This window comes from Pseudoalteromonas sp. SW0106-04, assembly GCF_001293805.1.
Lineage (GTDB): Bacteria > Pseudomonadota > Gammaproteobacteria > Enterobacterales > Alteromonadaceae > Pseudoalteromonas > Pseudoalteromonas ruthenica.
In genome coordinates this window covers 1-45,218 of sequence record NZ_BCAI01000021.1, presented here as the reverse complement: position 1 = coordinate 45,218, position 45,218 = coordinate 1, and the positions used below count along the sequence as shown (strand labels likewise).

Annotated in this window: 54 protein-coding genes; 20 read left to right on the top strand and 34 right to left on the bottom strand. The window is 44.3% G+C overall.

Annotation, left to right across the window (positions count from 1 at the left end):
* Positions 1–314 precede the first annotated feature (314 nt).
* The 6 genes from W04_RS17695 (at position 315) to W04_RS17675 (ending at position 4,269) form a co-directional block, all read left to right on the top strand.
* Positions 315–890 (top strand): SOS response-associated peptidase, encoded by a 576-nt coding sequence (locus tag W04_RS17695; protein WP_053911803.1) that lies wholly within the window; start codon positions 315–317, stop codon positions 888–890.
* A gap of 228 nt (positions 891–1,118) precedes the next feature.
* On the top strand, positions 1,119–1,265 hold the full coding sequence (locus W04_RS18930) for a hypothetical protein (protein ID WP_157576528.1): 147 nt from the start codon (positions 1,119–1,121) through the stop codon (positions 1,263–1,265).
* A gap of 104 nt (positions 1,266–1,369) precedes the next feature.
* Positions 1,370–1,879: a phosphoribosyltransferase gene (locus W04_RS19005; RefSeq protein WP_053911802.1), complete on the top strand. Its 510-nt coding sequence runs from the start codon at positions 1,370–1,372 to the stop codon at positions 1,877–1,879.
* Between the two features lie 2 nt (positions 1,880–1,881).
* Positions 1,882–2,562, top strand: coding sequence for a DNA-processing protein DprA (locus W04_RS17685; protein ID WP_053911801.1), 681 nt, complete (start codon positions 1,882–1,884; stop codon positions 2,560–2,562).
* A 77-nt stretch (positions 2,563–2,639) separates the two neighbouring features.
* Complete coding sequence (locus W04_RS17680; protein ID WP_082342282.1) at positions 2,640–3,560, top strand: endonuclease; 921 nt, start codon at positions 2,640–2,642, stop codon at positions 3,558–3,560.
* Between the two features lie 22 nt (positions 3,561–3,582).
* Entirely contained in the window at positions 3,583–4,269 is a 687-nt protein-coding gene (locus W04_RS17675) for a hypothetical protein (RefSeq protein WP_053911800.1), read from the top strand.
* Between the two features lie 21 nt (positions 4,270–4,290).
* Here W04_RS17675 and W04_RS17670 read toward each other — a convergent pair whose 3' ends face one another.
* From W04_RS17670 to W04_RS17555, 24 genes are all read right to left on the bottom strand, one after another.
* A complete protein-coding gene (locus W04_RS17670) occupies positions 4,291–4,458 on the bottom strand; it encodes a hypothetical protein (protein ID WP_231658199.1) in 168 nt (55 codons plus the stop codon).
* Positions 4,459–4,507: 49 nt separating this feature from the next.
* The gene (locus W04_RS17665) at positions 4,508–6,247 is read right to left on the bottom strand and encodes a hypothetical protein (RefSeq protein WP_053911798.1); all 1,740 of its coding nucleotides are present in this window, start codon (positions 6,245–6,247) and stop codon (positions 4,508–4,510) included.
* Complete coding sequence (locus W04_RS17660; RefSeq protein WP_053911797.1) at positions 6,248–6,568, bottom strand: hypothetical protein; 321 nt, start codon at positions 6,566–6,568, stop codon at positions 6,248–6,250. It lies immediately after the preceding gene.
* Positions 6,569–7,534 (bottom strand): hypothetical protein, encoded by a 966-nt coding sequence (locus tag W04_RS17655; RefSeq protein WP_053911796.1) that lies wholly within the window; start codon positions 7,532–7,534, stop codon positions 6,569–6,571.
* On the bottom strand, positions 7,531–9,657 hold the full coding sequence (locus tag W04_RS17650) for a hypothetical protein (protein ID WP_053911795.1): 2,127 nt from the start codon (positions 9,655–9,657) through the stop codon (positions 7,531–7,533). The genes W04_RS17655 and W04_RS17650 overlap by 4 nt, the downstream gene beginning before the upstream one ends.
* A gap of 11 nt (positions 9,658–9,668) precedes the next feature.
* On the bottom strand, positions 9,669–10,031 hold the full coding sequence (locus W04_RS17645; RefSeq protein WP_053911794.1) for a hypothetical protein: 363 nt from the start codon (positions 10,029–10,031) through the stop codon (positions 9,669–9,671).
* The gene (locus W04_RS17640) at positions 10,028–13,357 is read right to left on the bottom strand and encodes a tape measure protein (protein WP_053911793.1); all 3,330 of its coding nucleotides are present in this window, start codon (positions 13,355–13,357) and stop codon (positions 10,028–10,030) included. The genes W04_RS17645 and W04_RS17640 overlap by 4 nt, the downstream gene beginning before the upstream one ends.
* Before the next feature lie 59 nt (positions 13,358–13,416).
* A complete protein-coding gene (locus W04_RS17635) occupies positions 13,417–14,172 on the bottom strand; it encodes a hypothetical protein (RefSeq protein WP_053911792.1) in 756 nt (251 codons plus the stop codon).
* A gap of 2 nt (positions 14,173–14,174) precedes the next feature.
* Positions 14,175–14,591: a hypothetical protein gene (locus tag W04_RS17630; protein ID WP_053911791.1), complete on the bottom strand. Its 417-nt coding sequence runs from the start codon at positions 14,589–14,591 to the stop codon at positions 14,175–14,177.
* Complete coding sequence (locus W04_RS17625; protein ID WP_053911790.1) at positions 14,588–15,118, bottom strand: hypothetical protein; 531 nt, start codon at positions 15,116–15,118, stop codon at positions 14,588–14,590. The genes W04_RS17630 and W04_RS17625 overlap by 4 nt, the downstream gene beginning before the upstream one ends.
* Positions 15,115–15,414: a hypothetical protein gene (locus tag W04_RS17620; protein ID WP_053911789.1), complete on the bottom strand. Its 300-nt coding sequence runs from the start codon at positions 15,412–15,414 to the stop codon at positions 15,115–15,117. Before W04_RS17620 ends, W04_RS17625 begins: the two co-directional genes overlap by 4 nt.
* Entirely contained in the window at positions 15,401–15,763 is a 363-nt protein-coding gene (locus W04_RS17615; protein ID WP_053911788.1) for a hypothetical protein, read from the bottom strand. Before W04_RS17615 ends, W04_RS17620 begins: the two co-directional genes overlap by 14 nt.
* Before the next feature lie 64 nt (positions 15,764–15,827).
* Positions 15,828–16,871 (bottom strand): major capsid protein, encoded by a 1,044-nt coding sequence (locus W04_RS17610; RefSeq protein WP_053911787.1) that lies wholly within the window; start codon positions 16,869–16,871, stop codon positions 15,828–15,830.
* Between the two features lie 41 nt (positions 16,872–16,912).
* Positions 16,913–17,254, bottom strand: coding sequence for a head decoration protein (locus W04_RS17605; RefSeq protein ID WP_053911786.1), 342 nt, complete (start codon positions 17,252–17,254; stop codon positions 16,913–16,915).
* 28 nt (positions 17,255–17,282) lie between these two features.
* A complete protein-coding gene (locus W04_RS17600; protein ID WP_053911785.1) occupies positions 17,283–18,635 on the bottom strand; it encodes a S49 family peptidase in 1,353 nt (450 codons plus the stop codon).
* Complete coding sequence (locus W04_RS17595; RefSeq protein ID WP_053911784.1) at positions 18,613–20,205, bottom strand: phage portal protein; 1,593 nt, start codon at positions 20,203–20,205, stop codon at positions 18,613–18,615. The genes W04_RS17600 and W04_RS17595 overlap by 23 nt, the downstream gene beginning before the upstream one ends.
* Entirely contained in the window at positions 20,195–20,419 is a 225-nt protein-coding gene (gpW, locus tag W04_RS17590; RefSeq protein WP_053911783.1) for a gpW family head-tail joining protein, read from the bottom strand. The genes W04_RS17595 and gpW overlap by 11 nt, the downstream gene beginning before the upstream one ends.
* Entirely contained in the window at positions 20,416–22,359 is a 1,944-nt protein-coding gene (locus tag W04_RS17585) for a terminase gpA endonuclease subunit (RefSeq protein WP_197275982.1), read from the bottom strand. The genes gpW and W04_RS17585 overlap by 4 nt, the downstream gene beginning before the upstream one ends.
* Positions 22,262–22,831: a hypothetical protein gene (locus W04_RS17580; RefSeq protein WP_053911781.1), complete on the bottom strand. Its 570-nt coding sequence runs from the start codon at positions 22,829–22,831 to the stop codon at positions 22,262–22,264. The genes W04_RS17585 and W04_RS17580 overlap by 98 nt, the downstream gene beginning before the upstream one ends.
* Before the next feature lie 187 nt (positions 22,832–23,018).
* On the bottom strand, positions 23,019–23,273 hold the full coding sequence (locus tag W04_RS19255; RefSeq protein WP_373432709.1) for an HP1 family phage holin: 255 nt from the start codon (positions 23,271–23,273) through the stop codon (positions 23,019–23,021).
* A 111-nt stretch (positions 23,274–23,384) separates the two neighbouring features.
* On the bottom strand, positions 23,385–23,903 hold the full coding sequence (locus W04_RS17570) for a hypothetical protein (RefSeq protein ID WP_053911779.1): 519 nt from the start codon (positions 23,901–23,903) through the stop codon (positions 23,385–23,387).
* Positions 23,881–24,435 carry a lysozyme gene (locus W04_RS17565; RefSeq protein ID WP_231658197.1) on the bottom strand — a complete coding sequence of 185 codons (555 nt, stop codon included), beginning with the start codon at positions 24,433–24,435 and terminating at the stop codon, positions 23,881–23,883. The genes W04_RS17570 and W04_RS17565 overlap by 23 nt, the downstream gene beginning before the upstream one ends.
* Positions 24,436–24,512: 77 nt before the next feature.
* Positions 24,513–25,349: a hypothetical protein gene (locus W04_RS17560; protein ID WP_053911778.1), complete on the bottom strand. Its 837-nt coding sequence runs from the start codon at positions 25,347–25,349 to the stop codon at positions 24,513–24,515.
* A gap of 98 nt (positions 25,350–25,447) precedes the next feature.
* Positions 25,448–26,311, bottom strand: a complete 864-nt coding sequence (locus W04_RS17555; protein WP_053911777.1) for a DUF3883 domain-containing protein — start codon at positions 26,309–26,311, stop codon at positions 25,448–25,450.
* A 240-nt stretch (positions 26,312–26,551) separates the two neighbouring features.
* On the opposite strand from W04_RS17555, the gene W04_RS17550 reads away from it, so the two are divergent.
* Positions 26,552–27,145 (top strand): hypothetical protein, encoded by a 594-nt coding sequence (locus W04_RS17550; RefSeq protein WP_053911776.1) that lies wholly within the window; start codon positions 26,552–26,554, stop codon positions 27,143–27,145.
* Positions 27,142–29,718: a P-loop NTPase fold protein gene (locus W04_RS17545; protein ID WP_053911775.1), complete on the top strand. Its 2,577-nt coding sequence runs from the start codon at positions 27,142–27,144 to the stop codon at positions 29,716–29,718. The genes W04_RS17550 and W04_RS17545 overlap by 4 nt, the downstream gene beginning before the upstream one ends.
* Before the next feature lie 141 nt (positions 29,719–29,859).
* Here the strand turns inward: W04_RS17545 and W04_RS17540 are convergent, their stop codons facing one another.
* From W04_RS17540 to W04_RS17510, 6 genes are all read right to left on the bottom strand, one after another.
* Positions 29,860–30,615 (bottom strand): hypothetical protein, encoded by a 756-nt coding sequence (locus W04_RS17540; RefSeq protein WP_053911774.1) that lies wholly within the window; start codon positions 30,613–30,615, stop codon positions 29,860–29,862.
* Between the two features lie 705 nt (positions 30,616–31,320).
* Positions 31,321–32,514: a phospholipase D family protein gene (locus tag W04_RS17530; protein WP_082342279.1), complete on the bottom strand. Its 1,194-nt coding sequence runs from the start codon at positions 32,512–32,514 to the stop codon at positions 31,321–31,323.
* A 129-nt stretch (positions 32,515–32,643) separates the two neighbouring features.
* Complete coding sequence (locus tag W04_RS17525; RefSeq protein WP_053911771.1) at positions 32,644–33,210, bottom strand: hypothetical protein; 567 nt, start codon at positions 33,208–33,210, stop codon at positions 32,644–32,646.
* 61 nt (positions 33,211–33,271) lie between these two features.
* Entirely contained in the window at positions 33,272–33,625 is a 354-nt protein-coding gene (locus W04_RS17520; RefSeq protein ID WP_053911770.1) for a RusA family crossover junction endodeoxyribonuclease, read from the bottom strand.
* Between the two features lie 49 nt (positions 33,626–33,674).
* Positions 33,675–34,247: a hypothetical protein gene (locus tag W04_RS17515; RefSeq protein WP_053911769.1), complete on the bottom strand. Its 573-nt coding sequence runs from the start codon at positions 34,245–34,247 to the stop codon at positions 33,675–33,677.
* Between the two features lie 2 nt (positions 34,248–34,249).
* Positions 34,250–35,149 (bottom strand): replication protein, encoded by a 900-nt coding sequence (locus W04_RS17510; protein WP_053911768.1) that lies wholly within the window; start codon positions 35,147–35,149, stop codon positions 34,250–34,252.
* A gap of 477 nt (positions 35,150–35,626) precedes the next feature.
* On the opposite strand from W04_RS17510, the gene W04_RS17505 reads away from it, so the two are divergent.
* Positions 35,627–36,040: a helix-turn-helix domain-containing protein gene (locus W04_RS17505; protein WP_053911767.1), complete on the top strand. Its 414-nt coding sequence runs from the start codon at positions 35,627–35,629 to the stop codon at positions 36,038–36,040.
* A gap of 11 nt (positions 36,041–36,051) precedes the next feature.
* On the opposite strand, the gene W04_RS17500 is transcribed toward W04_RS17505, so the two are convergent.
* From W04_RS17500 to W04_RS17490, 3 genes are read right to left on the bottom strand one after another with little or no spacing between them, the layout of a single operon-like run.
* Entirely contained in the window at positions 36,052–36,375 is a 324-nt protein-coding gene (locus W04_RS17500) for a hypothetical protein (protein WP_053911766.1), read from the bottom strand.
* Complete coding sequence (locus W04_RS17495) at positions 36,365–36,976, bottom strand: hypothetical protein (protein ID WP_053911765.1); 612 nt, start codon at positions 36,974–36,976, stop codon at positions 36,365–36,367. Before W04_RS17495 ends, W04_RS17500 begins: the two co-directional genes overlap by 11 nt.
* 21 nt (positions 36,977–36,997) lie before the next feature.
* Positions 36,998–37,219 carry a hypothetical protein gene (locus W04_RS17490; protein WP_053911764.1) on the bottom strand — a complete coding sequence of 74 codons (222 nt, stop codon included), beginning with the start codon at positions 37,217–37,219 and terminating at the stop codon, positions 36,998–37,000.
* Between the two features lie 217 nt (positions 37,220–37,436).
* Between W04_RS17490 and W04_RS17485 the strand changes: the two genes are divergently transcribed.
* The 11 genes from W04_RS17485 to W04_RS17445 all read left to right on the top strand — a co-directional run bounded on the left by W04_RS17485 (position 37,437) and on the right by W04_RS17445 (position 44,565).
* Positions 37,437–37,685 carry a hypothetical protein gene (locus W04_RS17485; RefSeq protein WP_053911763.1) on the top strand — a complete coding sequence of 83 codons (249 nt, stop codon included), beginning with the start codon at positions 37,437–37,439 and terminating at the stop codon, positions 37,683–37,685.
* A gap of 9 nt (positions 37,686–37,694) precedes the next feature.
* Positions 37,695–37,826 (top strand): hypothetical protein, encoded by a 132-nt coding sequence (locus W04_RS19165; RefSeq protein WP_269432213.1) that lies wholly within the window; start codon positions 37,695–37,697, stop codon positions 37,824–37,826.
* 13 nt (positions 37,827–37,839) lie between these two features.
* A complete protein-coding gene (gene ssb, locus W04_RS17480; RefSeq protein ID WP_053911762.1) occupies positions 37,840–38,367 on the top strand; it encodes a single-stranded DNA-binding protein in 528 nt (175 codons plus the stop codon).
* 10 nt (positions 38,368–38,377) lie between these two features.
* Positions 38,378–38,785, top strand: coding sequence for a hypothetical protein (locus W04_RS17475; protein WP_053911761.1), 408 nt, complete (start codon positions 38,378–38,380; stop codon positions 38,783–38,785).
* Complete coding sequence (locus W04_RS17470) at positions 38,779–39,354, top strand: MT-A70 family methyltransferase (protein ID WP_053911760.1); 576 nt, start codon at positions 38,779–38,781, stop codon at positions 39,352–39,354. Before W04_RS17475 ends, W04_RS17470 begins: the two co-directional genes overlap by 7 nt.
* Complete coding sequence (locus tag W04_RS18920; protein ID WP_157576522.1) at positions 39,351–39,524, top strand: hypothetical protein; 174 nt, start codon at positions 39,351–39,353, stop codon at positions 39,522–39,524. Before W04_RS17470 ends, W04_RS18920 begins: the two co-directional genes overlap by 4 nt.
* Positions 39,525–39,681: 157 nt before the next feature.
* The gene (locus tag W04_RS17465; protein ID WP_053911759.1) at positions 39,682–39,909 is read left to right on the top strand and encodes a hypothetical protein; all 228 of its coding nucleotides are present in this window, start codon (positions 39,682–39,684) and stop codon (positions 39,907–39,909) included.
* 1 nt (position 39,910) lies between these two features.
* Positions 39,911–41,092 (top strand): tyrosine-type recombinase/integrase, encoded by a 1,182-nt coding sequence (locus W04_RS19140; RefSeq protein ID WP_053911758.1) that lies wholly within the window; start codon positions 39,911–39,913, stop codon positions 41,090–41,092.
* Positions 41,093–41,195: 103 nt separating this feature from the next.
* Positions 41,196–42,581, top strand: coding sequence for an AAA family ATPase (locus W04_RS17455; protein WP_053911757.1), 1,386 nt, complete (start codon positions 41,196–41,198; stop codon positions 42,579–42,581).
* A 5-nt stretch (positions 42,582–42,586) separates the two neighbouring features.
* Positions 42,587–43,528, top strand: a complete 942-nt coding sequence (locus W04_RS17450) for a DUF4435 domain-containing protein (RefSeq protein ID WP_197275981.1) — start codon at positions 42,587–42,589, stop codon at positions 43,526–43,528.
* Between the two features lie 20 nt (positions 43,529–43,548).
* Positions 43,549–44,565: a hypothetical protein gene (locus tag W04_RS17445; RefSeq protein ID WP_157576520.1), complete on the top strand. Its 1,017-nt coding sequence runs from the start codon at positions 43,549–43,551 to the stop codon at positions 44,563–44,565.
* Positions 44,566–44,649: 84 nt separating this feature from the next.
* On the opposite strand, the gene W04_RS17440 is transcribed toward W04_RS17445, so the two are convergent.
* Complete coding sequence (locus W04_RS17440; protein WP_053911754.1) at positions 44,650–44,916, bottom strand: hypothetical protein; 267 nt, start codon at positions 44,914–44,916, stop codon at positions 44,650–44,652.
* Between the last annotated feature and the right edge of the window lie 302 nt (positions 44,917–45,218).

Here is a 45,218-nt window from a genome sequence, read left to right as displayed (position 1 = left end):
CCCCCTAGAAACAACTGGTTAGAAAGTTCTATCTAGCCTCCTTCAAAATTGCTGTAGTAATTCAGTAGTAATTCAGTAGTAAAATAATTTTTGGAATCATCCTCCAATCCGAGTTTATCGTCATATTTTAAGCCACAAACTGGCTCCCTGACTTTATCAAAACCACCAGCCCAATATTCTAAATTTCTCAATTGTTACTAAGCTATCTAATAAGTATGGATAACCCAATCTAGGTACTTTTTGACCGTTCCTTGTCCAACTTAATATTGCACTGTATATTTAAACAGTATTAAGATTGTGAGATGAGATAGCTTATGTGTGGACGGCTAAACGTTATCAATGATCCTTTATGCGGTATTGTTTCAGAAATTTTAGGGATCAAGTTTGAGGCAAACACTAATACAGACTTGAGACCCACCCAGCAAGTAAGCGTTATAGCGGGTTCCTCCGATGGAATCTATCAATTAAATCCCACTTGGGGTTTGAAAACTTCGTGGTCCTCAAGGCTATTGATTAATGCACAAGCTGAAACTGCAAGAGAGAAGAAAACATTTCGTCAAGCGATGCAAAGTCACCGATGTCTTATCCCCTGCTCTGGTTGGTACGAATGGCGAGACGAAGGCGACAAACGTAAGCAAAAGTACCTATTCTCTGGCTCAAAGGTACACGCTCTTTTTATGGCTGGTATTTATTATCCTAATGATTTAGGAGCACAATTAATCACGCTTACAATTAGACCCAACTCCAAATGCTCACAATATCACGGACGCATGCCTCTCCTTATTCACCCAGAGGATATAGATTACTGGCTCTGGAGTAGCGCCGATGAGTTGACCCCCCTAATGGAGCCCGTACCTAGCCAGGCAATAAAAGTGGATGCTACTTCATGAAAGTGATCTGCTCGATTTGTCGAAAAGAGCTCACACCTGGAATCATTTGGCTTTTAAACGGCCCTGCACACTGGTCGTGTTGGAAAGCTAGTTACTTTAGGCCTATCCATATTGACAGCCAGGCATCATTTGGAGGTATAGGCCCTACTTATTTTGATGCGTTTACAGGTGTAGAGCTCACGAAGCAACAGGTAATCAAACGTATGGCGTTCGGTCTAAGAGAAACTTATGGCTATGACGATAATTTTGTTCGAGCCGACGGTTATATACCTCCCAGGAGAAGGTATCGGTATGGAGAAAGAATTATTACTTTACCTGAAGGTTGCGAGTTTAGCTGGTTATCTTAACCAAGCTAAGCAAAAGGTGGCGATCTAATTCACAAAAATTGTTAGTTGACTATTTTTAGGTACGCGCTAATATTTTGTACGGAATTTGAACTCAACGGAATGGGTTCGTTGAGGCCGACTAAGGGACTAGCTATGAATATTCACCATCTCTCGCGATATAATCCATATCACCAAGGCAACAACCCAGCATTTGACCATGTTTCAGGCATGCTTCTCTCTTTTAAAAAAGGAGAGGCTAAATCAATACCGTTCTGGCTAAGTCGTGTTGAAAAGAAAATAACCGAGCTAGTAGGTAATAAGCCATTCTATGTTGCGACGGTGCCATCAAGTACAAAAGGAAAGCACCATCCAGGCTTTAAACAACTCATACCAAAACTCTCTCAAAAGTTTGATGTATTAAATGATAAAGGTAACCTGATAAAGCGTGACGAATCTATCGACAAGTTAGCCGCTGGTGGAAACCGAGCTATCGAAGTTCACGTAAATTCCTTGTCAGTTCCCACACCTGCTTCTAACAAAAAACCTGTAGTTCTGTTGGATGACGTCACTACTACCGGCAATAGTATGAAAGCTGCAATTTCAAAACTTGAGCGTGCAGGATATACTGTTGTAGCGGCAATAGCATTAGGTAAAACTTCATAAAAATGTTTGATATCACAGAGATACGCAAGGGTGATGCCCTTTACCCAAATCACCTCGCAAGTATCATGGCGCCTCCTCGTACAATTTGGGCGATGGGTAACTTAGAGTTATTGGGAGCTCCCGGGGTTAGTGTAGTTGGTTCTAGGGATGCTTCCTCGACAGGGTTAACAATAGCTCAGCGGATCTCTTCATTTCTAGCTCTCAACAATATCCCCGTAGTATCTGGTTTAGCTTTGGGAATTGATGCTGCAGCACATAAAGGTGCTGTAGAAGTAAATGGTCCAACTATCGCTGTACTGGCGTCAGGTGTTGATATATTTACTCCAAAGTCAAATAGTGCCCTGGCTCAGCAAATATTAAATACCGGTGGCCTTATAGTCAGTGAGCAGCCGCCGGGCAGTCCAGCAAGGAAACAAAATTTCGTACCCCGCAATCGAATTCAAGTTGGGCTCTCTAGTTCGTCTGTCATCGTAGAGTGTGCTGAAAAAAGTGGAACTATGACACATGCGAAATTTTGTCTTGAAGAGAGACATCCATTATTTACTGTTATACCTGACAATGCACCTGCAAATATGAATTTGTCAGGCGCTCGCCACTTAACGTCGATGGGAGCAAAAATTATTAGGTCAAAAGATGACTATTCAGTGTTATTCAACGCGTCTTTGTCCAAGTTGGCTTGGTGAATTTTTCGTGGCTGGCGGTGGTTCTGCTTTTGGTCTAGCCTAACTTTTGTAACTGGCACCTCAGAAAGGACGCAAAAATGAAACCATACATCCTGCCTCTACTAGCATGCACCCTGTTGTTGACAACTAAATCTCTGGCCCATAGTGGTCGAACTAACTCTGATGGGTGCCATAAAGATAATAAATCAGGTGGCTACCATTGCCACAATTCAACTCCACAACCAACATCAACCAGTAAGCTGACCCTACCCCCCTTACCTAGTAACTACCCCACCAGCTTCAGCAATGCTAAATCAAAAGCAGAAAGAGACGTTTATTTTGACCAAGACACAACTTTCTACTGCGAATGTAATTTTGTTTTTGACGACACTCAAGATTTAGATGGTGATGGCAATACTCATGAAACGATGATCGAACCTAGCTCGTGCGGATATGAACCAAGAAGACCAATTACTAATAGCGGCAAGCCAAACGCTAGAGTATCTCGCATAGAGTGGGAACACATTATGCCCGCACATATCATTGGTGGGGAACTCGATGAGTGGAAAAATCGCAAGAATTTTCCGGAATGCCAAGAAAATGATGGCTCTTACCTCTCTGGCCGTGAATGTGCGTATGAATTAGTGCCTCTTTTCAGAAGAGCCCACGACGATTTAGTAAACTTGGTGCCTGCCGTTGGAGAACTAAACGCAGACCGTTCGAACTATCAGTTCGCAGTTATAACTGGAGAAAATAGGCTGTATGGTCAGTGTGATTTTGAAGTTGATTTTGATAAGGACACCGCTGAACCTTCACACGGCGTCAGAGGTGATATTGCCAGAACCTACCTTTATATGGTCCAACGGTATGGCGCAAACATTGATTCGAGCACGTTGGAACTAATGAAACAATGGAATACAGATGACCCGGTTAGCTCTTGGGAGTGTTTAAGAAATGGAAGAATAAAGGACTCGCAAGGATATGGTAACCCCATAGTGACTGATAGCTGTAAACCATAAGATTTGGGAGTTTAGGGGTATAATGGTGAAGTTAGAAGAGTGGATTTTGGGTCTATCAAACCCGCAGGGGGTGTGGATTTTTCTCGCCTTTCTGTTAGGTGCAATCATTATGAAGAAGCAACCGACACAATTGCTTCTTCAGCTTCAGGAAAGAAAAATGAGAGATATAGCTCAAGCAAAGGAGCTATTGGAGTGTACAGCTCTGAGCGACGAAGCTCATAAGCTCCTGAAGGATTATATTGAGACCTATTCGTTCAAAAAATTTTATGGGATTATGACCACTAGTTATGAGAGGAAGAAACTGATGGTTCTTGCAGAGACTCATGAGAAAGAAATTACATGGGTCATGATTAGAAGGGCTTTTCAAAATAGATACTTGGTTATAGAAGACGATCAGCTAACAGTAAAATTAAATAGATTTGATTGGGCCTCATCTAAAGCTAGCTCGTTTTTCGGGTTCGTTGTAGGTATCTTCTCAGTGCTTCAATTATTAGTACTTTCAGGTTCCTCGCAAGACTACTCCCTCATTGAATTAACAGCGAGGGCCATTTTCGCTACTTCAGTGTTTTTATCAGCCTTCTTTTTTAATTCTCTAACATGGCCTTACAAGAATGCTCTCGTTATCAAAAAAATACTAGAGAGTGAGGAAGTGAAGCCGAGCAAAGGGACTCTATCGGAAGCGGATGGAAACTCACCTTCTAGCCATTAAAACTTTGTCAAAAAGTCATTGCTACACTTCTATTTCATAATAAGGTAAATCCGGTGCTTCACCGATAATTTTACCATTTTCCATATACGCATGGCTGGCGACCACATCAGACCCTAAAACGGTTGTTTCACTGCCATCGGCGTGCCTAACTGTGGTGGTGCCATTTGAGTGAACTTGCACCACTTCCACAATTGTACGCCTTGGGTTCGCCAGTATCGCGCTTAGCCGGCTTAAAGCATTAGACATTTTTAACTAGCCCCGCTGTTTGATTGATTGTGATTCGGCCCTGCTTGTCTACTGCGGCGCTTACTGTAACCGTGTCGCATGTTGCCTTATATAGATGCTGGGCATACTGAATGCCAATTAACTGGCCACGTTGTAAGGGCGGCAACTGCGGCATAATTTTCGTCTTTATAGTGCTCTCCTCTTTTTTACCGCTATCGGCTAGCACCGCGCTCCCTCTCTGCCTAGCCGCTTGTATATCTGTAATGAGGCTATCAACGATTTCAGGTGCATACCTATCGCCCAGCGTTTCTCTACGTTTAACGCGACAGCTCACCCCCTCCTGCTCACCTCTCACAAAGGCAACATTAAAATCAGGCTGTCTTATTTCTCTTGCGCTGTGACTGATGATCACCCCTTCATTAAGAACTACATCACAGGTCGCGCTTGCTGTATCCCAGGGCATAACAGGCCACCGTGGTACGATGCGGACTTTTTTTAGAGAGTCATCGCAAAGCACCATAGCCCCAATGCGTTCTGCAGCTTCATTTAGCGCTTCTGCCGGCGCTTTATTCATAATGTTGAAAGCTCGGGCCGGCACTGGAAAATCAATTACTTGGCTATCAAGAGTCCAACCATCCGAAAGTAGGCCGCTCATTATCCCTGCAATTGTTTGCACTGTCTGGTTTGAGTAATTGGCCGGTGCCTTGTTAGGTGAAGCTAACTCAGCAACTCGACTACGCCCACTTGCTGAATATTGATAGTTATTAAATGAAATCTGTTTAGAGGGGCTTTCGGCCCAGGCGTAAAATTCATAGCCGTTGAGCTCGATACGCAGCAACTCGTTAATGGCACGTTCTTGGTCAATGCGTGACATAAACTTTAAATTAACCACGGCGGCGAATTGCCCGCGACTTTGCTGGTGAGTGAATGAACTAAGCATGATCTGCATTTCATCACGCACCCTCACGCACGTAAAAGTTGGTTGCATCAAATAGCTCCTTGCAACAGGCGCGATAATAGGCACCTTAATTTCGTTTGTTGGTACATCGTCCCAGCCTCGCTGATCGCCGCCTGGTAAACCCCAGTAGCACACTTTTTGCGGCTCATCGAAACGCATCGAGATTGCGCCCGTATGGGTCTGGCTTTGCTCATCAAAGCGCAGCTTAACGGCTCCTGGGAACGGGTGCGCGACCCAATAACAAATCCATTGCCACGGATACGGCCCCCAGTGCATCAGCACTGATTGGCCAACTTCATGAGGGCTTTGCCACCACTCCATCGTTGCATCGATGCCGGTGAGTGGGCCTGCTTTCCAACGCCAGGTGAAGTCTGTGCCGGAGAGTGGTGATTTGGTTCGCCAGCGCATGTGCCATGCTGCTTGCTCGCTCGGTAGTAGTGAAGCGTAGCGCCAGGTAAAGTCTGTGCCGGTGAGCGGGTGTGAACTTGAAAACGCTAATTGATAATGCTTGCCAATGGGCTCTCCATTGAGCCATGCGCATTGTATTTGCTGGCCCACAGCCTCGGTAGTCTGCCAAGCGTGTGTGAAGTCGCGCTGCTCGGCCAAGCTTGTCCACCGCTGCGTTGTTGCAGACTCAATCGATTCGCCATTGCGCCAAGGCATATGCCACTCTTGGCCCGTTTCAACAAATACCGGCTCTGGCGGGTCAACCGGCCCACCATCATCGCCGAAGCGCATAATAAGCGGGCTGGTTTTAACCTCATAGCCAGAAGAAAAACGCAGTTTAACGAACATTTAAGCACCTGGTTCGGGAAACGGATCGGCGGGATTAAAAGTGGCCAAGTCCACTGTGGTCGCCTGTACTAAGTCGAAAATCTTGCCGCTATATTGCGCATCGTCATCGAGCATGACCACCATCAATACAGGGTCAACCGTGTAGCTCAGCGGCACAAAGCGGTCAATAATGCCGGTGCCAGTGCTGCAATGAAATAAAAGCCCGCCGGTGTTTCTGTCTAAGAACATTAGCCGCTCAGCTTCTTGTTGTGCATCAACGCGGACAAACCCCACTTGAATCACATTTTCAGGGATGGCGTTCTTGATTGAAACAACGTGCATTTACCATTGCTCCATGTTGATCCAAAGTCCGCTATTGCGGTTACTATTCCCCGCTGGCACTTGCATGTACTGCTGGTTATCAATAGCTTTGGTGAAAGGTTGATACCCCACATTCCTGTATCCCACCTGGCCTGATACAAAAAAGCCAGGGAGCACCGCGCGGCAATATGGCGATACGACGTTATTCATCGTGGTGGCGTTACTATAGGAATCCTCGGCTACCACGTACAGAGGACAGAGAGTTGTGATTTCTGGCTCCGCTGAATAGAGTGAAGAATCACCATTGCCACAATAAATTCCGAAGATACTGCTGGTAGTCATTAACACTGTCGTTTCACCGCCATCTGCAGGGTACAGCTTCATTAAAACCCCTGGGGATGCATCAACCAATTTGTAATTTAAGGTGCCGCTCCAGCGCGTCTGCAGGTTATCTCTTTCACCAGTGAAGGCCGTGAAACGGCCTGGATCATTAGGGATTAATGAATGGAGGTCGCCTGCGAAAAATGACGGGGAATAAGTGGTTTGCTGATAGTTTTGGTTTGCTCTAAAAGGCGTAAAAGCATACATATAAAATGCTGTTGCCGTGCCTATAATCACCCAGTTCTTGGCGGTATAGTCTGGATTGGTTGAACCTGAGTCTATCGCAAAATAGAAGCCTGGGCGCGAAAAACTGCCTTGACTGGCAAAGTCCAAAGCGCTCTGTATCTTTAATGGATCACTTGGCCCATTGCTTGGAGCATCGAGCATCAACGTGCCGCCTGTTCCGCCGCTCGCAGTATCGTTTTGAAAGGCGATAAAAAGCGGTGCTGTTGATTCCTCAGCTATTGTCCATCCTAAAGGCTGCTTAGTGCCATAGCCCTCGACCAGGCACTTTTTGAATATCTCAATATACTCGCTGGGGCGGCCATCAACCACCTGTGGTGCGCCTACATCATCCCAACGATAAACGGTTACTGGTTGCGTCATAGTGAGTCCCTATTGCCTCGTAGTGAAAGTGTGGATTTATCGTATTCGATTGAGCTGTGCCCTGGGTTCACCGCGCGACTGACCATGATGGGCGGTGCTGCAGAAAGCGTTTCAAATAAGAACGCCTCACCAGGTAATAACCCAGCCCCGAATGCTTCTTTACGAATAATGAAGTACGGCGCTTGCACAAAGGGGTTCATCACAATGCAATCATTGAGAATATCGCCCGAATAAACCACGCCTAAATGCTCACCGATGACTCGGTAAGCGGTTTCGCTGTCAAATACCACCGCCCAGCGCTGATTGATGGCGCCAAGGTTAGTCATTTCAATTGGGTACTGGGTTGTATTGAGTGAGGCACTGCCAGGCGGTGTGCTGGCCCCAAAATCGTTTTGCCAGGCGGCAATGGTGCGCTCATCCTTCGGAAGCGCTTGTAAATCACCGAGAACATACGCGCTAGAAATGCGTGAGCCAGCTGGGTATGTGCGCGTAAGCGGTGTTAAAAAACGCAGCTCTTTATCATTGATGTGGTCGACGGTCACAAGCTCAGATTGCACACTTGTTATGGTGAACGGGCCAGTAAACGAGCTAATACCCGCATTAATTGTGACAAGGCCCGAAGTCTTGTCATAGCTAAAGTTGGCATCATCGGGCGTGTAAAGTCGCTGCCAGTCTTTATCGTAGAGCTCAACGTGTGCCGCCTCTTTGAGCACTTGCACGGTGTCACCTTGGCCAAGTGACGGGCGCTCAACTGCGTCATGATGTTGAATGCGCACGATATTGTTCACATGGAAAATTGAAACGCGCCCGTTATTGGGGAGACTGTTCGGGTCAATGTGCAGCCAGTCTGCGTCCATCACATGCTCTTCTAGCCAGTCTATGTCGTACTCGAGGTGCGTGATATCGACACCCGTGGCCGCTGATAAGCTCACATCGCCATTGGCGTTGATGGTGCCGTTGATGTTCGCGTGGGTGATTTCCCCCGTATCGGTTGCGCTGACGCTAAACTGAGAGCCGTTTGCGAGTGTGCATCGCAAGTAAAACGAGTTCATCACAAACGACTCTGTGCCCACGTTAAATGAAAACTCGCGGCGGTAGCCCTGGTTCGTCGCGTTGCGCATAAAAATCACTGCGCCCAAATCATCGGCTTGTGTTCCGACAGTGTCGACATTGGCAGCTGGCGAAAGCTCGCCGGTTTCATAGTTACCCTGGGCAAATGGCGCACCTTCACTATCGTAAAACACGCCAAAGCCATTATCAGTGTATACCGTTGTATCTCCGGCTTTTTTTATGCGCCACGTTCCAGGCACAACCGCCTCATCAGCACTGAGTGTCATTGTGTTATCAAGCGCGTATTGATGATAGCGATAGTCATCGCTTGAGTAGTAATAAAAGTAAAATGAATTACCCGCGCCCAATGCCACTTGTAGCGCTGCACTCGCGACACCATCGGTGACTGAAAGCTGCTCCGCATCCTGACTGTTGTCTATCGGTTCCAACCGCTTCATACCGCCAAAGCGCCCGTAATATTCAGCGCGATAATACGGTTTTAGCGTGAATAGGTCGGGCACTTCAAAACTAAAGAATGCAATATCATTCGTTGTCGGCGCTTCAAAGATGATCTGACGTAAGAACTCGGTGCCGTTGGTGCTCGCACTGTGGCGATACACTATGTTTTTAATTTTTGGCACTACGCGCTGCGTCACCGGCAAAAGCGGTGTCTGCGTTTTTTCAACTAAAGCCGATTGGCCAGAGGCCTCAGCTGTGGTCAGCGCAACACCGTGATAGCGCGTATCAGGGGCCGCTAGCAGCTGGCGCATTTCGGCCATTTCGGTGGTGTCATTGAGTGCCGGCGCTTCTATCACAAGTGTACTGACCAGCTCATCATCTGGCTCATCTGATACAAAGATGTGTGCATCTTGAAAGCGCGCTTGGTCAGCGGTGGCCACGGCGGGGTAAAGCTTCACTAAATCGAAAGAGCCGCGCGCATGGTCAACATCAGAAATCGAGCTAAATATATCGTTAAGCTTGCCGTTCACCACTTCAACGGGGGTGCGATGGCCACCGGCGAAAGGCGCATTGCCCAGCAGTTCAGGTTTGAATATTTTAAGTGCGTTGCGCATTTAAACCTCGTTTAAACAGTAATAAAGTGCAGCTCAACTTTCGAAAAGTGATCTGGATCTGCATCAGAGTAGTTTTTTAGTGGGGTAGCATTGACAGCTACGGGGTTGTGGTGCCATTTAACTTGATAATTAACCCCGTTAACGGTCAGCGTAAACGGGCCAAGGGTGGTCCGAGAGTGCTCGATCACATTTAAAATAGGCCCAGCGGGCTCAACCTCACCGACAAAGGTAATAGGCCGGCCCACATCGACGAGAGTTGATTCGATATGCTGAGCACCATTGCAGCCTCGCTCGTATTGTTGAACCACTCCCGACCATGCAAACCGGTTAGCCCACGTCATATTGCTAAAAGAAAACCCTGCAAAGGCGATCATGTTGTCTCCTGGATTTGCTCAAGTTTTGAAATAAAGCCATCATCGGCCAGGGCTAATAGCTCCTGCAGCTCATCACCGAATACGACTTGTAAGCGCACAATCTCACCTCGCCCCCGTACTGCATCGCTGAAACCATTTAATGCCTCGACAAGCTCAGTCGGCGCACCCGTTGCTGCGGGCTCGCTATACCTAAGTGGTGGGGTCGGTTGTGTGGCGGCTTGCTTGGCTTGGCGCTGCTGTTGTTGCTCGAGAATACGAGCCTGACGCGCGGCCTCCTGTTGCGCTTTGATTTGTTGCCGCTTATTGTTAATTTCCGTTGTCAGCTGGCGCTTTTGCTCGCGTGACACATAAGTCAGCATATTGTTGATGCGGTTATAGAGCTTCGACAGCTCATTAAGCGAAGTCGCGCCGGCTATATCGCTTGCAAACTTTTGATACTCACGGGCAATAGCTTCTTCATAAAGGCGCTTTGAACGCTCGGCTTTTACATCGTAGGTAGTAAATGAACGTGTCGCGCGTGATTGATTCGGGGTGGCCCCTGATTGCATCGCCGAAGTTCCCCCACCGCCCGAAGTGGGGTAATAGCTATTGCTTGATGCGCTTTGCGCGCTGCTCGCCACTTTGTCTAAAGCGCGGCTTTGTTTATCAAGTTCGCGGGCGCTCTCTCTTGCCGCCTTGGCCTGCTCCTTTGTTGCTCTCGTTCCTTGTTTTGTGGCATCCGTAGCGCGCTCTTGACGATTAGAGAAATCACCTAACAGCTCATTCACCACTCGCAAAACTCGCCCAATCTGATCTTTTTCAAAGCGGTATTCGTCAGCTCGGATTGTGCCGGCTTCATAGCGACCATTGAGCATATCCATGCGCTCCTGCAGACGCTCTTTTTGCAGCTCAAGATCAAACAGCGTCGATTCCTCGGCGCGCATCACTTCGTTGAGTGCCTGTGTCTGCAGTTCTAAGCGCTGCTCTTGCTCTGTTAAATACTCCTGGGCCTGGGCTTTTTCTAGCGTTGTTGCGGTGTTACTCGCTAACACTAAGCGGTTTTGCTCAATGGCTTCGGTCGTGCTGGCGATATCCGTTTTAAATCGCGTCACAGCGGCGCTGTTATTGTCAGCCACCGGGGCTAATTTTTCCGCCTGAGCAATGAGGTTTCTCAGTTCATTGGAGAGCCCCAAAGCGGCGGCAGCGGCTTCAACCGTGGGCGGTATGCCTTGTCGAGTGGCGGTTGAAGTATTGATAGCAGCCTCAGCCCATTTCATATAAGCCTGCTCAAGTTCATAGACACCCACGGCCCCCTGTGCATGTAGCTCTTTAACTTGCTCATATACCGACTTCGCTTGCTCTTGCTGCTCTAACAGCGATTCAGTGCTTGTAATGCCGGCTTTGCTTAAAAGTACACTGATATCGGTGGCAGCGGTCGTAGTCGCTTTTTTTAACGCGTCAGTCGTTTGCTTTGCTGCCTGGGTCTGTTTATTTAGCTCTGTTTTGACTGTTTGAGTCGTTTGCTGATACTGCTGGCGGGTGCGAGTTTGCCCCGTTTGGTTAAACTGCTGCCACGCCGCGTCAAGGTCGCGGCCATCCTGCAAAATACCTTGGTGAAAACCATCACTGACCGCCTTGAGCGCATTCGCCTGGTGCTGGGCTTTTTGCGCCCACTCATCGGCTCCCACAAAATCAAGGGCACTTGCAAAGGCATCAGTCATGCGCCCAGCGTATTCGGTGCTCACCATTGCTGCGGTCTTAATGCCGGCAGTAAAGCCATTCCACACAATGCGCATGGCTCCAACTACGCGCTCCGCTCCCGTCAAAAGCGCATCAACATTCTCAATGAGCGATTTAATGGATGCGCCGCCATCGCGTATGATAGCCGTGAAAAAGTCACTGATTTTTTGTGCTGCGCGGTCTATCGTGCCGTCGTTAACCATGCGATCAAACTGCGCGTTAAGCTCAGTCATAAACTGGATAGCGACACGGTACACACCACTATCAGCGATGCGCATTTTGAACTGCTCCCATTTATTTGAAAGCAATGTTACTTGACCAGACAGGCGTTCAAGGCTGCGAGCGGCCTGCCCTTCTGATTGACGGCCCATTTCCTCGAACAACTCGCGGATCACATCACGGCCAAGCTGACCTTGTGAGGAAAGCTTTTGTAACTCAATTGTGTTTTTACCCGTGACCTCGGCCAGCATATCCCATACCGGCACGCCCCTTTCAACGAGCTGCAGTATTTCCTCACCCTGCAATTTTTGTTTGGCCCAGGCTTGGCCCACGGCCAGGATGATACCGTTTAGCTTTTCCTGGCTCCCCCCTAGCAAGGCGTTGTAGTCAATGAGCGATTGCATTGAGCCGGCCATAGGGTCAAGACCAAAGGCTTTTAATTTTACAAACGATTCTCTGGCTTGTTCGAGGTTTGTGCCTGTCTTATTTGCGAACTCATTGATCCACTGCGTAGCCTGCTCACCAGCTTCAATGCTCCCCATGATAGAGGTCATTTGGGTTGCAAAAGCCTCGGCCCTATCACCGGCACTGAGAACGCCAAGCAAACTCTCTTTGAACTTATCAAGTCCTACGTATGCAGCGGCAAACGCAACCAGGTCGCGGGTCGCATCGCGAATGCTGCCACCGTAGTCACCCGCTGATTTGCTGGCGCGTTCCATTTGGTCGCGTTGCTTTTCAAGCTTAGCGGTGGCACTGGCGATTGAGGCTTTTGCAGCATTTTGTTGGCGCTCTAGCTCCTGCAGCTCATTGCTAACATCGCTTAAATCCGCCTCAGTTTTGCCCAGTGTTTTATTGAGCTTTTCAAACTCGGCTTTATTTTTATTGAGGGTTGTGCCAAGTTTGCCCGATTCGCTTCGGGCCTGTTTAACTTTGAGATTGTGATCAGCTAAAGAACGCGATGACTTATCGCGAGACTGTCGCAGACGCTCAACAGCTTGACGCTGTTGCTCAATGTCACGCTGCAACTGGTTGTTTGTTGTGGTGCTGTTGCGCTCTTGGCGCTCTAAGTCAGCGAGGGTTGTTTCTGCATTGCGTAGCTCACTATTGAGCTCTTTGACTTCTGAACGAGCGAGCTTTTGTTCTTCTTTATATTGCTCAAGCTCTACACTAGCCTGCTTATACGCTTCTTCTGTTTGCCCCAGCGTATTATTGAGCTCATCAAAACGCTTTAACGCTGCCTGCTGCCCTTCAATGTCTGAAAGGCGCTCATTCATTATATCAACCGTGCGTTCTAGCTCCTGTGCAGTGCGCTGGGCCTTGTCTGCGCTAGGGGTGAATAGATCACGCCCTTTGATGATGAACTCAACAACGGTATTTTTGAACGACATATAATTTACCTACAAAAAAGCCCCGATGGACGGGGCTTTGGTTGGGACAGCATGAGTAATTAAACGGGGTCTACGACATCCATTTTGTAGTCGTATGGTTTATCACTGGGCACTGAGGCCACCCCTTCGAACTCTGGTGACATAAACTCATTTTGTAGCAAGTTAATGGCTCCGCTTGAGCTCATCTGAGCCAGTGGAATGTCCAGTGCAATAGCCTCATTGGTATCAACATTCTCGCCTACCAGAGAGATATGCCAGTTTACTTCCTGGACTTCCCCCCCTGTGATAGATGAGCCAGCCCGAGCCAAGGATTGAAAGTCGACAGTCACATCTCCGCCGGCCTCTAACACGCCGCCTTTAAGTGGGCGAATCAGCCCGCCGGCCCAATGAACTTCGTAATCAGTATTCAGTGTTAACGGCTCTGCACCGCCGTTATTCACTGCAAAGCCGGTCTCAGTGATCTGCTTTGCACCCAGGGGAGTCCAGGAACCATCGCCATGTAAGGTGATCGCTTTGCCAACTGCATTGACCGGCGCAGCATTAAGCTCTGATAGCTCAGCGCCCAAGGTTTCCGCCAAAACTTTAGCCTCGATTTCATCGAATTTAAGCTTAACCTTGGTCGGTTGGGCATCTTGTACTTTGCCAAGTGACTTGCCATAAGTCGGCTTATTATTTGACGTTCTCAAAATCTCTGACACATCAGGCTCGAGGGAGAGTTCTTCGGCGTTAACAGGGCCGACCGCGCCACCTAGGGGCACACCTTTTTTATTGACTCGGGTTAGAAACACCTCGCCGCGCAAAATAAATCCACTCATAATTAATGATTCCTGTAGGTTACTGTTAGGGTAAAAATTGCCTTAGCACATGGGTCATGTGACTCAGGCGGCACAAACTTGATAGTCTCGGCATGCTTAAATTCCAAAGCATGACCATTGAGCGCTTTATTCACACCCGATTGGGAGCCATCTATACTTTCATCAATGGCCTCAACTAGGCTCACAAGCGTTTCATCGGGAGTGGTGTCGGCTCCTTGCGATGAAGCTCCTGGTGTAATCAAAATGGCGATTACTTCGATGCTTTTAGCTTTTTTATCTCGCCCGAGTGTAGCCGGCTGAATGATCACCTTTTTTGTTTCACCTGGCACCAATTGCTGAGGCACATAAAACCCGCGTTGTGCGGGGGCAAATCCTCCAAAAAAGGCCGTGACTTCATCGAGTATTTTATTCGCGCTCATAGTTCTCTCTGATAACGTTTTTGAATATGTTGCATTACTTCGGGATAGGCTTGCTCGCGAACGTTAACCAGCGCGCCAGCCACGCTTGGCCCATACGACACATCAGGTATTTCACGCGATAAGTCGCCTTTTTCACGGTAGGCCAATAAGAGGTTGTTATTTTTTCCAACAAACGTGAAAGCACCGCCCCAATGGCTCGTTTTACCGCGCAAGAACGCGCCCATATACCCGTCTAAAACCATCTTATTCGGGGTGCGAGGGTTCTTTGATTGTCGATATACGGGCTCTTCAACAAAGTTGATTGCGTTGGTAATGCGATGGCGGGCAGACACGCGCAGCTCTGCGAAGCGATGATCCACGCTCAATGCAAGCCGCTGCGAAATATAGTCTCGCATCTTAAAAGCGTAACGATCATAAATTGCGTTGACCAATACGCTTTTCGCATGCTCACCTGAGCCTGTGACCGCACTGGCCAGCGCTGCTTGCTGGGCTTTTTTCAGCTTGCCAATAGTAGGGCTTAGTTTCATATCACTATAAACGTTGTTGATATTTCGTCGCGCTCATAAAGCTCGGTAAGCTGATATGATTTACCTTCAACCTCGCACCAGCTATGCACATTGGGTGAGCATTGAGCATTTAAAAATCGAATGACTGTTATCTGCTCTCGCTGTTCACCCGAGTATGGATCTTGTTTGGTGCGAAAACGCTTATCTAGTTCGACAGTGATAGGCTGGCCCTGGTACAGGCCAGCTTCACCGCTGTTGAGTATGCACTGCTGCTCAACAGCGAGGCTTTGAGCCAGTTGCTTTTTAAGCAGACTCATAAAGGCTGATACCTTTGATCTCGGCAAGCTTTTTCGCCAAATCAGCCGGCACAGTATTTTTGCCTGGCTTCAATTCAACATCGCTGCCATTCACAGTCGTAATAACAACAGCGTTTCGCTTGTTATAGACAGCCACCGGTTTTGCTGCACCGTCACCTGTGCCAGTACCGTCACCTGTGCCGTCACCAGTACCTTCACCGTCATCAGTACCTTGCTTACTCAAGGCTTCTTCAAGCTCTTTGATCTGCTTACTGAGTTTAGTTTTCGTGCTCTCTGGTTCGATATCTTGACCGAGTGCCAAGGCTAATTCAGCGACTTTCGCTTTTAGATCTGCAATATCTTGACTCATAATTGATTCCTTGTGAGTGAAATAAAAAAGGCCGCGATAGCGGCCTATTTAGGTGTGTGGTTGGTTAGGGTTCTAGTTTGATAGTCACGCTATCATCGGGGCTAATATTCGCCATGAGAGGGGCTGATTTAGTGACTGTATAAGTGCGCGCCACATCGCCGGTCGTTTTATACAGTTTCGGGAAACGGTCTGTTTCTGACATACCTTGCTCGATAGCATCATCATCCATAATTGCACCGTACAAACGAGCATGCTCAACCCCTGTATGGCTCATGAATAATGTGTAATCATCAAGGTAATAATCTCGCGTACCATTCACCTTGCGATAACCCTTGTAGACAACGATCATCACATCGCCAAGATAGCCTTTGATAGACACATCTTTGCCTAAGTCTTTCAGCGATGTTTCTAACTGCGAGTTGGAGCCACGGCGAGTGTCTAACTTTTCGTTAAACTTTTTAAAGCTCTTCAGTAAGCCCCACATTTTGCCATCTAATACGATAATATCGATGGCCCCGTTTGAGCGTTCTGCATATTCTTCAATTTTTTCGCAAGGGTCGAAAGTTGCCTTATCTTGATTCGTCCAAGACGCGGCCCCAGCTAGCACAATGTTGTTTTCAGGAGAGCGCCCAAAATCAACATTTAAAGGTTCTGGCATTTCCTCACCATCACAGGTGTAATTACCGTCAACGAGCGCTTTTACTGCCATCCATTCCTCGGTTTGTTTGATGGCTTTTTCTTCATCCTGAATATTCTGCACAATGATGGCGTTGCGGCGTTGCTGCAAGCTCATCTCACCGCCCATGCCCTCACCTGGTCGGCGCTTTACCACTTTTTTAGGGTCAACATCGTGCTTAGGCTTTAACGAGGCCGGTTTAAATGAGGTGGTGGTGTGGCCGCGTGTCTTGATGACCTTGCCATCAACCTCGGGGGCAATAAACATCGCAGCATTAACGCTTTCATCTACTTGGTCTAGATCGACTTCTTCTGTATCAAAGGTATACATATTCTTAAAGAAGAAATCTAAAAAGAAAGTTGAGATACGAGCACGTTTGCGGCTTACACCAAGTAGCGCGCGAGGGCTATTAATATTCACTTGTTCTGTCATAGTCTTACCTTAGTTAACAATGGGGTGTGGAGCATTTTTGGTTAGTCGAGGGCCGCTTTCAGGTGGATATCTGTGCCATCAAAAGCACCAAGCTTTTGAGCGGCGGTGGCCGCTTGTGGCCAAGCGATTTCGTCAGGGTTAAAAGTCCCGCCAATATAGTAAGGCCTGCTCTGCTCGCCCGAGGTGGTATCTAGCGGCCCAACCGTTAGACCAATAGCGATTTGGCTGCCATCGGTGCCGGCGGGGTTCCATTTGGTTAGTTTGCCCGAGTCTTTAATGCGAGCAATCGGGGTAAGCGCTATTGCCGTGATCGCAGCAACGAACACGCCTACTGCTGTCGGGGTTGCACCTGAGCCGGTAATTGGTTGTTTATGTTTATTCATAGGTAAACTCCTTATGAGAATGGGCTAATTACTTGGTGCCGGTTACAGCATCGTAGTCATTTAAAAGCGCTTGTTCTTGCAGCTCATCATCTGAAAGTTCGCCTGCATCACCTGATGCCTGCAGGCCCACATTTTCGCCTTTCATGGCCACTTCTAGCTGTTCACCAATTGCGTTGCTGTCAGCGCTTAAAGTGGTTGCTTCGACAGGCGAGGCGGATAGCATCCCTTTAGCTTCATCCACTGACATTTCAGTGCTAAAGGCCAAGTGAGTAGCCAGCTGCTTGCGGCCTGCTGACTCTTCACACCCCAGGATATCTTTGCAACGAGCCCGCTCCTGCTCTGCCCCTTCTGCTCGAGCCTGATCAATGTCCGCCTGACTAAACGAGGTTGTGGCTGATTGTTGTTTGTCAGCTTTATTGGCAGCACTCGCCGCCGGTTTTGAGGTTGTTTCTGAGGTCGCCATAGACGCTCCTTTGATTGAGTTGCTATTGATAACGTCACGCAAAAGCGGTACGGCTTCTGCACCATTTACAAGTTTGTTGGCAAAGCCAACATCGATGGCCTCTTGGCCTGTGAATACTCGGGCTTCGGTATCAAGCACTGCTTGTTTACTGATACCAATATGATCAGCGACCAGGGCCGCAAATTTGTTGCGACTTTCATCAAGTCGACTTTGAATGTCAGTGCGCACTTGCTCGCCTAACTTTTCGTATGGGTTGCCATCCACTTTGTGCTTGCCAGAGTGCAGCAACGTAATTTCAATGCCCTCATTCTCTAAATGCCCTTCAAATGATGTGTGGGCAATCACGACACCAACACTGCCGGCACGACCACTTTGTGTGATCCAGCGCTCCGAGCAGGCAGATCCTATCGCCATCGCGGCGCTGTTCATGCTGTCATAACACAGCCCATAGATAGGTTTGATATCACGCATCTTGCGAATGGCTGCAGCGCAATCAAAACAGCCCGCTGCTTCGCCGCCAGGCGAATCAATATCGAGCATGACGGCTTTGACCGATTCGTCAGCCATAGCCCCTTTCAAACACGCCAAAACGCCGTCATAGCCAGTCGAGCCGCTGAATGGTTTTAAATGGCCAAACTTATGCACTAGCGTGCCGCTAACCGGTATCAAGGCGATTCCATCTACGACTTGATAAGGTCGGCGACGCTCAGAGCTTGGCCCCTCAAAGCTCGATACTGTTTCTTTCATTTCATCGGTGTTTAGCACCGTGCCATCAGTGTCGACCAAGCGGCCCACATTGGCCCGTAACCCCAACGCAGAAAAGAATGTGCGGGCGTAGCCTGGTTCGACTAGCTGCGCCTCGTTACAGACACGACTTAAAATGTGCATTCGGTTATTAGTTTGGGGCGGATTTTGCATTGTTGTTAGCCTCTTCATTGTTTTCATCGGTAAACCCTGCAGCAAGCACCCAACTTGGCGGCGGCAAGCCGCGCGCTTTACGTTCTTGTACTTCTCGTTGCTGCTGCTCAAAGAGCTCTATGTAGTCCTCACCCATTAAGGCTGCTTCTTTCTCATAAGTGGATAAGCCGCCCTCAATGCGCAAAATGGCTTCTTTTACTTCCTTGAGTCCGTCAATGCTCAATCGACCGGCACCAATCCACTCGCAACGTGTCCATGCTTCACGGCGTTCATAAAATGAATAACGAGATTTCGGTGCTACCAGGTAGCCACGGTGCAATGCTTCTTCTAGCCAGTTGGCGAACACCAAACTAGCGAAACGTGACGCAATAACCTTGCGCTTGCCCATGGTGTAACGGAATGACTCATTGACACTGGCGCGCCCTGAGCTGTAATTGACCTTTGACCAATCGCGTGCGATTTGTTCGTAGCTTAAGCCAAAGCCTGCAGCTAAAAAGCGTAAAATGGATGATTCTAGATGCGTAAATCCGTTATCGGCATTGGCGGAATGCAACAACTTAAGCGACTCACCCGGGATTAAGTGCGGGATTCGAGTGCCACCCATTCGTATGTTCGCGGCATTGTGGTATTCGCCCATATAGGTCATCCACTTTTGCATTTGCTCTGCACCGCCCTCACCCGAAATCAACTGAAAGGCCTGCTCTGAATCAAGCTCACTTTCAATAACAGCGGCATACATGGCATTGACAATCGCGTTTTGGAGCTTGTGATTTTGCAACGATGATAAGCTTTGCATCTGCTCCATCATGCTCATCAACAGATTAGCGCCGCGAGTTTGCCCTGGCTCTAGCGGTTCAAAAACATGAATAAACTTAGGTCGGCCCCAACGTGTCTCTCTGTTAACGTAACGCCATTTGCCGCTGAACCGGTCTAGCTCGCCGTAGTCCGAATAACTATCCTCTTTGATGTAAGCGCCAACAGCTGCACCATAGCGATCACGCTTTATGCCTTGTCGTAAACGAGCGCTATTAATGACACCTTGCGGATTGCTAACGCGCTTAGGGGATATCAGCTGAATTGCTGTTTTGAACATAGCGCCTGGGCGAGATATCCAATCACTGATACCCATAGCCTCACCATGATGGCAATGACCGCCAGCCACCGCGCGCACGAGCATTGTAAAAGTGCGCTTTCGTTCAGCATCGATGTAACAATAAGGCGATTCAGCGTATTCTATAAAAGCCTGCTCGGCTTCTTTCATAAACTCTCGCGCTGCCTTTTCTTCCATACCAAGCACTTTGTAATTAAGCTTATAGCTTGGTCGAAATAAGCTACCTACAACGTTATCGATGTGCATTTGCACACCGCCATGAGCTATCGCATTATTTCGCACCAAGTCATCAGCGCGGGCGTTGCCCATATCAATATTGGGTAACAGCGCGGCATCCGCTGACTGCACCGGTGGCGTCCAGGCTCGCATTTGCCCTCCGAAACCGCTTGAACCGCCGCGATAGCCACAATACTCTCGTAACGGATCGCCATTGAGTGCTACTAATCCACTATCGTTCAAGAATCACCCCCATTGGGCCTCGGCGGCGAGAGGTGTTGCCGTGAATCTCGCGCTCTAGCTCCATGATGTAGCTTTTTAGCTCTTGCTTATTCGCTTGAGAAAACTGAGTCTGTCGTCCATTTCGGGCAAACGACACCACTTGCTGCCCAGTCATGAGCGCATGATAGGCATCTTTCGCTTCTTGAAGTTGAATCGCTAATATCTCTTTACTCATCGGGCACCTAATTGCTTGCCGAGCTCCGCGAAACTCGACGAGGTTTGTTTAACTTCTGTTTGGCTGTTGTGTTTGGATAAATTCAGGCCGAATTTTTCGATTGAAACTTGCAAAGCCCCATCGGCGTAGTTTGAGCAGTCCAGAGCCTCGTTTCTGCGCCCTTCATTGTCATAAACAAATCGCGTTCCCTGGGCGGTCTTTTTAGGTTTGCGAACCTCTGAAACTAACTGCTTACATACGTCCTTCGAACAAATCTCATCATCCAGCGGTAAATGGATTGCTCGGGGTTCATTCAGTGGCACTTCTAAATCTGCATAAAATTGGTCTTTACCTGTGTCGGTACCAATTTGAATGATGTATGTGCCGTGCTTTTTATTTATCCCCGTCGGCATAGTCATCAATGGTTGGTCATAACTACTTGAACCGCGACATGGGATAAACCGCAGTAGGCCAATACGTTTTGAGAGTTTGTAGACCACATCGGCGCGGTGGCCGGCTAAGTCCCATAAAATCCGACTAATACCCATTTGGGAGCCGTTTTCATGTGTGTATGTTTTACGACAGAACTCCGCAACTGCATCTTGTACTTCTTGGTCGCGGGGGTCGCCCATACAGATAAAACGGTCTATTAGGTATTTTCTGCGGTCTGCTGTGTATCCCCAGGCATAAGCTTCCATTCGATTATCTTGGGTGTCGCCACCCACCGTGATATACACCACATCTTTAGGCACTCGGGCCTTGTATGTCTCACGCCTATCGAGTAAATCTTTGTAAGGTTTACGTTTGGTGTTTTGTGGTTGCCAGTGCAAGCCTAATGTTAAGTTCCAAAATGCTTGGAGCTTGTCAGCATCGCCTTTGATATCAAGCCACTCACGAACTAACTCTATCCAACCCTCAGTCAGGTTGAGTGAGTAAAGCGCTGATACCTTTATACCGACTCGGCGAGGGGCTTTAACTCGAGTATTAGCCTCGTTAAAAAACGAAAGCCCATCCTCTGTCCAAATGCCTGTTTTTTCACATATCCAGCGCCCCGCTTCCTCCATTTTTGTGAGAGAGCGATAGTAAATCTTTCCTTTCTCATCGCTTTGCTGACACTCAGCATTGCGGCATAGGTAGTGCGCTGTTTGTGCCTTATCTTCATCACTGTTCTGTGACGTGTCCCACTTCATCCCGTATGTAGAGTCTTTATCGCCCCACTCTAGGATTTGTCGATGGCCACAGTGTGGACAGGGAATGTGGAAGCTAAAAACACAGTCTGCCTCGTTAATTAGGCGCTCGATTACATCGCCAGTAAACGTAACGGTCGAGCCAAATAGCGCTTTACCAAAGCTTGCGCCCTGGATACGTTTTAATAGCGATTTAACATTGTCACCTTCACCACTGTTGATCTTCCACGATGACATTTCATCGCCGATCACCACCTGCTTGGTCATGGCTCGAAAGTTATTCGGGGACTCAGCGCCAAGTATGTCGAACGAAAAGCCCGTGCATACTTTCTTTTTTACGGTGTTGTTTTCGTTGTTAATGCTCCAATCAGGGAAAACCTCTTGGATAGCAGGCACAACAGGCAAAAGAGGGTTTACCTCGTCGAGCGTAAACTTTTTGGCCAGAGGGTCAGTGGGTTGATATATCGCCGCGCTGCGTTTTTTGTGGACTCCTAAGTACCACATAGCAGCACAGAGCATTTTGGTATAACCAAAGCGCGTGGGTTTTTGCAGCGTAAACGTGCCTATAGCGTCATTGCCCATCATGTTGAGCAATGCTTTTTGCACAGGTTGAGTTGTCCAGCGCCCTGGTATCTGGCTCGAGCCCTCGGGCAGATAAAAGTTACTGTCCGCCCATTCAACAGCTGTTTGAGGGATCTGCGTCTTGAGTGGACTCAGCCCCCTCGTAACCGCCTGCATAATCGCTTGCATTGAAGCTTGAGAGATCTGGTTCAATGCTGGCCACCTCATTTCGACTTACAGCGATAATGTTTTTAACTTCGTCGAGTTCTTCTTGCGATATGTCGGGACGAGCCTTTTTTAAACGAGGCAATAGAGAATCAATATTGTTAGCGATGGCTACGCTGACTTGCTCAAGTGTTCGGGTGATCACTTCAATCGGAGCAAAGCGACCTTCCTTAACTTCAAGGTCAACTTCTTTGTGCTTAATATCAATTTCGGCTTTCCGGATTTTGACCCTCATTTCCGCTAGTTTTAGCTCTTTTTCGTCGTCCGCTGGTTCTTCAAGTGCGGGATCAGGCCTGGCTCTGCATTTACTGTCTAAATATTCGATGCGCCACAGCACAACTTGGCGAATGTCATAACCCCCCGCGCCCTTTGATTTTGGGAAACCTGGGGTTTTAGACCAACTGCGAATTGTCCGATCTGACACGTTGAAATATTCAGCAACTTGTTTCTGCGTGGCCATGAAAAATCACTCAATTCAACATCGAAAAATCCCTTCTTTTTGAGTTTAAAAAGATCGGAAGCGGAAAATACGATCAAAAGATGGTCTTTAAGAACGCGCGAAGGCCCGTGTGTTTTCTACCCACATTACATGGCCCCCTCTCAGAAAGGACCCAAACGAGTTCACCACAACCAGCCAGAAAAAATTTCTACTTATCACCTTCTGACTTAGTAAAAACACGATCCTTTTTCAATGCTTCCATTCTGTGAGCATGATATTCACTGTCTTGGGTGGACCTTTTTTGATCTCTTAGGTCCTTGCGTCTTTGGTAATAGGCGTTGACTAGGAATGTTAGAGCGGCAAATACGATACTGAGCACCAAGACTACTTCGTTCAAACTTAACGCACCTCCCGCTGCAGTAACCGCACTAGCCGAATAGCTGGCAGCTGAAGTTCTATCCATAGCCATTAGTTTTCACCTGCTTTTAGATTCCATTGTCTGGCATCCGATAACTGCTGGTTGCATGCGCTCAGCGATGCCTCCAGGGCAACAACATATTGGGACTGAGATGCGTTATCTGTAATCACGTGTTTCTCCATCGTGCATGGACTTAGCAACTGCTTCGGAATTCTCACGAAGACGTATTTGGTTTTCGTGACCGTTTTTATTGCAGGCTCCAAGTTCTGCGTGGTCGTACATGCTGACAACAGGTGCAGGAACACAATTATTAGCCCACTCATTAATAGCTTTATCATTAGATTGCCTCATGTCGCCTAACTCAGCCCTGGCTTCAGCTAGCTCAGCTTCAATGCTTTTTATGCGCTGCTTTTGCCTGTGCTGAATATTACTTAACTTCTCACGCTCATCAATCAACCGATTATTACTGCTGCTGGCCTCATGTAAGCTCGCTTCCAAATAGGTTACTTCCAGCTGTTTTTGCTCAAAGTTCTTCTTCATCTGTTGAATGCGGTATTGCTCACTTTCCAGCTCCTCTTCTGTCAGTCCATGCAAGTAAAATTGCCCTAGCATCGCAAATAAAAGTACCGCGATTATTATCCTGTCGAAACTACTAAAGATTGTTTGAAACACCATTCACTCCCTTTAAGCAGAGCTGCCTTTCATGGTCTCTGCGGTCAATCAGCCCGTTAAGCTTACGACCACCAGCATAAATCCAACGCTGAAGCTCGTTACAAGCTCGCACACGGTGACCTGAATTAAGCAACTTCAACAAACTACTTCGACGGAAATTCCCAGCACCAACGTTATAGTGGAATGATAGATAGGCGATGTGTTCACCTCGAGAGAGTGGTACAGAAACAACTTGCATCAATTGCTGATTATGCTCTTCCAAGTCCTCGGCGAGTAATTCTAGGCATTCGGCATCAGTATAAACTTTACCAACTTCAGCCAGACGGGTATGCCCATAACACGAAGTAACAACACCAACTGGGTCAACATACCCAACAATCTCCTTTCCCTCATATCGAGCAATTGTTATACCTGTACCCGCGACAACACCCGATAAGCCCAAAGCAATAAGTCGAGCCTTATTCATTTTTCCTCCAGGCACAAAAAAGCCCAGCTGAAATTTAAAGGCTGGGCTTTTTTCAAATAATAGACACAAAAAAACCGCCTCTCCGGGGCGGTAATCATCAGCTTAGTACAGTAATCCTAGCTTAGTTCTATAATAAAAAATATTGGTTACTTGTCAAGGTCATCAGTATTAGCTTCCATAGGATAGAAATAATCCAACTTATCAATGTGTTCTTCTATTTGCTTTAAAAGCTCTTCTATCGCGCATAGTTCAGTCTTTGGGACTACAACCTTTCCTTCTCTCTGACTGTTGATTAACGTGTCAAGTGTCTCCAGTTTTACGACTATATTTGGGTGCGTTTGTTTTTTTAGCGTTTCAATAAAAGGTGAGTTTTCTTTTTGAACTTTGCCTGACAATCGGATTGTTTGAACTAGAGATTCGACTTTCTTCGAGTTCTCCCTTAACTCCACATTCTGCTTCTCTGACGACTTTTTAAGATCTTCGTAATAGCTTAATATCTGATCTTTCTCGTTAGTTGCTTGTTTAAAAAGTGCATGGGTATTTTCATACCTTGATTGGCTATCCTTAAGTGATTCTGAAAGCATCTGGTTTTCTTCGTTTTGTTCTTTGTTTCTCCTTTTAGCCTCCGAAAGTTGAATTTCCACGAAATTTAGCTCCTCCTGTGGAACCATTTCTTTCCAGCCCCAATCACTAAGCTTTTTATTTGCTGTGTTCTCGGCCCATCTTTTAAGAATTTCTACAACTGAGTTTACCCATGGCAAAATAAGAATCAAAGCACAGGATACCCAGAGCGGATCTGTCCAATTCCACTGGAACTTATTCGAGAATTGCTCCAACTTCAGGCCTGCTGATAAAGGCTCCATTAAAAGCCACAATATTGCCTTCCAATTCCAACCACAGAAAACCCAAAAGTAGGTAAACATAAAAGGATTAGATAAGCGTTCCTTAAATATATCAAGAAGTGTGTGATCCTGTTGATTCATTAATTTAACCAATTGTAGATAAGATAAAAATTAGTAATGGCCAAGCGAAATGCTAACCAGCATTAACTACCTGATGTCATATATAGTGAGGAATCCTACTATTTTACGCATGCTTTGTAGCTTTCAGGGGTTAATTCACTATGGTCACCGACCGCACCCTGTAACTTAAAGACTCCCGCTTCACAAGCTTTATTGTTAATGCTGTGAACTCTATAAACCCAATAGCTATCTTGGTGAGCCTTGGAGACTTCGACTTCATTAGAAGATATATAATAAGGGGTCTCTTTTGGGCCTTTGGTCGTTTTGACTTCTATAAACTTCTCTTTTCCATCTACATCGAATGACTTTATGTCGTAACCGGCTGCTGGATCTGTCTCTGCTACGTACTCAACAGCCCTTGCTAATTTGCTCTTACCCTGTTCCTCTAAGTACCTTTTTTCATTTTCTAACACTAACTTTTCACCAGCGGCGCCAAGAGCACGATTGCTTTTTTCACGCTCTTGCCAATCAACATTAGTACCTTTCCTTTTAGCTACTGAGGTTCCACGCCGCTCAAGTTTTGGTGGTTCTGTGTTTATTAGGTGAAACCCAGAAAAGTCTAAACTTTCCTCTTCGCTTTCTACCTTTTCGACAATCTGGAAATTTAGATTTTTAAAAATTTTGAAGCATTCACTGCCCAAACCTCCGACAAAATGCTTTGGTTTTACCTCAGCTCCTAAATGATGCGATAGGGCTAAGCCGAATATAGCTTTTGGAGGAAAGGCTCTCCCGTTAACCAAAACGTTATACTTCTTGGAGTCTTTGAAATCGAAATGATTGGGGTCATTGTTTTTGTATACATCTACAGCCCACTCTATATCCGAAGCTTGAAGGCCACCAGCTACAGACATTAACTTTGATATTCTACCCGTCGATTCGTTGAGTAGAATATTACCCGTTTTGGATGTTTTTAAAAAAGACATCTTCAGCTCCCTCTGCAGTTCTCGTAAATGGTTTGAGATGAATATCGAGTTAAAATCCCAGCCTACACTTCAGTACTGATAGAAAGCAAGTATACTGGCCAGATGGTTACAACTTCTAAGTCACTGATTTAGTGCTTATATAAACATAGTTGATAGTCGATAAAGTTTGCTCGAGGTTTGTTATTTTGAGATGCTTCGCCAATAAGTACTTTTAAAAACTAGCTCAAATAAGGATATGCCGTGATCGACAAGGTGTTAAGCTATTTATCAACTGGTCAATACTGGCTGGCTTCTACCATACTTGTTTTGTCCATAATTGTTAACTTAGAGAAAATTTCATCTATTCTTGAAACACATAAAACAAAACGGCTACTTTTTTTGAAAGAAGCAGTGGCTGATGATGCGCTCCCAGATAATCTAAAGTCACATTTACATGATGAAGTCTCTATGGAGTATTTCTACCGCATTCACGGTGTGCGCATGGACAAATTTAAAAGAGATCTTGTTTTAGATGCCTACAATCATTCGCGCGGAGAGATCACTTTTGGGCAGTTTGTTAAAGCTAATGGACACTTAAAAGTCGAGAATGGGAAATTAAAGGTTCGCCTAAACAGTTTTGATAAGTTCTTCTTTTGGTATAACGCTATAGCTGGTAGCTTTCTTATGTTCTCAGGCGCTCTATTATTGGCTTTGATTTATGGCGTTACAGAAATTTTAGAGCTATTTACCGGCATGATTGCTGGAACTATGTTCGTGATGTCTGGAATTTTTGTCATCTCTCAAGTTTTTCCTATCTTATCCGCTAAGAAAATAGAAAAAAATCTAAGAAAATGAACATCTCTAAACCTTCAAAGCGCCAATTAACAAGTATTACTCTTTACACTGCAATATCATTATTGCTTTTTGTAATTTTTGGCTCGATAGACAATGCTGTAGAGCTCTATAAACAATACCTACTTTATTTTAACCAACTCCCCTTCCTCGCTCAGAATGCTCTAGTTCTCCTTGCCGGAGCTATAATAGGCCAAATTCTGATATCCACTGGCTCTTATTACTTTGATGTGGATATAAGTGGTTTAAAAGTAGAAGGGCAAAAAGGTTGGTCGGTTGTTAGGGCTTCGACTCTCTTAGTTACTATCATTTTTATTGTTAGATACCAACTAGATAAAACAGATTGGCTAGAGACGACTACTAACTTAGCGTTTGTATTAACACTTCTCTATCTAGGTATTTGTATAGGAAAATTTAATGAACGTTTCCAATGGCTCTTTAAATATCTAAGAGCTTTAATTCAGCACCCATCCTATACACACAAACATAGCAAGTATAAGAGAAGCATTGATTCAAGCACTGAAACGCCAATCACGTCTGTACTTGACGACAAGTTTCAGAGGGAGCCGATAGCAAATAATCTTATGGAGAAACTCATTGGTCACAATGGAGCAACGGGAGAGCTTCGCAGGATAGCCTTAGTCGGTGGTTTCGGAGCTGGCAAAACGAGTACTCTAAATTTGCTACAGGAAAAACTTGGCAAAAGAAACGAACTTTCCTCTGAAAATTGGGTTTGTGTAAGTTTTGACGCTTGGGGTAAAGCAGACAATACAGCTAATATACAGGGCTTACTTCTTCAAGATGTGGTTTCTGAACTGAGTAAACACATTGAAACTTCAAGCGTACAAAACTTACCTGAGCAGTATTTACATGCATTCAAGGATATTCACCACTCGACTAAAATAATATCGTATTTCCTTAGCTCCGAATCGTCACCAGCGACACAATTAGCCCGCTTGGATTCCTTGCTTCGCGAAAGCAATCTTAAGGTGTGCATCTTTATAGAGGATATGGATAGAAATAACGACATTGCTGCTGCCGTGAACTCTTTAGGACCACTTCTCGACAACTTGAAATCATTGATGAATTTGAGCTTCATATTTACCATTGGATATGGAGAAAAGGCGAATGAGATTATTTCTAGAGTAACAGACTACAAGTTAGAGTTGCCTGCGCTCGACTTTAAGGAACAGCTGAAGAGATTGACGGCTACATTGAGGAGCCCAGAAATAACTCTATTCTATGAAGCAAATAACCACTCTTGGGGACTGCCCAATAGACAGCAATTTAAACAGAGTCCCATTCCGACTGTCTTTATTAACGATATTTTCGCATACGCATCATCACTGATCTCATCAGCCAGAGATTACGCAACTATTGAGCGAACCATGAGGACAAAATGGCATGAACTAAAAGGGGAGTTAAACTACGATGACTTATTGCTCCTAACTATCCTAGAAGTATCTGCCCCAATAGCACATGAATTTATATGCAATAACATTGAATGCCTAATAAAAGGTAACCATGAAGATGAAGCAGACTTAGACACTCTATGGGAAGGCTTAGAAGTAGAGAGCAATGGACTTAATAGAATAAAATTAAAAAAAATAGTCGAATACATTTTCCCTCAATGGTCTGATACTAACTCCACAGAAAGCACTCTTAGGCTTCAGTCTGTGGCACGCTCCGGGTTAAAAAACTATTGGAAAATATACCTAACCCCAGGCTATTTGAATGATTTAGAGTTCAGTGACCAAGCTCTATTTTCTAGGATGTTAGATTTCCAGAGCAAAAAGGTCGATGCCAATATTGATTCATTCATAGACAGGATGGTCGGAGACCCTAGTTTCGTAAGTCATGTAGGACATATTCAAAGCGCAAAAAGTAGTTTTTTCACTTCCGAATTTTGGCCAGAAGTTCTTGCTTTTGCTCAGAAGAAATCAGAATTTCCACTAAAACTGATGGATTCTACAGGTACTCAGGGTAATAACTCATTAGATGTAGCAACCTCTTTAATCCTAATAGTAAGCTTTATAAACTTTAAATATAGTTCTTTATCAGCTCATGTTGAATGGGCCTTCGAAAACTCATTTACATATTTAATGATTCTTTTTGAAAGAACAAAAAATAAAAAGACAGTCAAAGAAGTACTCAAGGCGGAAGTAGAGAAAATTTTTATTTCGAACACCATCAACAAACAAAAGGTGGCCTTCATATTCGAAGATGCCAATAGAGCTGCATGCTTTTTAGAAATAGTCCGACCTAGTCTGCTAAATAAAAACACAGAAGAATATGAGAAAAACATCGCATTACACAAAGCTTTGATTAAATTACTAAATGTTCCAAGAAATAAATTTCGTTTAGAAATATATGAAACATTACTAAGAAAGCCAGCGGTGGGAGAGCGGAGCGATTTTACCAGTCAAAGCTATACAGTTTTGGACCGTGAAGCTTACTCTTTGTTAAATAATCGCCAAAAGAAACGGCTAGACAAATTAATACTATATAACGCTCCTCAATCACAATTTACGAATATTTACCATCAATTCAAAAGAAGTCAGGCGCATAAATCATAAAATAGCATAAGGATAATTATTTAAGCCCAGATTAAAGTTTTAACAGTAAATCTAAGTCACCAGACCTTATCTTTATCCAGCACAACCTTTTTCGATTTGTTAGGATCTGGCAGTGGAAAACGGATAACCCTTAAAGGTCTGCTAGCTAGCGTTTATAGCCGCCCTTATAATATTGAAAGCCTCTTCAGGTAGAGGGGTCAGTTCGCCACTCACCCATAAGTCATTACTGTTTTTATCTGAATGATTTTTAGGGTCAGGCCAACGCTGATTTTTAGTTCCTACGTCTTTAACCGTAACTTCCAACCAGCCCGCTTTATGTTCGCACCTATATTTTTTTGACTCGACCCAACCAGATACCTTAATCGAATATGGTTTACTAAAGTTTAACCCCACAGATAGCCAATAAGGTGACTCTTCTGTTGTGTTATATGACTTTTGAAATACTATAGAGTACTTCTGATTCTTCACTAGTTCATCTGTAGAGCGAATAAAATACCAGACCAAGTCTAATAGCTCCAAACAACGCTCCACAGTTGGCGGTACAGCGTCTTTATGCTCTATATCATTACGTAAGAGCATTAGGGTTTTTAGCATGAAAGGACGTACAACATTAAGTGTTTCAAGATACTCTAAGTAGCCTTTTGGTGAGGTAGGCAAAGCAAATTTCTTGAGTGAATAGTATTGCTCAATAAGTTTTAGTCTTTGGTTCAAGGCCCGTTTTAACCAAGCAATAGTGTCAGACCGATCGAATTCAGAGAGGTTTTCTCGTTCAAGACAGTGACGAGCATGTTCCCAAATATCCAGAGCTCGTTTAGCATCAGCTTTAGGTAACTCAGTTCCAAGTTCAGAATAAGCTTCAACTTCGAAGCAATCTGGACTTACCCATACTTTTTCCATATTACTTTAGAACTCCATTAATTTACGAAAAATATCAGTCCACAGTTGCAAGGCACACTCCCTTTAAAAGTAGGGATAACACATACAATGATGCAATCAGGAGTCACTTGTTAAGCGCCGCGTTCGCGTTACCTGCAATTTGTGGTATTCCTTGACCAGGTATCTAGCTAAATTGTCTTGGATCAACCAAAAAACTTGGACCACATACATTGGAACAATACAAATAATAAAAATGACCAAACTCGCCTGCTGAATTTCTCGAAGTGGCCCAGCCGCATACCATATGAGATACAGTGCCACTGTAATTAAGAACATTACGAAATATGCTTGAGACTTAACTGACTGATAGTTAACTGCTGCGATATTGTGCCGACCATTCTTCACAATTCGTTTATATTTTGCGTATTTGTTCCGCAAAAATTTTTTTAGCAGCGAAAGAGAGTACTTCCAAAATTTCGGAGCACACTTAATCAACAGAGCAAAGAATATGCCTGTAAACCACCAGGCCGGGTCCGTTAGGTTCTTAAGTATTGTATCGATGAAAAACACTCCTTGTTTCTGGTATGCCTCGTTGCTGTTTCAGCAACGTTGTTCTAACTAAGCAATATAAATAATGCCACCTAGTGCTCGTTCTATAGCATCTTGAAGAGACTAAATATTTCGCAGCCTAATTGCATTTCGTATATATCTGTACCGGGAGATAGTTCACGGTTGGTAATAAATGGCATCAAGCATCGCTACTCTTCCAGACCAGACACGAGCCTCTTTCTGATCCTCTGGCTTAGGTGCGTTCCACCAAGCGGAGTCCATTATTCTACAAATAACATCATCCCAATACCTATCAAATGTCATCCCACTGCGCTTAATATTCAAGGCATCACAAATAGAATCTTGATTTTTTGAATCTAGGCATACAAATTGGTCTGGCCTTTTAAGCGCAAGCAGACGGCTTGTCACACCAATAGCAGCACCTCCATTTGGAAACGCTCGCATAAAGCTATCAATGTAAGCATCATACTCAGCTCGACTGACTATACCGCCAAGCGGAATTTGGTCTATTGCTTCGGCAATAAATTGGTCATTATTTTTAACTTTTTGAGCGAACCTAGCAGCTACATCCATCGCTCCAAACCAACCCCATAATGGATGAAGTTTATTTCTCAACCCTGCGATCGTTCGCCGCTCATCAAGTGATAACTCAGCAAAACTGTCCCGTGCAGAAAAGCGCTCATTCACAAACTCCAATAGGTCACACCGCTCCTCGAAACCATGGTGGGGGTCTAATTTCACACTAGCAAAGTACTCATTCCAGGGCATAGTCATTATTGCTGTATTTATTGGGGATGTACTCTGTCGTGATTGTCGATAAGTGCCTGAAATACGCTTAAGCGTTCGCTGCTGCGTCTGCCATATGGCTCTGTAAGCTACTGCTTTTTCTCGCGTTACAACCTCACCTTCTGACCAAAACTCCTCTATGATTTGTTCCGCTGTATACTTCATTTCTGGGCTAGCGTCATGAGAAGTGATGTGAACTAATAACTCGGAGTTTTTACTCAATGCACCTTTAGTTAAGTTTGCGCTGCCAATTAAAAGTTCCCATTTATTGTCTGACCAAAAGAGGAAGGCTTTAGGGTGGAATACCCCCTCGGGTTGCAATACGAAGCGACATGCTTCAAAACCAACGAATTTTTCCAGAACTTCAGGGTGAGTCTGATAGAAATGTGTTCCAATTACACAATTTTTAATTTTGTGTTTATTATTAACGAGAGACTCAAACGCCTTGGTTCCTGCGCTAGCCCAGGCAACAGCTAAAGAAATATTGTCGTATTTTTTGCAAAGGCTTGTAAGTCTTCTTTCCAGTGATTTCCCTCCACTAAGCAGCTCCATCGTTAATGTCATCCTATTGTTTTGGGGAGCTCAAGATCTGTATTAGCTTAGCTCCTTTGAGTTTTAGTTCGGTCATTATTGAGCCCAAAACAAAGCTTTGCAAGAAAGTAAGACCAATTGCAACCTCTAATGAATGCTAATTCAAAAGTAACATTTAGAAAGGATCTCCTTAGCAAAAGAGCTTGCGTTGCTGGACTCTCTATACAATCGGTCAACCACCAGCATGTATTGGTCATAATAATCTTTTAAGAACTTCTGGCGCCCCATTCGCATGTCTTTGGGCAATTGGCCCATAACCAACGCATGCAACGCTCTTTGACTTGGTATATGGTTACCCACACCATGGCACTTAGTGCATTGGACAATACCCTCGCCTTTCTTTTCTAACTGACCTGTTCCCTTACACCGAGAACAAACGGGGGATTCACAGACTTCAATAACGGCAGCATTTGCAAGTGACTTAGCTAAATCTGAATCTATTTGCTGGCTCAACGAGGCGGTTATTGCCTGACGAAGGGAGTCTGCGGCTTGTTTATTTTGAGTGATCTGTGCATCAAGCACCGTTGAGCCAACGTGGTATTTTGACTGGACCTGACCAATGATCGCTAAAACTTCGTCATAACCAATCAGGCTCGGTCCAGAAGACAATGGCTCACCATTAATACACTTAGGGGTTTGCCGAGTATATAGCGCTTGTACTGACATCATAAGATTATCTCCAGTTCACACAACAGGGTGAGCATTTCCGCTTGTATCGTCACCTTTCTCATTAACATTCCCCTACAATAATTTGCCCTTCTTCACCCCAAAGCTTCGTAACGCGCCCATCCCATACGACTGAGTCCTCCTCGAAGATAGCATCAAGCAACGCCTTTTCCAGATTGTCCTTGTCTGGCTTGTTTAAATGAGGCTGGCCGAGCATGTTCATACGTTTCTTCTTACTCCAAGATTTAGGCATAGGAAGCACGAAGGTGATGTGGTACCCATGGGTGGGTAAAGCTACACCTTGTAAGCGGCATTGGTCCTTATAAGCAAAGTAGCGCACAACTACAGGTCGTTTCTTCCACTTGTCTCGCTGGCTCATTCTGGGCTTCCCCATTGGAGTTATATTGTAAATTTTCAAAATGACTTCCTTACGGCTACCTGCTGGTGGTCTTTAAGATGACTAATGTTCACAACGCTGACCCCTGTGTTAGATAACGCATGTAAGGAGGTTCAAGTTTGCATTCTACCGGCACCGGAATATCTCTTATTTCGTTGCGAGCATAGACTTCAGCTAGTTCGGAATACTTCCGCCGAACTAACTTCCGCCATTGGGCCTCACTCATAATTCGCCGTGGCGCCGCAACACTTACGTTTAACCAATAAACAAAAGGTGAAGACCATTCTTTGTGACGTTTGCCGTAGTGCTCTCTACGTTGACGATCTATTTCATCAATGCACTCATCGATGGTCGGCATCCCTTTGGCTTGTAAGCAGAGTATCTTGAACTCTTGAGCATTCGGCGGCTGTTTTTCATATGCTGAGCGAACCTTCATTGCATCGACAGCTTCTCGGATATGGCGCCCAGTACAACCAGTACCTATCAATGCTTTCGCATATTCTTGGGCGAAGGCCTGTGTGTTACCACGCCAATTAAAGTCAGCTGATGGGTGTGCAGCAGCCATAGCTGGCAAAACACTGGAGATGAAAGTACCAGCGAGAGCCTTGAGCGTATCACTTGAGTAATTCGTTAAACGTTCCATGGTTACACCTCCTGATCGTCGCCAAGCATTGGGACATAGCCTAGCTGTTCATTGAGCTGCTGAAGCTCCTGCATCGTATTCTGTGGATTGTGATACCCGGGCGCTATATTTGAATGTTTAGCTACCCAGGCATATTCGAAACCTCGCCAGTTTCGAACAACGCACTCGCCCAGACAATCATCCACTGTTAATCCATTCTGGACCGCTAGACGCAGCTGCTTGGCAAATCGGTTAACCACAGTCTGTGTTACATTGGCTTTGAGTCGTTTACGCATTGCTAGCCAATCATTCAGAGTTTGATCGTTAGGCATTGCTGGCCAACAGGAAAAATCCAAGGTATCCGACAAGGTTTTTTTGCTTTGTTTTTTATTATTATCTTTTGTATTAGTTTCTTTTCTTTTGTGGGGGTCAGTTTTGACTAATTTTTTAGTCGTTTTTGACGACTCTGCTAGTCGGTTTTGACTAGTTTTGTCGTCATTTTCGACTAGTCGTTTTTGACTAGCTTCTCGTTCTTTTCGACTAACCGTTGGCTCAGTCCAGTCTGACACAACAGGGTTTATCCCAGTCTCCTTTCCATAGCGGACTAGTATCTTTTTAGCCACCAGCCCCTTGATCAACTTTCCAATATTAGAGACCCCTATTCCAGTTAGGTCACTTAATTGTGAGTTAGATATCCAATCTGTCTTTTTGTGCCAACGGTAGGTCTTGCCAATCACTGCAAAAATGATCTGATACTCTCTTGCACATAACTTCACTGGAGGCCTTGCTAGGGTGTCAGTAAGCTTTTGTGCAAGTCGGTCGTAACCTTTTTCTAAATCCGCTTTCACATACTCACCTGACCCATACGTTGCTGCCCCCTGCCCAATAGAAGGAAAATTGACAACTTCTGCTGTGTTACTCATAATTAACTCCGTGATTGTTAACCCGCTATCCTGCCGACCAAAGCTGATGCGGGTTTTCTTTTACATGCGGCTTACCCAGTAAGCCGCGCTACTTTCCTTTCTTCTTCATAGATACTTCTAGTTCAGCTAAAAGTTCGGAATATTTAAGCGCTCCTTTGGTTACTTGTTCGACACGCTTTAACTGCATAAGCCTAAGCCGACGATGACCCAAAACATATGATCTTGCGGTATACAAAGAGACTCCTAGCCTTTCAGAGAGCAAAGCTTTGAACTGTCCTTTCTCAGATCTGCGAAGATTCGAGTAAAATGAAGATAGATGTTGATTGTATCTCAATGTGAACTCCAAACTTAAAAGTTCACCTAATGTATACTCCATTTCTATAGTATGTCAACTTTGAAATTATTTTTGGAAACTGTTGTTGCAAAAGCATACATCTTGTATTCTTACGACAGTAAAGTTCACTACCGGATAACTTGATGAGTGGAAAGCCGACTTGGGGCTTAAATGCAAAAAGCCTTCTCTCCGAAAAGGGGCTTAAGCAAGAAGACTTGATGGAAACGTTGGGCGTCAGTAGTAAAAGTACTGTTAGTCACTATTTAAATGGGCAACGATCTATTAATCTTGACCAATTCCTACAACTCTGTAAGTTTCTTGATACTGATCCTAATACCCTTTTGGGGGTTAATACATCAGTAAACACAACTCAACTTGAAACCGTTTTAAAACATACCATTAGTTCTTGGGTAACCAGGTTCGCCCAAATGGATTGGGTCGAATATAAGCAAAGTGCAGATGTTCTAGTGGACATATTAAGCAACGAACTGTTAAAAGAAATTGGTGACCAACCTGTTAATGATCTGATAGATTTCGACAAGGCCAGCAGTGAATAACTAATCTGTTCTCAAAACTGTTGTCTAGCGCGTGTCAGTTGTGCAACCTTTCCATCACTAGCTTTAATTAGTTCATCCAGATCTTGAGATTCAAGCTCTGCCTCTTGAAGATATTCAATACAGTCTGTTCGCCACTCGTTAAATAGCTGAATAGCTTTATCGGGTGATTTTTTGCCGACACTTTCTATTTTGAAGTATCTAACCAAAAGTTCATGCGCTGTAATCCCTCGTTTTGACCTCGCAGAATCAGTTTTACTATAGATCAGTCCTACATAGTAAGCGGCTGCGACAATCCCTAAGCCTGCTAACGTTAGGAATAGAAAGCTAAAACTCACGCGTAGACCTCCTTTTCTCTACGAGTCTCAAACTAGGTACATAAAATGCCATAGCTACGACACTAGTCAAGTTAATTGCCATGATTGAAGGGCTATAGAGGCCATCCATTAAGTTTGTCGCCAGAACAGCCCTATCTATTGCTCTTACAAAGTGTACTAGAGCGACCACTAGTGAAAAGCAGCAAACTAGAATAGCAATAAAGCTAAGCCTGACGCTTGTTAGTCTATGAAACAATGCCAATGCGAAAGCAAAGACAACTTCACTAAAAGACTTAATCGAGTAAAAGATTATGAGCCTTTCGGGTTTAGATAATTGACCTGCAAACCTTTCATCCGCTAATGCCTCTTCACTAAACAATGACCATAAAAGCTTCTCCTCCAGAAAATAAGAAGCTATAAAAAATGATAAAACACAAAGATAAGTAATTGTTGCACTAACTTCCCTGTATCGCTGCTGCCTGCACGCGTAACTAAACATAGAGTCAAATGACAAGCCACTTTGAAGTTGAACCATACACAAACCAAAAAAGATCGATGCCATGGTCAAATAGCGCATCAAATCATCTAAGACCAAGTCTGTTAGAAATCCGAACAGTTCCATAATACTTCATACTTTCGTCAATTATTTTGGAGGCTCTTTACTGCCCGATCCAATCTGTACTTCAAAATACTTTGTTTGTGCATTCCGGTTAACAGAATAGGTGACGGACTGCTCTTCAGGTTTAGAGCCAATGTCCACTTTATCATCGCTTAGCTTCTTTTCTGTTGCGGACGAATACTTGTCCGCAGTCTCTTTTGGCGACAGCTGAGGCTTTATTACAGTACTTGTAGCATCGACTTTCATACATAGCTCCTCATATAGATACGTATAGTAAACTAATTTAAATAGGTATACAAATTGAGAACAAACACATTTCAAATGTTGTTTTATTGACAAAAACGAAAATTCAGATGTAAAGTATACATAGTGTGAACTTAAACACTAGGATGTACACCCATCTATTGGGTACGGATTGATAATGCATCATCAAATTCTGGAAAACAATTGTCTTGGAGGATATATGGACTTATCAGAAATCACTAAATCATTAGTCGGACAAATCACTGTTGCTTGTATAGAGCAAGATGAGCGGCACCAGATCTTTTTCAACACCTTTCCGACATCAAAGACTGTTGATGTTGCAATCAATACTCCGGGGCGCTCTCCTCGACACCTTCATGTGTCCTTAAAAAGTAAGAATGCAGAAGAGCAACTTACTGAGCTGGTGAACGAAATAAAAAACCTTCCCAGTCTAACCAGAGCTTGTTAAGGGGATCCCATGAACGATTACATGGCAAAAGTTGGCAACACCACCCGGGCTAAACGCAAACAAGAGCGTAAGGAGCTGATTGAGATCCTGATTTTTCTGATCTCTATTGGGGTACTGTTAGGCGCCACCGCGTTTGTTTAAGGAGTGGATAGCTATGACTAGAGGTATCAATAAGGTGATTCTGATAGGCAATCTAGGGCAGTCCCCTGAGACGCGTTATCACCCAAATGGAGATGCAGTTACCAGAATAAGTATTGCCACCAGCGATATCTGGAAAGATAAAAATACTGGGCAAACCAAAGAACGGACAGAATGGCATCGAGTCGTCCTGTTTGGAAAAGTGGCTGAGTTCGTTGGAAACCATCTAGCAAAAGGTTCTCAGGTCTATATTGAAGGTCGCTTACAGACTCGCAAATGGACAGACCAAAGTGGGCAAGATAAATATACCACCGAGGTAGTAGTAGATTATCGGGGTACATTGCAGGCTTTAGGCGGCTTGCCTCAGAGCCAACAAGGAGCTCAGAGCCATTCAAACTCCACTAATAAACTGTCTGGAGTCGATCATAGTAATACAAACAAAACGGGTGACCCATCCTCAACAGGGTCACCTATCGACTTTGATGATGATATCCCTTTTGCGCCTATAGGCCTTCAATACAAAAGATTATGCAACTGCATCTAGGGAGCTAGTCATGTTTTACGTATACGGTGTTTGTAAAAAGAAGTGCCGCTCACAAGCGGAGAAAAAAGTTTCTTCCTTAAGAGGCAAAGGTGCTCCCTCGACACAGCAAGAGTATGAACTCGCTGTTGCAGAGATGACTGAGGAGGTCTTTGAAAAAGCCAAAGCTATATGCGTTAGTGGTGAGCTAAGTACACCTAGTTCTGTTGATCAGTTTATAGAGTTAGCAGAACGTTCTGGGCAATACAAAGGCCTCAAACCGATGCGCAAACGACCAGCTGAGAATGCTCAAGGTAACCCTGTGAAAACAAAGTCAGGTCGGCATCGATATGAGTATGTGCCTGTAGACCTGCGGTATTTGAATGAAATGTCCGAGCCCTGCTCCCTCGTTGGAGATATAGGAGGTCCCCGAAAATGTTAGATAAAACTGAAGGTAAAAAATACCAGCTTATTTACGCTGATCCACCTTGGAAGTTTAGAAATGTTAAAACAGGGGGTAGTTTCACATCTGGAGCGACCCAGCATTATAAGGGCGTTTTGGATATGAGAGAGCTGAAACAACTGCCAGTCGATCAGGTAGCCGATGATAACTGCATTTTAGTAATGTGGTGGGTTAGCTCTATGCCCCAAGAAGCACTCGATGTTGTAAGTGCTTGGGGGTTTACCTTAAAGAACATGAATGGCTTTGTATGGAATAAGCTTACCAAAAATCACTTGCCTCATTTTGGAATGGGATTCTGGACTCGAGCCGGAAGTGAATCTGCTCTTATCGCTATAAAGGGAAAGCCTAAAGTGGCCAGTCGAAGTGTGAGAGCTGTGGGTTCCTACCCTATACGTGAGCACAGTCGAAAGCCTGATGAATTCAGGGATAAATGCGTTATGTTAGCGGGAGATATACCACGCATTGAGCTCTTCGCTAGGACTACCGCGACTCATTGGGATGCCTGGGGAAACGAAACGGCCAAGTTCAATAAACAGGAGACCACATGAAAGCGCGTATCTTTTTAATACTTATTGTTTGGGGGTTAGTGAATGTATTCACTGGCCATTACATGCTGGGACTAAATCTCGCAGTCGCATTACTGGTTGCGGTTGTCCTAGATAAGTTCTTTAGTCTCCGCCAAAGAGACATCTATTTAAAGCGAGGTGGCAAACATTGATTAGTTTTCCACTTACTATGTTCGTAATTGCGGCCATATATATAGGTGCTTTTTTTCTTGCAAACAGGCAACCAAAAACAGCCCTGACAATCAGCCTCCCATTTTGGCTTTTAGTCCTGATCGTGGCCTACTTGATGTTCTGACTAGGATAAGAAAGATGAAAAAGGAAAATAGAAAGCTAATAAAAGCCAGAGCCTGGGCAAAGTTATACTTCGCTGAGGGGTCTGAACCAAGTTATCAAGCTATCAGAGATTGGGTAACCTGTAGTTATATCGATGGTGAATTAGTAGGCCCAGGGCAACAGGTTTACATCTATGAAGATCAAAAGCCTGGTACCAGAGCCAAAGCAAAGGATATTGCACTTCAATTAGCAGTGAATAGTTAGCATGGCCCCAAGAAAACGCATTCATAGGAACCGGGATCTTCCCCCTTTCTTGTACCACAATAAGAAAAAGGGCTATGTCCTCTCGCTGGTAAATGGCAAGCGTAAAGTAATTAGCAAAGTACGTGCTGAAGCAATTATTATCGCCAATGAGTACAACCGTCTCAAACGCAGTACTACGGTACTCGACAAGCTCTTAGATGAGGGGGATTCGTCCACCAGCTTTGCTGACGTAGTAGACCAAATTGTTGAGCGAATGTTAGAAGATAAGAACCCGGGTAAAAACCTAAGATCGACTTGGCTAAATGATGCGCAACGAATTAAGGCCTTTTTCACAATGCCTGGGAGTGATATCTCACTCGCTGATGTAACGGAATATATGGACACTTATCATAGTGGCGCCAGTAATAATGTGTACAACAGAAAATTGAGCTTTTTAGAGTTGGTATTCGATTATGCCAAGGATATCGGTGAGATGGATTCAAACCCAGCCGCACTTAAAATTAAAAAGCCAAAAGAAGAGAAAATGCGCAAGGCTCTAGATATAGCCCACTTCGAAAAGATAAGAGCTGCGGCGCCTACCTGGTTAAGAACTGCTATGGATTTAACAATGCAAACAACCCACGCAGTGCTGGAAATCTCCCGAATTGAGTACAAGCTTAGAAAGCCCGAAAGTGGTCGTTGTGGTTGCATTTGGTATGACACACCTAAGCAGGATGATACTGGGCTGATATACGGTGAACTAGCGATACATCGCCAAAAAACACACAAAAGCGAAGCATCTCATGTGATCATTCCCATCAATGAAACTATTAAGAAAATAGTGGACGATAGCAGAGACAATATAGCATCACCTTTCGTAGTCCATCGTCTACCAAAAAACAACTCAAACCCTATCAGTAAAGAAGTGAGGCATGTGACTCAGGTTGTAAGCCGGAATATAAGTCGAGAGTTTTCAAAAGTTCGAGATGAGTTGGGATTGTACTCCACACTACCCTTGGCAGAAAGACCGACCTATCATGAAATACGCGGCCTTTCTGCGAGGCTTATTGAAGCACAAGGAGCAGATCCTCAGCAACGTATGGGGCATTCAGACAGTAAGTCGACTAAGGTCTATACCAGTTACGGAAAAAACCTCAACTGGATACAGGTCCCAAACATAAAGGTGGATCATTCAGCCATTTAAGTTCTGAGGATAAATTTTTCTTTCTATGCTCGTGTAATACATTCCTTTAAACTTATCCTGTTAATGTTAGACTTAGGTAAGTTTTTAATAAAAAAAATCTAATATGAACCCCTTCGTAAAAGTTAAAACGTTAGTCGTAGATGAACTACACGGGAAACACAATTACCGACTTGACTTCAATCCTGATATAAACATACTCCATGGTATAAACGGGTCAGGCAAGTCAACAGTGCTACATATACTTGCTAACATTTTAAATTTCGATTTTCAGCTATTTACCTTTTTAAATTTTTCTCACATAAATCTTATTTTTGAAGATGATACTTACATTGAAATTGTAAAATTGGTTGATGATGACGCTGACTCCGAACATATATTCCTGACTGGCGGAAAGCCTCAAGAACAACGAGGGACTTGTAATTTTTCAAAGCGTGAAGCAATAGAATGCATTAAAGTATTGGAAGAAAGGCCTTACGATAGCCCTTTGGAGGTTCACGAACAGCGACATGATTTAGAAGTTCGCATAAACAAATTTTGTAAAGGGATTGGTCTCCACAAAATAGAAACGTCGTATTTTCCAGCGTTTAGGACTATGCTCGAGGCTTGGAGCTCCTCGATAACCAGAACAAAATTTGTTGACAGAAAAAGAATGGAGCGGTTCGCCCGGAGAACTTTTGGTGGATTTGTTCCGCAATTAAATTACCCCACGCCTAGCATTGTAGAACGGCAACTATCAAGCGAATATTTCCGAGCATCATTTGAGCTTAGTGAAAAAGAGAATGAAATATTCTCAGATTCGTTTCTAAGGATGTTTTCGAAAATAGGACAAGAAAACACAAAAACAAAGCCGATATCCGAAATCATAGATAACATAAATAGTTTTGAAAAGCATTCTGATAACTTCCTTTCTTCAATAGACCTTGCACCTTCAAAGATAAATTCGATGAAAGAGGCTTTAAAGGTGAGGTACGAACAAAGCATGGAAAACCCTCAATTATCAAACGCTCTGGAAGTTTATTCGGAAGCGTTAGAAGAGGTAAACCTAGAAAAGTATCGGCTTTTCAGCCCCATCAATGACTATATAGGTAGTGTTAACTACTTTCTATCAGGTAAAACGTTTAGGTGCTTTGCTGATGTAGGCATCAATAATGATAAAACCGCGCGAAAACTATCTCCAAGTAATATTAGGGTTGGATTTGATACCGGTGATAATAAGTTATGTACTGCTGTTTCGTTATCATCTGGCGAAAGGCAGTTATTGACTATGCTATGGGCTGTCAACAATTTAGATAGCGATACTGTAGTTCTAATTGACGAACCTGAAATTTCTTTACATATCGACTGGCAAACAGATTTAATAGGTGAAATGACTAAGCAGATGGACAACTGCCAACTTATCATTTGCACTCACTCACCTCAAATCGCTGCGGATTACGAATCCTATATGATGGAAGTAGAGCCTCTAGCTTCTCGCCAGGAAAAGGAATGAATTTAATGAACCAGGTGAGCTTCAAAGCTTTTATAGCTTCGCTGAAAATGAGTAAGAAAATACACATAGTCGTTGAAGGTCCTGATGATAAGGTTCACTTAAATCAACTCTTACATAAACGGAAGTTAAACCATAAAACCCTAATAAAGTCAGCACATGATTTTCATGGTCAAGGCGATGCAAAAAAGAACAATAGACTAAAAATAGAGATGTTGCACGAACATTGCAGGCAAAGTGCCGATTTTAAGAATGTCCTTTATTTATGTGATAGGGAGTACAGCTTCTTTGTTTTTGAAGATCTGATTCAAGATGTTCTCGAGGATCAAGGGATTGATGGGAAGTATTATACTTCCGGCCACTCCCTAGAAAATTATTTTTTTTCTCCACACACTTTAATTACTGGGTTTCGATACCATACTGATTCCATTTTTAAGAATGAAGCTGAATACCTATTTAGGCAACATTACTTAAATTTTCTCGTTTCCTTTTCCAGCTTATGTCTCGCAGCAAAAGACATTAAACTTCCTTTCAGAAAGATTGAGTCCTTGGTTCATTGGACAACAATTTGCCTAGAAAAAGGAGGAATAGACCCTAATAGAATGGACCAAGATTTAGTGAAAAAAGCCTTTCAAAACCTAGAGTGCAATTTCAATGATTGGCTTGGAAAGTCTTACTATTACCAAGAATTGCTAAAATCGTCCTCGGACGAAATCTATTGGAAAGTTTGTAGAGGACATACTGGTATAAGGCTATTGCAGCGAGCTTTTAGCGCATGTATCTATCATTGCGGGTTTAATTTGGATAGGAAAAGTGCTGAAGCGGACGCTGAACGCTTTTATTCTATTCAAGAAAAAATTATTTCGGCTTCATTATGTGAGGCATGGATTCAAGATATTGACAGAGAGGCTGTACCCTACCCTTACAAGTTATTAGAAGCATGTACATAGCCTATAAGAAAATTGAAAATATGAATAAGCCTCAACTTTCTCCTTCAAGCCTGATTCAAGGGATAACCGCACCTGATAGCTTTAAACAAAGGCTTGAAAGTGATCTTCAAAGTGTTACAAATTCCATTCTTGAAAAAGAAGTGGAGGTGGAAGAGGCTAAGCACGTTTATAATTGCAGTTTTACTGCTGCTATTTTATTGCCGCTTTTGCTATTTATTTTGCAGTTGTTGGCAACTAGAGACTTAATGGTATGGAACCCATCCCTACCAAGTGCATGGTCTACAATAAAGGATACTTTTTCAGTGACCTTAGGCTCCTTTGGAATAATAGCTGCGATTACTGGAATGCTTGGGTTTAACCATAGAGCGAAACAGCTAGATCTTCAACAAATGCGGGCCAATAAGCAGACTATAATGGCAGAGCTCCAATTCGACTTGGCCAATCGACAGTTCATCACAAGCCAGAGAAGGGAGAATATTAAGATTTATTATGAGCATATAAAAATATTTGAGGAAGAGCTTGACCGGATAACTACTAGTTTAACTAACAAGCATGAAGAGAAGCCAAATGTTTATTTAGACAAAAGAAGAATTTACAAAAATGTATTTCCTGAAAATGACCCAGATGAAGGTGTAACTTGCCATGATGCGCGGTGGCCACATAGCCTTAAAGGTTGGGAGGGGAATCACTACACCTCCTTTAGTTGTTTTGTAAAACAAATTAGAAGCTACAAAGAAAAATATCCACATCTTTCTAACGACCAAGAAGACTTTGACTACGAAGTGTCCGCACTGATAGATGTCCACAATACTTTGGCCGAATTTGGGTTTAGCAAGATATTGGAAAAAGAAAAGATTAATAATGAGGATAAGCAGTTTAAGGTAATTGGAGATGTCATTTTTATGCTTTACTACCTTGAGTCAATTAAAGTAATTAAATCCTATGAATTAGCTGAAGCATTACGAGAGATATCAGAGTTGTTTGGAGGTTTGTTCTGGCCTAACCATGTGCATACAAGAAGTATTTACAGATACTAATTCTAAAAACCTAAATTCGGAAAGACGACAATTCAAATAATCTCTTCCAGTTACATGCACATTTTATATGTGCTGCCAATGTATTTATTTTTTACGAGCTTCTGCATAAGAGTTAGTGTGAGGCTTAGGCTTTTCATCAACAAATCTGCTCCCTTTCAAACTGTCTCTTTCAGGTCTGTCCGGGTCACCGCCTATCGGACCTGATTCGCAAGTGAATGCTTGAGCCGGCATGCGTTTCAGTTTTTGCGTAAATCCCCTCTCAAAGTCATCGTACTGCCCTGAATTTTTATCGTAAGGGTTATCGCTGTAGGACTTAGCTTTCCTACCTTTTTGATATGCTTCGGTGACCATAAAAACTCCATTTATTGGTGACAAACGACTTTGAATCGACTGACGGAATACAGCCATAGAACTCGAAATTAATGCTAATTTAGTAACGCTTAAATCGAGTTTCTACTCAACTACAAATTTGAAAAAGAGAACTAACTAAAAAGTACACTAAAATAGTTACTAGTTTCAATATAGACTCTAACATATTGATTTATAGCAACTTAAAAATCGGGAAAAACCACTCTATTTACTGTACATAAAAACAGGCTAAAATTGATTTTTTACTATATATTTCAGGCCTTTGAGATGATACTGGAGCGTAA

What these genes read in the sequence shown, in the direction of transcription:
- W04_RS17695 (WP_053911803.1), top strand. Translation starts at nt 315, where the DNA reads ATGTGTGGACGGCTAAACGTTATCAATGATCCTTTATGCGGTATTGTT.
- W04_RS18930 (WP_157576528.1), top strand. Translation starts at nt 1,119, where the DNA reads ATGGCTATGACGATAATTTTGTTCGAGCCGACGGTTATATACCTCCCA.
- W04_RS19005 (WP_053911802.1), top strand. Translation starts at nt 1,370, where the DNA reads ATGAATATTCACCATCTCTCGCGATATAATCCATATCACCAAGGCAAC.
- W04_RS17685 (WP_053911801.1), top strand. Translation starts at nt 1,882, where the DNA reads ATGTTTGATATCACAGAGATACGCAAGGGTGATGCCCTTTACCCAAAT.
- W04_RS17680 (WP_082342282.1), top strand. Translation starts at nt 2,640, where the DNA reads ATGAAACCATACATCCTGCCTCTACTAGCATGCACCCTGTTGTTGACA.
- W04_RS17675 (WP_053911800.1), top strand. Translation starts at nt 3,583, where the DNA reads ATGGTGAAGTTAGAAGAGTGGATTTTGGGTCTATCAAACCCGCAGGGG.
- W04_RS17665 (WP_053911798.1), bottom strand. Translation starts at nt 6,247, where the DNA reads ATGTTCGTTAAACTGCGTTTTTCTTCTGGCTATGAGGTTAAAACCAGC.
- W04_RS17660 (WP_053911797.1), bottom strand. Translation starts at nt 6,568, where the DNA reads ATGCACGTTGTTTCAATCAAGAACGCCATCCCTGAAAATGTGATTCAA.
- W04_RS17655 (WP_053911796.1), bottom strand. Translation starts at nt 7,534, where the DNA reads ATGACGCAACCAGTAACCGTTTATCGTTGGGATGATGTAGGCGCACCA.
- W04_RS17650 (WP_053911795.1), bottom strand. Translation starts at nt 9,657, where the DNA reads ATGCGCAACGCACTTAAAATATTCAAACCTGAACTGCTGGGCAATGCG.
- W04_RS17645 (WP_053911794.1), bottom strand. Translation starts at nt 10,031, where the DNA reads ATGATCGCCTTTGCAGGGTTTTCTTTTAGCAATATGACGTGGGCTAAC.
- W04_RS17640 (WP_053911793.1), bottom strand. Translation starts at nt 13,357, where the DNA reads ATGTCGTTCAAAAATACCGTTGTTGAGTTCATCATCAAAGGGCGTGAT.
- W04_RS17635 (WP_053911792.1), bottom strand. Translation starts at nt 14,172, where the DNA reads ATGAGTGGATTTATTTTGCGCGGCGAGGTGTTTCTAACCCGAGTCAAT.
- W04_RS17630 (WP_053911791.1), bottom strand. Translation starts at nt 14,591, where the DNA reads ATGAGCGCGAATAAAATACTCGATGAAGTCACGGCCTTTTTTGGAGGA.
- W04_RS17625 (WP_053911790.1), bottom strand. Translation starts at nt 15,118, where the DNA reads ATGAAACTAAGCCCTACTATTGGCAAGCTGAAAAAAGCCCAGCAAGCA.
- W04_RS17620 (WP_053911789.1), bottom strand. Translation starts at nt 15,414, where the DNA reads ATGAGTCTGCTTAAAAAGCAACTGGCTCAAAGCCTCGCTGTTGAGCAG.
- W04_RS17615 (WP_053911788.1), bottom strand. Translation starts at nt 15,763, where the DNA reads ATGAGTCAAGATATTGCAGATCTAAAAGCGAAAGTCGCTGAATTAGCC.
- W04_RS17610 (WP_053911787.1), bottom strand. Translation starts at nt 16,871, where the DNA reads ATGACAGAACAAGTGAATATTAATAGCCCTCGCGCGCTACTTGGTGTA.
- W04_RS17605 (WP_053911786.1), bottom strand. Translation starts at nt 17,254, where the DNA reads ATGAATAAACATAAACAACCAATTACCGGCTCAGGTGCAACCCCGACA.
- W04_RS17600 (WP_053911785.1), bottom strand. Translation starts at nt 18,635, where the DNA reads ATGCAAAATCCGCCCCAAACTAATAACCGAATGCACATTTTAAGTCGT.
- gpW (WP_053911783.1), bottom strand. Translation starts at nt 20,419, where the DNA reads ATGAGTAAAGAGATATTAGCGATTCAACTTCAAGAAGCGAAAGATGCC.
- W04_RS17580 (WP_053911781.1), bottom strand. Translation starts at nt 22,831, where the DNA reads ATGGCCACGCAGAAACAAGTTGCTGAATATTTCAACGTGTCAGATCGG.
- W04_RS19255 (WP_373432709.1), bottom strand. Translation starts at nt 23,273, where the DNA reads ATGGATAGAACTTCAGCTGCCAGCTATTCGGCTAGTGCGGTTACTGCA.
- W04_RS17570 (WP_053911779.1), bottom strand. Translation starts at nt 23,903, where the DNA reads ATGGTGTTTCAAACAATCTTTAGTAGTTTCGACAGGATAATAATCGCG.
- W04_RS17560 (WP_053911778.1), bottom strand. Translation starts at nt 25,349, where the DNA reads ATGAATCAACAGGATCACACACTTCTTGATATATTTAAGGAACGCTTA.
- W04_RS17555 (WP_053911777.1), bottom strand. Translation starts at nt 26,311, where the DNA reads ATGTCTTTTTTAAAAACATCCAAAACGGGTAATATTCTACTCAACGAA.
- W04_RS17545 (WP_053911775.1), top strand. Translation starts at nt 27,142, where the DNA reads ATGAACATCTCTAAACCTTCAAAGCGCCAATTAACAAGTATTACTCTT.
- W04_RS17540 (WP_053911774.1), bottom strand. Translation starts at nt 30,615, where the DNA reads ATGGAAAAAGTATGGGTAAGTCCAGATTGCTTCGAAGTTGAAGCTTAT.
- W04_RS17530 (WP_082342279.1), bottom strand. Translation starts at nt 32,514, where the DNA reads ATGACATTAACGATGGAGCTGCTTAGTGGAGGGAAATCACTGGAAAGA.
- W04_RS17525 (WP_053911771.1), bottom strand. Translation starts at nt 33,210, where the DNA reads ATGATGTCAGTACAAGCGCTATATACTCGGCAAACCCCTAAGTGTATT.
- W04_RS17515 (WP_053911769.1), bottom strand. Translation starts at nt 34,247, where the DNA reads ATGGAACGTTTAACGAATTACTCAAGTGATACGCTCAAGGCTCTCGCT.
- W04_RS17510 (WP_053911768.1), bottom strand. Translation starts at nt 35,149, where the DNA reads ATGAGTAACACAGCAGAAGTTGTCAATTTTCCTTCTATTGGGCAGGGG.
- W04_RS17505 (WP_053911767.1), top strand. Translation starts at nt 35,627, where the DNA reads ATGAGTGGAAAGCCGACTTGGGGCTTAAATGCAAAAAGCCTTCTCTCC.
- W04_RS17495 (WP_053911765.1), bottom strand. Translation starts at nt 36,976, where the DNA reads ATGGAACTGTTCGGATTTCTAACAGACTTGGTCTTAGATGATTTGATG.
- W04_RS17490 (WP_053911764.1), bottom strand. Translation starts at nt 37,219, where the DNA reads ATGAAAGTCGATGCTACAAGTACTGTAATAAAGCCTCAGCTGTCGCCA.
- W04_RS17485 (WP_053911763.1), top strand. Translation starts at nt 37,437, where the DNA reads ATGGACTTATCAGAAATCACTAAATCATTAGTCGGACAAATCACTGTT.
- W04_RS19165 (WP_269432213.1), top strand. Translation starts at nt 37,695, where the DNA reads ATGAACGATTACATGGCAAAAGTTGGCAACACCACCCGGGCTAAACGC.
- ssb (WP_053911762.1), top strand. Translation starts at nt 37,840, where the DNA reads ATGACTAGAGGTATCAATAAGGTGATTCTGATAGGCAATCTAGGGCAG.
- W04_RS17475 (WP_053911761.1), top strand. Translation starts at nt 38,378, where the DNA reads ATGTTTTACGTATACGGTGTTTGTAAAAAGAAGTGCCGCTCACAAGCG.
- W04_RS17470 (WP_053911760.1), top strand. Translation starts at nt 38,779, where the DNA reads ATGTTAGATAAAACTGAAGGTAAAAAATACCAGCTTATTTACGCTGAT.
- W04_RS18920 (WP_157576522.1), top strand. Translation starts at nt 39,351, where the DNA reads ATGAAAGCGCGTATCTTTTTAATACTTATTGTTTGGGGGTTAGTGAAT.
- W04_RS17465 (WP_053911759.1), top strand. Translation starts at nt 39,682, where the DNA reads ATGAAAAAGGAAAATAGAAAGCTAATAAAAGCCAGAGCCTGGGCAAAG.
- W04_RS19140 (WP_053911758.1), top strand. Translation starts at nt 39,911, where the DNA reads ATGGCCCCAAGAAAACGCATTCATAGGAACCGGGATCTTCCCCCTTTC.
- W04_RS17455 (WP_053911757.1), top strand. Translation starts at nt 41,196, where the DNA reads ATGAACCCCTTCGTAAAAGTTAAAACGTTAGTCGTAGATGAACTACAC.
- W04_RS17450 (WP_197275981.1), top strand. Translation starts at nt 42,587, where the DNA reads ATGAACCAGGTGAGCTTCAAAGCTTTTATAGCTTCGCTGAAAATGAGT.
- W04_RS17445 (WP_157576520.1), top strand. Translation starts at nt 43,549, where the DNA reads ATGAATAAGCCTCAACTTTCTCCTTCAAGCCTGATTCAAGGGATAACC.
- W04_RS17440 (WP_053911754.1), bottom strand. Translation starts at nt 44,916, where the DNA reads ATGGTCACCGAAGCATATCAAAAAGGTAGGAAAGCTAAGTCCTACAGC.